The organism is Ornithinibacillus massiliensis (assembly GCF_018310345.1).
Classification (GTDB): Bacteria; Bacillota; Bacilli; order Bacillales; family Amphibacillaceae; genus Ornithinibacillus; species Ornithinibacillus massiliensis.
This window is the reverse complement of sequence record NZ_JAGXBY010000003.1, coordinates 634,386-692,056: the sequence shown is the minus strand read 5'-3', so window position 1 is coordinate 692,056 and position 57,671 is coordinate 634,386. Positions and strand designations below refer to the sequence as shown.

The following is a 57,671-nucleotide window of genomic DNA, read 5'->3' as shown; positions in this document are numbered from 1 at the left end:
TTGGTACTTCCGCAATTGAAGTACAAAATGCTGGAAATGTAGATTTAACGAACTTTGCTACAGAGGAAATTTTATTTGCGATATTTAATGAATTTCCATGGTCAATGATACTCTCGTTAGTAGCAATAACACTTATCTCTACTTTCTTCATTACGTCAGCAGACTCTGCAACATTTGTACTGGGAATGCAAACAACACGTGGATCACTAACACCTCCAAATTCAGTGAAATTTACTTGGGGAATTGCACAATCCGCTATAGCCATCATTCTGTTATATAGTGGTGGATTAAAAGCACTCCAAAACGCTTTAATTGGAGCAGCATTCCCATTTTCATTGATTATTGTGTTAATGTTGGTTTCGCTTTATCGTTCATTATCCAAAGAGAAGAAAGAGCTTGGACTAGTAGTCAAGCCAAAACCTCGTAGTACAAATACAGTTAGGGAAGCGGAAAAAAGGGAGTAGAACCTTTTTATCAGTGACTTAATCTATTTTAAATTATATGAAAAGAGTGTTATAATACAAATAGTTTCTTTTAGTTAAAGAAAGCTAAACTCTTGTAAGTTGATGAAAGTTATATTTTTATAGAAGGATAAAGAGAATAAAATGCTCATTGTCCATGTATTAATGTAATTTTTGTAGCTTATAAATGCTAGTCAATAAGTCTCAATTTAATAAAAGGTTATGATGGATTAGAATTTATGCTATATATCATCGAAGCCAAAATAAGAGGTAGTATGTTACTACCCTTATTTTGGCTTTTTTATATTGGAAATAAATCCTAGAAAAAGTGGTTTGGATGTGGCTACGAATATAAGAGCCTAAGCATATGAACATGCTATCACTTGGCATAGGTTATTCATTGAAGTTGCACTCCTCACATTAAGGAATAACATTCGAGTAGTATAACTCATGGGGATGCTTTATGAGAGGTTAAACATAAAACATGTATTTTTATAAAGCAATTATACTATTGGAGGGGTAAAGGGATGACCAATAATAATAGGGAGTTGAATGGTCAACAAAAATCCCAACACTTGGAAGAATATATAAATGCACAAGTAAAGAATAAATTCACTATTGCCTCCACAGGAAAGGAACCTTTTATTATCATTAATTTGGATCACAAAATAAGATATGCGAGTAATTCCAACGAGTCCATATTAGGATATTCACCGGGAGAATTAATCGATATGAGTCTTTATGATATCGTCCCTAATGATGATTTGCCGATTACTCACTTTTTCAGGGAAAGTCTTCAATCAATAACAACAAAAGCTTTTACTAAAAACTATCGTGAATGGATAGATGTGAAACTCACTTTGATACCAATATATACAAATAATGAATTAGTTGGTAGATATATTTTACTTTCTGAAGCCTCAACTGACAATCAATCACTAGAAGACATAACCCGTAAAAATGGAGGTTCTTCTTATAAAAACTTAATTGACCATTCTCCTTTTGGCATCATTATTATAGATGACTATAAAGTAGAATATATAAATCTGTTGGCATTAAGAGCACTTGGAGCCAAAGGAAGAGATAGCGTAATTGGCAAAAGTATTTTCAACCTTGTTCCAGCAGAAGACATTGAGTTATTAAGAGAAAAAATAAAACAGACCAATAAAAGCATTATTGAGCGCCCCTTTAAACAGAAACTATTAAAACTAAATGGAAATCTAATAGAAGCAGAGATGCAAGCATTACCAGGTATTTATAAACAAAAGAAAATGACCCATTTCATTATTAGAGATCTTTTTGAAAGCAAAAAAAACTTTGATCTATCGATATTAATTGCTACAGGAGTTGCATATGAATTAAAAAAACCGCTAATTCGACTGAAAGGATTTATAGAATTAATAGAAAGTGGATTAGATAACAAAGCGTATTATAACGTAATTAAAAAGGATATTACGTATATGGAGAAAATACTAGACGAAATACTTGTCTTAGAAGGAGATAAATATGAAGATACTACGGGACGAGATATAAGTGACATACTAAGTCTAATTAGAAATGTAATGAAATAATAAGAAGTTAGTTTTGCAAATTTATCAGATTGATGATAGTCTAAAGAAGACTAATGTCTTAACGTCATTAGTAATTATTACCGAATTTATTTTTGTGATTGTTATTTTTTGACTATTTGTATACATGAAATGAGTCTAGAAACTTATTTCTAACCTAAATTGGTAAATGGTAGAAACTATTAAGAAATAGAAAGTCTATCCATGGCCTAACTTCTTATTAATGGAAGTTAGGCCTTTTTATATTTAAAGGCGGAGGATATAGATGGAAAGAGTACATATTGAGATGCAGGAACTGAATAGTTCAATAAGTAAACATTTAAAACATTGGTATGGGAAAGGACCACAAACCTGTTATACTACCTTGCATGAAAATAAGTTGGTCGTACATATTAACAAATTTATCACCCCTTCGGAGAAAGCACTATTAGATAATAATGATGAGTCACTAGCATATATCTTTAGGACTTCAGTAATGGACCAGATCTGTAAAAGTTTACAAGAGGAAATATATAATTCTTTAGGGATTTTGTTTAATAATTATTTTAGTGATTGGGATTTTGCCACAGATACAGGGATTATTTTGTTTCAAAATGAACATTCTGATTGGAAGAGTGAAAATATAGATGAACCATCTCAAGAGCATTTCATTAGTAGAATTAATGATGTTAGCTCTAATTTACACAGAGTACCTTCCCTTATAGAGGTGGTTAGGTTTAATAAAAAGCTATTTGCTATAAAATGTCACAAAGTGATGCTACCGGTTGAAAAGGCCTTATATCAAAAAGGTCATATCGATATTTTACACGAACGGGCGAGGGAAATTAAAAAAAGCTATTTAGATATAGGAGAAGTATTTGGAAGGCAAATTAAAGCAGTTTATATGATGTGGGATTATCAAAATGATCAAAGTTATTCTTTCTTTTACGTGTAATAATTCATAACAAAATTTGAATTGCTCTCCATTGTAGTAGTCCCATGAGGATATATTTTATAGATAATAGAGCAAAATAGAAGTAATAGATGGGAGCATTTTTATTTACCATTAGCTAAATCTAAAGAAAACCTTTTCGGTTGTCCTCCATTATTAAATTTAAACGTAAGTATGAATCATAAGGGAGGTATATGGTGGATCAAGCAGTATTAAATTCAATCAGCAGCTATACAAGTAAACTATTGAGGAAAAACTTTGGTAAAGGCCCAAAGTCATGTCAAACGACAATAAACCATCAATTTGTTGTAATGTATATACGAGGATTTATCTCCCCTATGGAAGAAGTACTCATGAGCCAGGGCCAGACTAGCCAAGTAGAAATAGCTAGGAATGTTATTATCAACCATGTTTTAGAGGAATTAACCGGAGTAATCCAAGTATCACTAGACAGAGAAGTGGAGCATTATTATCACGATTGGAATTTTCCTAATAATTCTGGTGTCATAATCTATGTATTAAATGAAGAAATAAAAAAGGAGAATATTAATCCGAAAATTGATAATTCTATGTTGGAAAGGGAGGTTGCACGCATTTCTGATTTGGTTCAGAAGGTACCTGATCATATTAGTGTTATTCCAGTAGCGCCAACCATTTACATAGTTGAACGTAGAGGGATATTGATACCGATTGAGAAGGCATTAATTGATCAAGGATTTAAAGACGAGCTATTAATTACGAAAGATACTCTAGAGAAAAGTTATTTTCATCGCTATGGAAAATTCAGGGAGATATTTAATAGTGATATAAAAGATATTTTTATCGATTGGAATACAAAGGAGGATAAGGCAGTAATGGTCTTTATATTGGGAAACTAAGAGTTAGTAAAAATACAGGGACAATCCCGGCGATTCATCATGATGTTAGAAATACCTATATAGTAAAGAGACAATTTATGATCTTATCATAGTTGGGAAATTAGTTAATGGTTGAGAAACTTATCTTTCAAACCTAAGTAACATCAGCAGTCCCGCTAGTTCAACTGTTAATTATATTTAAAGTGCTCTATCCAATATAGGCAAAAGAGTGGTACCTATCAATATATTTGATTAGTACCACTCTTTTTATTTATTAAACTGCTTTATAACTTTTTTTAACTAAATAGCAAAATATCTTTAGATAGTCTCTATTAGGCTACATTCTGATTTGAAGGTACTTCCATATCAACAACCAAGTTCTCTTTTCTATTCTTATTCCCTTTCCAGAAGAATAAAGCAGTAATGAGCATGGTCATGATGATACCGCCTGTATGTGCTGCTGAATAAGATAAGCCGAAGCCTAGATTACTATCATACAAGATATAGGTTAATACCATATCGGTAATGAATAAGGCTGGGATTAGTGAAATGAAATAATTCTTCTTTTTAACAAACAAATACATCGTACCAATCCACAGAGCCAGTGCTGCAGTGCCTTGGTTGGCAAATGAGAAATAGCGCCATAATAGGTTAAAATCAATAGTTGTTAACCAGTAAGAAACCGCGAACATTGGAAGTGCAATCATTAAACGTTTTCCCATTTTTGTTTGACTCATCCTGATGTAATCGGCGATGATATTTCGTGCTGCACGGAAAGCAGTATCTCCAGATGTAATCGGTAACACAACGGCACCAAGAACAGCAATTGTACCACCAACAGCGCCAAGTAAAGTCATGGAAACCTCATTAACAACAAGGGAAGCGGTACCCTCATTAATTAATCCTTGTAGACCTTGACCATCGAATAAACTCATAGCAGCGGCTGCCCAAATCATGGCAATGACACCCTCTGCAACCATCATTCCATAAAAAATGTAGCGTCCTTGTTTCTCATTTTGTGTCGTTCTAGAAATAAGTGGTGATTGAGTCGCATGGAATCCAGATAATGCACCACAAGTAATAGTTAAGAATAATATTGGTAGAATCGGCAAATCAGCTGGATGCATATTCGTCAATGATAACTCAGGAATTGTGTAATCTGATAATAATAATGCTATACCTACTCCAATTGAACCAATTATTAATACTGCCCCGAAGAAAGGATAAACCCTTCCAATAATCTTATCAATCGGTAGAATAGTAGACAAGATGAAATAGGAAAAAATTAGTAAAATAATAGCAATCAGAGCAATTTTACCATCAATTAAATTATGCAATAAGGATGCTGGTGTCGTGACGAACACGGTACCTACCAGTAATAATAACAATAGTGCAAAAACATTAACTAAATGACGAGAAAGCTTCCCTAAGAATTTCCCAGCAAGTTCTGGAATATGAGCACCTCGATTCCGGATAGAAATCATCCCTGTTAAGTAATCATGAACTGCCCCTGCGAATATGGAGCCTAACACAATCCATAAGAATGCCACAGGCCCATATAGAGCACCCATGATTGGCCCGAAGATAGGGCCAGTTCCGGCAATATTCAATAATTGAATCAATGCGTTTTTCTGCTTGTTCATTGGTACATAGTCAACACCGTCTTGATTGGCGTAAGCAGGTGTTGGCCTATTTGCATTTGGTCTAAATACTTTCTCCACATATTTTCCATAAGTGAAATAAGCGGTAATCAATAAAGCTATGGCAACAATAAAAGTAATCATGTGAAACCCTCTCCCTACGTTTGATAGCAAGCGCTTACAATAATGTCACTAATCATTATAATACAAAATATTCAATTTGGACAAACTACTTTGATTTATGGAATGCCATCTAAAACATGGGGAAATCTTTTCGTTGGGATTATTTCATATATGTACAATCGTAACTTACACTTCGTTCTTGAATTCTCTAGTGATGACTAATGGTGATTATATCATCTTAAACAAAGACATGGGTCTCTTGCTAAGGTTGAGCCTATGATTGTCAGGAAGAAATAGGTATCTCCCCTAAGCATATCCTTTCTAGGATAACTGATTTACAAGATGTAAAATTACTATTGACGTATATACTGAGTAAGTATATACTCGGTATATAAATACTCAGTATATAAAAAGGGTGGAGAAAGAAATGGATTTTATATTGAGATACCAATGGGAAATATTTATTTTAGCTGAAGTGTTATCACTAATTTTCATTCTGTTGTTTGGTGTTACTCGCTATGTAGCAAACAAACGAAAGTTAAGCTTGGGCTTCCTACTTCTGTTTATCGTGTTGTTGTTTCTGGAAGCTGCATTAGCACTGTTCGTCTATAAAGAAACTGGAGAAATTTCTACATTCCAAATTGTCATTACCATATTTGTTATATATGCTTGTACGTTTGGGATTAGTGATTTTAAGAAGATTGATCGTTGGATGCGTTTAAAAATTGGCAGCTGGCGTGGGACAGAACTACTAACGGAAAAAGACAAATACGTGATGCAGAAACAAAAGGATCCAAAATATATTGCAAAGAAATATCGAATCAGTTCCATTATCCATTTAATTGTTTTTATCATCGTTCAATTGATTTTCTTGAATTACAGTCTAGACAATTGGAGTCAAGTTTTGCCTTATTTACAAGATCTATCATGGATAGGTACTGAAATTATAGGGGAAACACCATATGCTAATGAGACATTATATGGGATATCGATGGTTTGGGGATTAGTGTTTATTATTGATTTTATTTATTCATGGTCATATACCATATTTCCATCAAAACAGAGGGGTGAATAGAATGATTAAAGTTACTGAGTTGAAGAAGGAATATAAAACAGGTAAAGAAACCGTACAAGTTCTAAAAGGAGTTGATTTTTCGGTAGAGGAAGGGGAGTTTGTGTGTATTATTGGTCCGAGTGGTTCAGGTAAAACAACTTTACTCCATTTACTCGGGGGTCTGGATACACCTACATCTGGTTCTATTAAACTTGATGGGGTGGATATTGCGCTTAAATCAGAAAAAGAACGTACATTAATACGGCGTAAGGACATTGGACTAATCTTCCAAAACTACCAATTATTACCGACATTAACTATCTATGAAAATATCGTATTTCCATTACATGCTGACGGAAAAAAAGTACCACCTGGAAAAGTGGAGGAGTTATTAGCGGCCGTTGATTTAGTAGGCTATGAGAAACGGTTTCCTAATGAACTTAGTGGAGGACAACAGCAACGTGTGGCTATTGCAAGAGCATTGATTCACGAGCCTTCGATCTTATTGGCGGATGAGCCAACTGGAAATCTAGATAGACAGCGTTCTAGTGATACACTGGATTTACTAGCGAATTTTCATCTGGAGAGAAAACAAACGATTGTTATGGTAACACATGATATGTTTGCCGCGGGTTATGCCGATCGAATTGTATTATTTAAAGATGGTTTAATTGAAGCAGAAGTGACGAGGGAGGATGAGGATTATGCTAAATTCCTTTCGCGTTTCCTGGCGTAATATTACACGGCATAAAAAGCGTTTTTTATTTACACTGATTGCAATAGCCCTAGGTGTTTCTGTCATGACCAGTATGTTCATTGCAAAGGCAACCTTCTCCAATATTATGGATGAGCAAGAAAAATTAACCGCTGGCAATGCGGATTTTAAGATACTTGGAACGGAGCGGTTTTTCTCTGTAAATGATTTAGGGGATTTGCTTGATCGGGATGAGGTGACAGAAGGGATAGCACTATTAACAAAGCAAGGCTTTGTTGATATGGAAACGGACTCTCCGATGCAAGCAACGGTAAACTTCACAGGGTTATCGGACTTTCAAAATGACATTATGCCATTATCTGTAAAAAAAGGAGATGTGACGAAGGAAGGATTAATCCTAACAGAAAATACAGCTACACTTTGGGGAAAAGACATTGGCGATATAGTATCTTTTCAGAATATGGGTAGCTTGGAAGTTACAGCTATTGTATATGAAGGTGGAGTCCTAAATAGCCCGAAGACAATGGAAGCAGCAAATTACCGAGACTTCGAGGTAATTGTTCCACTAACTATTCTACAAGAGTGGGTGGGAATGAGTCAGCAAATTACTGAGCTTCGCTTTCAAGTTGATGGGATACTGGACCCGCAAGAACTGCTAGCGGATTACGAAAGGAATTTTGCGGGCTCTAACTTATTTGTTCAACCAGTTGTGGTAGATACCAAGCAATATAATATTGTGGATGGTATGTATTTTGTATTTGACCTAATAGCAATATTATCGATCTTTATAAGTGCTTTTATTGCGTTCAATATGATTCGTACGAGTATTATAGAACGCAATAATGAGATTGCTATCATGAAGAGCTTAGGCTATACAAGTAGAAATGTGGTTCAACTTATTTTAAAGGAAATCGGTTTTCTAGCAGGGATAGGTACAGTGCTTGGTATAGGTATTGGGGTTTGGCTAGGAATGGTTGTTCAAGAGATTTTAATTTCTTCCATTGTGACACAAAATATCACGTATGAAGTAGAAATCGTGTCACCTATGATTATATCAGCTATCATAGGGATCGTATTTCCTTTTATAGCAGCAGCAATCCCAATATACAAGGCTGGTAAAATCCCGATATTAGATGCAATGGCAGGTCAAAAAAACGAAAGTGTAAATAAAATTAACATACCAAGAGTGATAATAGGTGTTCTTTGTACAGTTCTTGGATTGATTGATAATGTATGGGCGTTTTTACTTCTATTCATCGGGCTTGTTCTCCTGTTCCCGCTATGGATGAAGCTTACTCGATATGTCCTTAGACCAATCATTGTGATGTTGTTCGGTTTCTTAGGAAACCAAGCAGACTGTTCATTGAAGCAATTTGAGAAACGAAATGCAAATACTGCTGCGATGCTGGCTATTGGAGTTAGTTTAGCATTATTTATGAGTGCGACATTAGAATCGTTGCCTGTAGGATTGGAGAAGGATATTCGTGCAACCTTTGGTGGGGATATTATAGTAGAGAAAGAAAACGCCTGGACGAAAAATGAGATAGAAGCCTTAGCAACTATAGAAGGTATTGAAAAGGTAGACGATTATGCGGAAATACCGAATGTGACATGGTATTCTCCAGATGATGAACTTAGAGAATTTTCCATCCTTTCTTTTTCAGATAATAACGGTGCGAGTATGTTCGACTTAATAGAAACGATAGATGAAACAAGTGATATGCCATCTGTTTATATAGGCGATCGTGCATTAGCTGAAATGGGGGCAGTAGTCGGGGATATATTTACCTTTCACACGCCAGCTGGTGAGACAGAGCTTTTTATCAAAGGAACGGTTCATTCCGCTCATTATTCAGGCTATGTTGGGTTTGTAGAGGAACCATTAGTACAGGACTTCTTGAACTGGCCATGGAACTATCATATAGCGATTGATGTAGCGGATGAAGAGACTATTCCAATCGTGTTAGCTAGTCTTTGGGCTAGTTATGGAGATTCAATTGCAAATGTGGATATGATGCAATTAAATATTGAGCAAGCAAAAAGTGGGCTAGAAGGTATGAATGATTTGATTGTTGCCTTACTTATATTAGTCATTGCGATTTCAGCAATTGGAATTAGTAATACGCTATTTATGAATACGTTAGAGCGTACGAAAGAACTTGGGACGATGAGAGCATTAGGTTTTACAAAGTCTCAAGTGAGAATTATGATTATAGCAGAAGGGTTGTTAATCGGTATTACTGGTGTCGTCGTCGGAATATTGTATGGAATATTAGTCATTTATTTAAATGCTACTTCGAATCAAGCGCCAGCGTTTCTTGAATTTTCGGTTCCATGGTCTAGTTTAGTTATATCTGTTGCAGGAGGAATTGTATTTACCCTTCTTGCTTCCTGGATACCAAGTAATTCAGCATCAAAAATATCGATAAGAGAAGCAATAAATTATGGATAAGCGAGGAATATCAACATGTCAGTAAAACATTCACTACTCGCCCTATTGTATGAAAAACCTAGACATGGTTATGAATTAAAGACCGGATTCGAGGAAATGGTGCAAGGAATGTGGCCATTAAATGCAGGACAGGTATATACGACACTTGACCGACTAGAAAGGGATTCACTAGTAGAAACCCCAGGTCATGATAAGAAGGACCGCAAGCTCTATACGATTACAACTGCCGGTAAAGAGGAGCTCTGGCGTTGGTTGGAGGAGCCTGTTGGTAGATCCTTGTTCAAGGACGAATTTTACTTTAAGTTTCTATGTGCCAATCAAGTGACTTATGAGAATAGGCAAAGCATGATAAGAAATCAAAAGGAAACGATGATAAAGGATGTTCTTCATCTTACCCATCTCAAGAAGCAAATGGTAGGCTCAGGAAATGAAACGATGAAACTGCTTATTGAAGGAGCGTTGCTTCATTTAGAAGCTGATATAAAATGGTTAGACATGATTGCAGATTCGTAGAGTCATTCCTTAATTGTTAAGGAATGGAAGGAGCTTATAATTGTTAAAATGTATGGATTTTGCTCCAGATATTCTTGATTTTCTTATAAATATGAAAAGATAAGACAGGGGCCCCTGTCTTATTTTCTATAAAAGAGCTATATTTACTAACATTAGTAGTTACTTATAGTAAATGGTAAAGTTTATAATGTTTGGAATTAACTATAGCTTGATAAAAAGCGCTTATGCATGCTATAAGTATATAGGTAACATTGACATTATAGTTTTACTTTTGGGATTTGATACTGACCTGATATCCCATAATGAAAGGATTTGAATTTAATATGGTAAATAATTTTTGGCGTGATTTACCACGGCCATTTTTTATACTTGCTCCAATGGAAGATGTGACAGATGTTGTTTTTCGTCATGTCGTGAGTGAAGCAGCTAGACCAGATGTGTTTTTTACTGAGTTTACAAACACGGAGAGTTATTGTCATCCAGAGGGAACCCAAAGTGTACGAGGACGTTTAACTTTTACAGACGATGAACAGCCAATTGTTGCCCATATTTGGGGCGATAAGCCCGAATACTTCCAACAAATGAGTATTGGTATGGCGGAGTTGGGGTTTAGAGGTGTGGATATTAATATGGGCTGTCCTGTGCCTAATGTGGCAGCAAAAGGAAAGGGAAGCGGCCTTATTCTTCGTCCGGAAGTCGCTGCAGAAATAATACAAGCTGCAAAAGCGGGAGGATTGCCTGTAAGTGTGAAAACAAGACTTGGTTATACGGATGTAGATGAGTGGAGGGACTGGCTAACACATGTATTGAAGCAGGACATTGCTAATCTTTCAATTCATTTGCGTACAAGAAAGGAAATGAGCCAAGTTGACGCTCATTGGGAGCTAATTAAAGAAATCAAAGATCTTCGTGATGCAATAGCACCAGAAACACTGTTGACGATTAATGGCGATATTCCAGACCGTCAGACTGGTTTACAGCTTGTGGAGCAATATGGTGTTGACGGAGTGATGATTGGTCGTGGTATTTTTAAAAATCCATTTGCCTTTGAAAAAGAGCCGAGAGAACATAGCAGCAAGGAATTACTTGATCTGTTAAGATTGCATCTTGATCTTTATGATAAATATTCACAAGAATTAGAGACACGCTCGTTCAAGGCTCTTCATCGCTTCTTTAAGATTTATGTTAAAGGATTTCGAGGGGCGAGTGAATTAAGAAATCAGTTGATGAGCACAGAGTCAACGGATGAAGTACGTGCAATGCTTGATAACTTTGAATTAGACAATTAAAAGAAGACTTTGATGTCATTATTAATTCATACCTTAGATAAAAATACTCCCCATAAGGCAAAACAGATTTTTCTTTAGAATCTGCGTACCGTATGGGGAGTATTCTTTTGAACAATCAGTATCGGCAACTCTAACTTAATCAGAAACTTAAATTTCCAACTAAAAATCCCACCAATAATCAGGTTCTAATGGCAAGTCTCTATTTAAAGGAACCGTTTCCCCAATTTGTGGAGCCATGATATTCACTTCTAATCTTTCAGCTTCTTTTAATGCTCGTTCAATTGGATCTGTCCAGCTGTGATAGCTGAGGGTAAATGCAGCCCAATGAATTAACATCATATTCTTTCCATTTACATCTAAGTGAGCTTGAAGGGCTTCTTCTGGTTTCATATGAGCCCAGTCCCAGAGCTCATCATATTGTCCACCTTCTATTAGAGTAATATCAAACGGACCGTATTTTTCTCCTATTTCCTTAAAATGTTTATCATATCCGCCATCCCCACTTGTATAAAAACGTGTATTCTCCCCTAGAATAACCCAACCTCCCCATAAAGTGGAGTTACGATTGAGTAGCCCTCTTCCTGAGAAATGTTTGGATGGCGTCAATGCAATCGTTAAACCGTTAAAATCTGTTTCGTCCCACCAATTAAGTTCTGTAATTCTTTCTTTGCCAACTCCCCATCGAATAAGATGAGTACTTACTCCTAGAGGAACAAAAAAATGAGATCCCTTCTCCATTAGCTTAAGTATGGATGTATAATCTAAGTGATCATAATGATCATGCGTAATGAAAACTGCATCTATAGGTGGCAATTCCTCAATAATATATAAAAGATCCTGACTATAGCGTTTACTTCCCCCTGCAAATGAAACTGGAGAGGGCCTCGGTCCAAGCATTGGATCTACCAATATTTTCTTATTATCAATACTTAATAAAATAGTAGAATGACCAAACCAAGTTAAACTATCTTCTTCACTTTTCACCATGTCCCAATCAAATTTAGAAATAGGTAAGTCCCCAGTTGGAGAGCGATCGTTATCTCCTGGGAAGATAGATTCTTTAATCATCTTGAACATCCCAGAGATTCCCATGTTCATCTCTGTTGCTACTTGATTGGTAAACTTTCCGTTTTGATAGTTAGGTAATTTCTCAAATTTCTCTTGTTGTTGTTTACTTGGATTTCCACCGAACACGGGGTTGATAGTTAAAAATATAATAATGGATACCAATAGTAGAATTAAAAAAATTACGAAATACAGCATTGCTCTTCTCATTGCTCCTCCTGTAATGTAATGAAAGTGAACCTTTTCTTAAATATCCCCTTGTACAAAGTTGAATTTGTACTACGTCAATATTTTAGTATGTATAGTGATTATCCTCCATTAAGTATGGTATGTGAAATGTGAAGTGCTTTTGCTTTAAGAAATTGTTAATTAACTACTATAACAGGTTCTAGGAGATTCCATGAAACCTTGTAGTGATAATAAAAAAAGAGTCCATTATCGAAGGATTGACAAAATGGCCTCTTATTAAACAACAATATTTATTTTAGCAATGATATGGGATGAACTAGGGATTTCTTCGTATAATAGAATACTTTTTGAATATTTATAATCCATAATCGTGATAAGTAATACACCAAATTAAAATAGTTAAAATAACAAAAGAATCGTTCGAAAATTTGGTTTCAATGTAGATATAAAATAATTTTCTAAAGCAGAATAACATTTCGTTACGGTTCTTATAGGAATATTGCCTTCTAGTATTTCACCAATATTAATTAAGGTGAGCCTAATCGTAAAAGCGTTGAGCTATTTCAATTGAAAAGTAGTTAAAAGGATTGCATTCCACCATAATTAAATCACGAGTAATTTTATTGCATATTTTCATAATAGGATCAAAACCTGGATTAATTTATCTAGCAATAAAAGTGTGGGCTATAAGGATGTTAATGTTCAAGAAAATATCAATAAATAGTATTATCAAATACTTTCTTGATAATATTCACAATTTTATTAGCTTCTTCATATGTTAATATAAATGGCGGGAATAAATGTATTCCTGTTGTACGTGGCTGATTAAAGAATGGATAAACAATTAGTCCTTTTTGCGTAAATTTATTAACAAGCTCACTAATCTGTTGGTAGCTGAGGCATTGATAAGTTTTTTTATTTTTAACCAATTCAATACCTAGCATAAGACCTTTACCTCGTGTTTCGGAAAAATTCTTATGACTCTGGAGTGTATTAAAAATTTCGTTTCGAAGATATTCGCCAATGTTTGTCACGTGTTTTAGTAATTTATCATCATTGATTATTTCCAAGGAGGTAATTCCTGCAGCACAAGCTAATGGATTACCATTCTGTGTGGATAAATGTTCAATTTGGGCATTATGACTTATAAAGGTTTCATAAATTTTACTGCTAATTAAAGTAGCTCCTAATGGCAAATAACCATTATTAATTCCTTTAGACAAACAAAGGACATCTGGTTCAATGTTATAATGCTCAAACCCAAACAATCTTCCAGTCCTACCAAAGCCTGTAGCTACTTCATCGATGACTAACAAGATATCATGTTGCAGACAGAATTTTTTTATCAATTGAACATATTCTACCGTGAGAGGTATGGATCCCCCGGAACCTAGTACAGGCTCTATAATTACTGCAGCAATATTTCCCCCATCTTGATTGAAAATATTGTGTAACTCTTCCTTAATCTCGTCAATGCTATCACTATTTGCTTGATTAGGGTATTTCTTAACAGGAGTGGGTAAAAAAATCATCCCTGACAGATTAGGACCATATTCTGAAGAAACTTCACGATCAACTCCACTGATACTCATCGATCCGTAATACGTACCATGGTAGGATAAATCTAATGTGGCAATTTTGTTTTTATGGGGTCTACTTTTTAGTTGATTATATTTACGAGCGATCTTAATTGCTAGTTCTGTAGATTCAGAACCAGTGCATGTATAGATAACATTTACTATATTATCTGGAACAACGTTTAATAGTTGTTCTGCAAACTTTACTGTAGTAGGGTTACTATGTTGTATTGGATTGACATAAGCAATTTTATCTAGCTGATTTATTATGGCCTCATTAATTTTATGATTTCCATAACCTAAAGAAACGTTCCATAAACCACTTATTGCATCAAGATAAACTTTTCCTTGTGTGTCTTGGATGTATATCCCTTCACCCCGAACTATAATAGGGAAATCAGGTCCATAGGATACTGGCTTTAAAGGGTGAACATGTGGATAAAGCATATTCTTCGTACTCAATTATAACACCTCTTTTATTTATAATAATTTAGAAGAGATTATCAATGGTAGTCACAATAAAATTGTTGATTCCAATTAATGGTTATTATAATAGAGTGATAGACTAATTTCAATAATGTTAAAATTTTATAAATAATTAAGAAAAATTATTTACTTCATGTAATTGTAATGCTAAAATGATAATCGAATTATTAATAAAGTCTATAGAGGTGTTGTTTGTAAATTGCTAGTTATCGGATATGTATATGAGGATAAGTATGGAATGTTCCACATGACAAACCAATTAATCGGAGCAGATTTAAATAAGCTAGATTCGATTGAATTACTAGATTTCTATACTAACACACCAGATGATTTTTACTCCTTTCTTGAATATTACAACGTAACGGATTATATATTTGTATGCGATGGTAAAAGAATGCATAGGTTTGTAGGATTCTTAAATAACAATTATCCAATCCGTTTCCAATTAGTCGATACTAACCAAATATTGAAAATTGGCCACTCTACTTTATCTAGTTACAACCTTAGAAAAAAGTTTCCTAACAACACTGCTTTACATGTAAAGTTTGAACAGGAAACGTCCCCTATAAAAGATGCCTTACAACTATTGTTAACGGGCCACTATCCTCTAAACACCAAAGGAAATCAAATCAAACATTTTTATGTTGAAAATAAGGATTTATTAAACAAAATAAATAGTAGTGTCTTAAAGAATTGTGTTATAAATTCAATCATTTTTTATGATAGATGTACCACTGATATCCTGCCTGAATTGTTTCCAGTCCTAGTAAACTTTCACAGAGAAAAAGAAACAATAGAATATATGAATCTAATTCATATGAACGAAGAAGAAATAATAGAGGGTATGAAATCTTTTCAAAGTAATGGTGAAGTGTTGAATAATCAAATTACCAATGGCATTATTGATTATTCCGCAGTGATGAACATCGATAGAAATCAGCGGTTATTCTATTTTAAAGATGGCATCTTCAGGGATTACAGTAAAAACTATCTTATTACGAATAATTTTGATGAAGATTTTTATGTGCTAGTTAACTACTTAAGTTACAAAAATACCCGTATGACTACACCAATCATGAGAATATTCCCAATGGTTATAAACATTTCTGCTTTACTAGGAAAAAAGAAGATGTATATGGTTACCCCTTACAATGCATTTTTTACTAAAGAATATCTACAAAAACATAAAGATTTTAAGCTTATCGGGTTCGTAATAGATGATCAATATTATTTATATAATATTTCCCTAAACAAGAATTACAAAGTAAATAAAGCAACCTTACTTTTACTAGAGTATTATTTAAAGAACAAAATCGATTCTATAGAATTACAAAAATATATTCCTAATAAACTGGAATCTTTTAAAGAACAGTTTTATAAGATTATCGAGAGCATATCATAGAATCTTAATACTGAGTTGAGGTGTGGTTATTGAAAAACATAATCATTATTGGTTCTGAAGGAATTATAGGACAAGCTGTTAGAGATACCTTTAAAGATTATTTTCAAGTATGTATAGATAAATCTTTAGGCGAAGAAATGGTGGAAAATTCTAATTCCATTCAGTTATCTTATGATATTACATCAGAACAAGATCTTAATAAAATATATGAAGTAATTAAGGGAAAGAATTTGAATATTGATGGCGTAATATATTTAGCTGGTGTTAATTATATGAGAAACTTTTTTACTTCGACAACCGATTCCTGGCAAGAAACATTTGATATAAATTTATTTGGAATTGTTAAATTCCTAAAACGGATATATAACCTGTTTTCTGAAAAAATTTCCATCGTGTGTGTTGCATCGCAAAATGGAATCGTTGGGCATGAAGATCGAGTAGATTATGGGCCGTCTAAGGCAGCGATTATTCAACTAGTAAAAAATCTAACTGTTGACTTCGCTAAGTATTCGAATAAAGATATTAAGATAAATTGTGTTTCACCAACCTATGTATTAACAGAGGAAAACAAGGAATATTTTGATAGCTTCCCTGGTAAGAGACTTATAAATAGAATTCCTTATAAAAAGCTAGTAACACCAACTGAAGTTTCTAATGTAATCGAATTTTTAACATCTGATAAAAGCGATGCAATTAGAGGTCAAAATATTGTTATAGACTATGGATATACTGTAGTTTAATTCTATTAAAGGAGGTGATAATTATGTCAAAAGAACTTACAAAGATCAATGAAAATGAAAAAATTGATCAATTATTTGCAGACATTGAAGAGTTAGAGTTTGTTGATATCAATGAAGCTACGGCTCTACCAGAGACAGCTGCTACTAGTGGTTCTGCGTTTGGTAGCAACTGCTCTACATGTGGTTCAAGCTCAACTTGCTCTTCTACAACATGATTTCACTTCTAAGGTAAAACATGTTTTAGAAGGGTTGTCTAATTGACTATGGGTTAAGCCAACCCTTCTAATCCCAAAATATTATATTAAACAATTTAATTTTGTAATATCCGTAAAAGGTTGTGAATTGGATGGTCCAAATACATTCTTGTGCAACATTAGTTTATTTTAAAAAAGATAATGATAATTTAATAACCGCAGATAATCATTTTGATTTATCTTATATACGTAACTATTTAGCTGAAGAAGGTATAAGCACAACCCAATATATTGAGAAAAACCTTAAATTAATTTACGATCTAGAAGATGATATAGCAGCTATAGGTAATAAAATCATAATTTTTTATATTGATGAAAAGAACTTCGATATTACCCATATAGTTTCTGAAAGGTTAAAACAGATTGATTATACAATAATTTGGACTGGTTTTGTCTCTAATGATTATAATAATTTCATTTCTAAACAAGTTTCTTATGACCTGCTAATCTCTGATAACTTAGCTGAAAAGGTATTACAAATACTAATTGAGTTAGTTAACGATTTGCCTATAAAAGCATCCACTTTCGTAGAAAATCGGAGTCATTATGCATCTTTCAATCTATCTACTCAAAATACACTATCTCCATATCAGAACGGAAATATACAAGTAAGACAAGTGAATAACTATGGCATGAGATTAAATTTATTTAACCTCACTGACTCTTTAAGATTAGAGCATAAATATATAGTAAACCAAATTATTGATGACCTTCGATTATTTGAATCAAAAGGAGTTAGTGGCACGATTAACTTTTTGGATCACGATATTCTCAATAATTTAGAATTATTCAATTCTCTAATGAATGTTATGAATCCCGAAGAGTATTCGTTTACATTCTCAGCGAGAGTTAGCCTTAACAAATTGTCAGACGATATTCTCAAGAAATTGGCACATTCAAAATTTAATAGGTTAGAGATTCTTATACAAGAAATTGATTATGAAGATATTATTTCTAAATTTGATAGAATTTATAAAACAATGAGTAGTTATAAAGGGAATATTTCGTATAGTCCTATTTTACTAGAAAATAACAAAAATGTAAACTCCAATCAACTATTAAAGTTTATCAATAGTTCGGTATACTCAAAGCTATTTGAGGGTGACATTAGAATTTTACTTCATAATGATATGGATAAAGTTAGGGATCGAGGGAATTTTAGTCGTGAAATTCCGCAATATTTAGGTGGGATTTTGCAAAATCAGCAACAGAATTCATTATCAATGAGAGTTGAAGGTGCTCTTATAAATGGTTATATTTCTTTCTTAACAGGCTACTATCCTTATAACTTTGCTGGTGGTAATAGTAAACATGTTGCTGTTAAGGATAAACAATTAGGTAAGAATACTTATCGTAATTTAAGTAATTTTTTAGGTATTAATAGTGCTGTCATTTATGATTCAGGACAAGAAAGATTGTCTTCTGTAGAAGGTTTGTTATATAGCATTAATGAAGGTGGTGCAATACGGGAGACAAATGAAGTATTTGACTTTAACAAAGATGAAGCTAGAAAACAAGATGTTTTCTTACCACACTACCATCAAGTGTACAAAACAGGAAGGAAATATATTGAGACACTTCAAATAGATGACCATCACCATTCCTTAGAAATCGAAGTTCTTAAAACACCTTATTCTGAAGTTAATGATGAGCAGCTATTAGATGAATACAATTTTTTGTCTATTAATACAGAGCAAGATCTCGAGCATTTTATAAATGATGTTGAATATTTTGTGCAAACAGGACAGTTCCGTAACTTTTATGAAATATCAAGTTTTCTATTGGACGCTTGTAGGTGGGGTAGGGCTGAACACTGTGCATTAGCAAAACTACATCGCTTTAATTTAGATGAGAGTCAAAATATTCTACCTTGTGGAGGATGTAGCAAAGCAATTGGCAAACTTTCAGATTCTTATATAAATCTGGTTGGTAACGCTTTACAAATCTCTGAAGAAGAGCAAGAGCTTCGTGGATGTAATATTTGCCCAGTGAAAGATAGTTGTTCTAAATGTGCGATGCTCCCTAATTACATGAATAGAGAACAGTATTGTGAGATTAGAAGGAAAAACCAATATATTGGTGAATATATAAATATTTCCAATATCATCAAACACTTGTTGAAGAATGTCCCGTTATTTATCAATGCTAAATATCAAGATGTTAAAGTTTCCACACCATTTAATACACATATGTTCTCAAACGACATCATTTCTAATAGTAATTCTTTAATAAAAGAGCATATTTACCTATTATACATACAAGACGAGCCAATTATCGTGGAAAATAGAAGTTTAAAATTATTGAAAATCCCTACAGCTGTTGCGTTGGTATTTGAAGGTTTGTTAAAGGGTGCTTCTAGTGAATTGATTAGAGAGGAGGTAATTAATAAATTTAAAATTAATGTTGACGTAGCAGACAGTTTGTATAAGAAAACGATAGATAGACTATTAGATTTAAACTACCTAGATAACCATAGAATGTCAGTATTAAACTAGATGATAATGCAAGTTAAACTAAATTAGCTAAAAGAGGTGCTATTTGTATGCCTATTAGTATTTATAACTATGCGGAAAGTAAGATACCACTAATCCTAGAAATGACTAGTAATACTACGCTTAGGAATTTACAGGGTAGTTATTACCTTGATAACGATTGGCAACATGGACCAAACACACTGGTAGTATTCCGCAATGGTTCTGAAGAGAGGTTTCTAGTGGATGAAATAAAAGAATTTGTACGTGATTATATCAATAGAAATCCAATTAATCACGAATATCTTAGGCAAAAACAACAATTATATCGGGAAAAACAAAGAACATTAGTTGAACTTGAATATCGAGATAATGTTGATATCAATTTATTACATGAGCATGGTCATGTTCTTTCAAGGCCTAGGAAAAGTGGAATCTATAATTCGAAACAACACCGAAAGACTTTCGATAAGTATCGATGTGATCTAAATGATATTTACCTAAAGATTTTGGAGAAATACCATGAATTATCGATAGTAGAAAGAGCACATCTATTTTTACACCAGTTTCGCTTTATTGCCTCATTATATGAGGATGGCCCCAAAAATGGACATTTAACATTTTTATCTCATGCACAAGGGTTCTTATCAAATATTGAAGCAAGAGGTTTGAATAGTAATATTAAGATTAATTTTGAAAAGAAAAGAACGCAACTATTTCATAACAATGAAATCATTTTGAGAGATGATATTATTGAATTGATGCAAGAATGGGAAGCTAGATGGACTAATATAGCAATGGAGATGAATGATAGCTTTAGTATAGACAATTATGATGATCCAGAAGAAGGAGTAGGATTAAAGCCACAACTAGAGTTGTTGAAAAGGGAACTTGCTCCTTTAAATAATGAATTTCATACGGATTTATTAAGTTTAGATGAAACTGGAGAACTAGAACAATTTCTTCACTCTAAAAAAATGCTTGTATTTAGGGACATTGTTAATTTATTTTACCTAAGTCTGCCATTATTTGAACAAAGCATGGCAGAGAAACAATTCTATGCCTATTCTGTTGTAAAATATTATGATGATTATTTTAATGGTGAAGTTCTGTATAAAATCTAATAAAGGATTTGGGTGTTAACTAATGACTTTAAATCCATTTGTATTAAAAAGAGAAAATATATTAGAAAAAAGTGCAATAAAACATGATTTTGATACCGACGTATTTCTTGAAATTGATCACGTAGAATTATTATTAAATAGTTACCGTGATAAAATAATTGACTCTCTAAACAAAATGCTTAAAAACACAAATAATCCTTACCTATTGAATTCTATTAGATATTTAAGAAAGAATAAGTATCAAAGATTTGTAAATAGTTCAGATAATATACAAGCATTTATTCCAATTACTCTAAATGAAGAAATAAGTAGATTTATCGGATTATATCGACATTATATTCAGTTATCAGAAAGCGCAAAACTAATGTATGAAAGAAATTTAACAGAAGTAAGGCAACGGTTTAAAGATATCCTTGAAGAAAATTTGTTTATATCAAACGGATTACATTTGATTAATCCACAGATTTATTCTAAATTAACATCTTATTTGAACACACCTTTAGAAGAACATAAAAGTAAACATCGTAAGTTAGAAGGTACCTTATATAATTTTATTAGTCGATCAGCTCTAAAAACGAGTCCATTTAGTAATATTACTAATGTCGGGAGAGCGGAATTATCTAATCGTAATACGTTAGCTAATGAATATCAAAAATCAGTTTCTTTAAATTATACATTTGTTTATAAATTGACTTATTATTATTTATTTAACTCTAATTTGTTTATTGAGAAGACGAAATATACGATCCCACCATTTTCAATTACCTTGGAAAATGGGGTACATTACATTGAGTTTCTTTCAAAAAAAGAAAATTCTAACCGAACAAAAGTCTTTCTTTCAGAGGAACGATTAGGAAAGTTGAAAATACCGCAGTCATTAGTTGCCCTTTTTAATGAAAAAGAAATGGATAACTATATATCCTTCGCTGAACTGCATACTGCTATAGGAAAAGAAATACAAAAGGAGAAGATACTTGCAATCATTCGTAACTACCTAAAAATAGGGCTATTAATTCCAGTAATAGGATTTGATGAAACAAAGTATGAAGTCTTTTTCGAAGATATCAAAAGCAAGCTAATTCCTTTATTGGAAGAAGGACCCTACTCAGAATTAATAACGTATCTTAATAAAATCTATGAATTGTCTAAACAAGTATCTTTTGCAGAAGATATCAATGAAAAACATTACTATTATAAAAAACTAAATATTATTTTGAAAGAAATAAGTGAGAAAACAGGTATTAAATTTGCTCCTAATCAAGTATTCTATGAAGACGGTTATTATACTGAGGTAGAATATATCGACAGTGAAATAATGAATAGATTCATTAGTCCGCTTAAACAAATACAAACATTTTCACTTATTTTTGATACTAGTATCAGATTACGGTATGAATTTGCTGCTAGATTAAAAAGTATTCGTAAACAGGATTTCCTAGAGATGGATAGTGATTTCTTCTCTATTTTGTTTGATTTATCCAAGGATATGACGAACTATTGGGAAAATCCCGCATTTATTGCATCGGATCAATTTTATTCAGACGAACTAAAAGAACTAGATAATATAAAATTTAGCTTTATAGCAGAATTAAATAGTTTATGTAAGAACTACTCATCTGACTCTATCGATATCACAAGATTGATTGACACCTATATCCAAAAAATCCCTAAAAAGATTAGAAAAGAGAAGGGGATAAGTACTGGTGTCTTTGCCCAAATTAATCAGGATAAATTAATAATAAATTCTTTATATGAAGGTCAGGAAAGATACCTGGCACGATTCATGAATTATTTTATAGAATATTTATTTGATAGTGAAGATTATCAGGTTTATACAAAGGATTTCTATGATGATAATAATTACTATGAATTATCAGATACGTACGGTTTTAATGGTAATGTGAAGGAACATCGACTTAGTAGAGAGTGCTATACAGTAGGCGTTGGAAACCGGAGATTCTCTATTAAGGATAATGAATTGCTTCATAAGGTCGAAGATTTTAAAGTAAACGTCAGTGATAATTTATTTAGATTTATTGATAGAGATGGTAAGGAAGCAAAAATCTGTTTTAGAGGATCTCTTACTCCTACATACATGCCTGGATATATAGCAATACTATTACAAATGTTTACATCAGGAGCGATGTATTACAAATTAGGAGAGATGATAAAGGAAGAAATTATACCAAGAATCTCTTATGGCAATATAGTGCTTAATAGAAAGAGGATTCGTTTAACCTACATACAAGAGGAATTAACAAGAAAAGATGAAGAAAGTGATTTTGAGTATTACAGACGTTTAAATTTAGTTTTCTCAAAATTGGAACTAGATAAAGAATTCTTTGTCGTCATTGATCGAAGTTCACAGCTAAATGATGAGGAACTTTTTAAATTTAAACCTCTCTACATTAACATAGAAAATCCTTTATCTGTAAAAGTATTTGAAAAAGAAGTGGTGGATAAGTTTGAGAAGTCAATTTATGATCTTTTTTTTATGGAAGAATATTTGAGCAACTCAGGTCCCAATGCTAAAGAGTTTAATTTTGAAATTTATCAGAAGGGTGAAGCTTAAATGGATGGATTACTGATATTAAATCGACAAAATACAATGGTTTACTTGGATGAAAATAAAAGTATTATTAAAACGTATTTTCTAGAGGTATCCATAGAGACGTCTCAAGAACAATATGAGTTATTAATAGATCTTCTTAATGCTTCTAAACGTGAGCTAGTAATTAGTGATTACTTGAAAAGTCATGAAGATCAAAAATATATTATACGTTTATTGAAAGTGCTATATGAAATCGGAGCCATTTTCATCTATTCTAATTCTTATGGTTTATCTAGCTATTTCAAGAATAGTTGGTTTAGAGTTTTGTCTCAGTATTTACCCACAGATAAGGATATTCTTCATAGTTGCCGTTTATTAGACGAAGCGGTAATACATATCACGCCAGAAGTCGACCAGCAATTTCCGATATTAAGAGATCTATTGATTGAAAATGATATGACTGTTTCACAAGAAATAGGAGGAGAACTTAAGGATAGTGATTGGATAATTACGATGGAGAATGAATTTATTCATCATAATATTATCGAGCTATCTTTATCAGCGGATAAAATAATCGGGAGTACGAATAAGCTAGCTCAAAATTACAAACCTATAGAGAATAAGGAACATTTGATTTCTAAAGAATCTTTATTATACAAAGTGGGTCCATACTATGCCATGTTATATGTTATTAAATCTATAGTGGGTATATCTAAATCTACTTTTTCCTTAAATAAAGAAGGGAAATTTTATGAATATGATTTAGAGGAAGAAGATTTCATGCAGACAGTTGAAGAATTTTCTTTTCCAAAACCTAAGCGTTCTAAGGAAAAGCTAGATTACATTGGAAATTTTGAGTCGTTCATCAATAACAATCCAACTATACCAATTTCTATTTCAGGTTGGAAGGATGAACAATATGCTGACTTATTTCAAATGGGATACACTACTTATTCTCTATCCGATAGATCAACGAACGACACTTTTGTTTATGCAGGTGTCGATTATATTGAAATAGCTATGGAAACTATAAAAAAAGGTCTAGAATACTATTTTAATAGGGATCTAAAACAAAGCAAATGGATGATTTCTACTAACGAGTCTTATTATCTAGATAAGGTGCTATTTCTACTACAATATGTGGATGAACCTTTTACGGTTCAGAAGGTAGAGCGAGTGAATTATCCTAATAATGATTTAAACAACTATTTTACTATACTAAATATGGATATAGATTTTTATGTTAAAAAGTATATCAATTCTAGTTCATATATTGTTTACTTATTAGATCATGGAAAAGATAAAATGTACTCAGATGAAAAAAGGACATTAAACATTGAAGAAAAAATGGTTGAGTTAGCATTAAATTATATATTAATTAAGTTTAATTCCAATAAAAGAATCACGAATATTTTAACAGCTATCAATTCGATTGATAAAGAAGCATTACTTCAAACGGATAATCATGAATATATTAGCTTGGATATACCTAATGAAAAAGAATTTATAGAAAATGGATTACAGGTATTTAAGCACTCTAACTTATATCTATTGGAAAGTGCATGGAAGTATGAAGAACAATTACATGAATCTAATTTAATTGTTCGAAAGATTGAGGTGGAGAAAAATCAAAATTCTAGAGTCTAGGAGAACGGTTGTAGCTTCTCTTGAAATTAATCAATATGTTGTTGTAGCTTATAAGTCGCATAAATTAGGATGTATAGAATGTGTTCGGAAGAGAGTAGAAGATAAAGGTTTGAATCAACATTTCAGTAGACCTGATTTAAATCAAGTTGATTTAAAGATTATCGAAGAACTAAAACAGAAGGTTATGGAGGAGGAAGGGCATTACTATTTTGCCTATAACCTACTAACGAAAGATATTATTAAACTCTTTATGATTAAATATCCTCAATGTTCTGTTTGTGGTGAAAAAGAGTCCATTAACCTATTAAAGGAAACTGCGATAATTTCTGTAAACGATCGATTAAATGATGGATTTAGAGAAAGAGAATTTGATGAGGTAATAAAGGTCCTACAAAATAATATAGAGAGCTTTTTACATCCACTGTTCGGTCTTTTTGATACACATAGCCGTAATATATCTGATAGTATGCCCCTTATCAGTTTGTATGTAACGTTAGGGAGAAGAAAATTTGATGCACATGGGAGGCGGAGTACATATAAAGGTTCATTTTTTACTTCTATATTAGAAGGGTTAGAAAGGTTTCACGGAATTGCCCCTCCAACAACTAGTAGTTACTACACCAGTGAACAATCTCTTATGGAGGAAAAACAGCAATTTATCTCGCTTCATCAATTTCTTCGTCTACCAGAATCATTGTTCACGGAAGATTTTGTACAAGTTGAAAAATATTCAACGGAGACTGATATATTTTGGAGATATGTATATTCATTCAATGATAAGAGATATATATTAGTTCCAGAAGAAGTTATTTACTTCTCGACACATGATTTTTATGAAAAACCACACGACAAACGTTACATTCTCGATAGTTCAAACGGTATTGCGCTAGGATCGAACGAGATTGAAGCATCAATTGGTGGTTTATTTGAGGTAATTGAACGAGATTCTTTTTTAGTACATTGGTATTCTAAATCAAGTCCATTAAGAGTAGAAGGTATAGAAAATATTGGAAATAAAAACATCAACTTGATGATTGCCTATTTACAGTCAATTGGATATAAGGTACATATCTTTGACGTAACTCTTGAAAGTGAAGTCCCCTCGTTTTGGGTCTTGCTTGAACTAGAAGATAAAGAGACAGATGAAGATAGAATTGCCCTATATACAACAGCTGGAACAAATATTAATCCAGAGGAGGCGATTGAATCTGCACTTGTGGAAGCATCCACATCAATTAGGTCTTTTATTGGATATCAAAAATTAATTTATAAAGGTGTTAAACCAACTGATTTCATGGAGGATTATAGAAAGATTAAAAAGCTAGAAGATCATTTATATTTATATTCATCACCAAAGATGAGATTTGCTTTCGATTTTGCTATTCACACTAAGCGTATTATAGATGCAAATGAACTTATGAAAAAACGCTCCACATACCTAAACAAATTCTCATCACAACGAGAGCTTTTTGACAATATTATAAATAAGCTCACTCCCCATCATGAAGTCTATCAAGCAAATTTATCGAGTCGTACCTTAAAAATTCTTGGCTTTAATTGTGTGAAAATACTAATACCAACAATGCAAAATATAGGTTTCGGGTATTTGTATCAAAATATTAATCAAGAAAGAATTCAACAAGCTGTCCAGTTAAATAATCTAGATGGTGAAACAGAGGTGATGAATCGTGAACCACATCCTTTCCCATAATCCATCTATTCATCAATTAGAATTGGATTATTATCAGAGTTATTCTGCTGATCGCTATACCAATTCAAATAATAACAATTTTACCATTTTGATTCCTTTTCAGAAGGAATTCGTTAATAGAGATTATCTATATAACGGGCATATTGAAAGATACCCACAATTAATTGATGATGTCATTGAACATACTTTAAAGATAAAAAGATACGATATTCTGAGTTATTATCATGACCATAATAACTCTCCTTCCGTGAGGAGTTTGCACACAGCGAAATTACTATTTCTAATTAATGGAAAGTTCTACTATTACAATATTTACGAAGAGCAGTTGTTGCTTGTTTCACATAGTAATATTGATGAAAAATATTTTAAGAGAGATAAATTATATATTTTTGGTGTAAGCGATGTACTGAATTTAGCTAGATTTTATAGTGAATTCGCTTTATATGCCTCACTACTTGATGCAGGGCATCTATTATATAATGTGAAAAATGTATTACTTAATAAAAATATAGACTTCCTCCAATATAAAGAGATTAATAGTAAATATATATATAAGCATATCAATATCGATCAGCGCTATAGCTATATTTCTTTTGGTTTAGAAATAAGTCTGCAAAATAAAGTAAATCTATGGACAGGTTGTAAAAGCTATTCAACTGGCCGTGATATGAGAATATCTATTTCCCATAATGAACTAAGAAAATCGAAATATTTAGATGACCTTCTAAATCATTATAATAGTTCTGTTTATCAGGATAAATTCTCCATTAAAACAGATAACATTCCATTCTTTCCGTTATCTTCAAAGTTAATTAGAAATTCTGCTCATACAACGATAGGAAATCATAACTATGGAGAGAAATTTGAGTCTTTTATACCTGAAGATGTACTTCATTATTTGATGAAGTCAAAGAAGTTATTTAGTAGTAATGGGATGGAATATTGTTTTCTACTGAAAGATGATAATGGGGAATGTATATATTGGGCAGATTCAACTACAAGTAATGTAAAGATTGATTTTCGTAAAGTAATGCATGATGACCATAAATTTTTTGATTTTAAATCTTATAGAATTGTATTTGTATGTTTTTCACATAGAGAGTGTGTGCTAGAAAATGGTTTAAAAAATCACCTTATCACATCTTCAGAATTGATGCAGCTAGTTTCTTTATATGCTGCTTCCATTGGGTATGCTTTTAGACCAATGAAAAATCATAATGATCATTATTTGAAAAATTTACTAAACCTTAATAGCAATTATGAAATAAATTTCATAGGAGTTGTCTGTAACTCTCCAATTCAGCAATTAAGTTATTTTATTAGATAAATAGGAAAAACAAAGCAAACCGGTTTTCCTTCTCCTTTAATTTGTGAGAATAAAATAATAAAAGGAGTGGCAGAATGTGGTATTCCTTACATGGATTTATCCATGATTTTAAAGCGATTGATAATTACTTAAAGTCAGATTTTCAACATGTCATACAAGACGATATGGAGACATACTTTTTTATTAGGTATTGGTTAGGTGGCCCTCATGTAAGGTTACGATTTAAATGTAAGGAAGAGGATTATCAAAAAATTAGAGTGCGCTTCGAAGAATCTATCACCACTTTTCTAAAGAAAAACATAGTGGATTTAATTGATTATGAACATTTCTACCAGAATACTATGTTAGAAAATGAAAATATTACTCATACCTACTGGTGCGAGCATGGTTCTGTAGTAGAGTTTGAATATGAGCCAGAATATGCACGGTACGGTGGCCAAGAAGCAATAAGGTATTCTGAAAATGTATTCTACGAAAGTAGTGTTTTGGCTAACCAACTAAACAAAATAGCATTTGGTAAAAGGATTATTATAGGTTTGGATTTAATATACTTAACTTTTCAGCTTGCTATAGAAAAAGATAATATTTATAGAACATATTCAGATATTTGGAGGGACTATAATGCTGATGGAGAAATAATTCCTAAGTATGAACAGATATTGAAGCAAAGAATAGGTCACCTCCAGCAATCTACTATAGAACATTATGCAATATATAATAATTACTTAAATAGTATTAAACATAATGGTATTCATCACGATATTTCAGTGCTTATCTCACATGTTCATATGACAAATAATCGACTTGGGATTTTTCCAGCCATCGAATATAATTTAGCGGCATTGATTGCTAATAATATAGGGGTAGAGGGTGAGATGCTTGAAAAGCAATGATCTGCTTTGGGATTTGACTGGTAGTAGAAGTACATTAAGGAAGCTATATCATAATAATGCCATGATGTCGGAACACTATCACTCTAACAGAATAAAACCGGTAACGGATCCACGAGAGTGGGAAATACTTGATGCAATTCCTATGGAAGAACCTGAGGCAGAGACGAACTTTGAAAAACTGTTAATGTCACGGCGAACTATAAGAGAAGTCAGTGGAAAGAAGGTTGACAATAACTTTATCTCTAGACTTCTAAAGTTTAGTGTTGGGATTACTGGTAGTACCGAAAAAGGCTATCAATTATTTAGCTATCCTTCTCCAGGAGCTACTTATGCTACAACTGTATTTTTATCAATCAACCTAGAAAAGTACAATTATGTATATCGTTATAACGCCTACGACCATTCTTTAGAGAAATATTTAGAAGATCCTGACCATCATATTGCAGAAATAATTTATGATAAGAAATTGGCTGTATTTCCGATAAAATTATTTTTTGCTAGCGACTATCAATTAATAGAGAAAATGTACGGAGAAATTGCTTACCGATTACTGTGTTTAGAAATGGGGCATATGGCTCAAAATATTTCACTTTATAGCCAGGAGCGGGGATATCACTCTGCGTGTATTGGAGGTTATAATGAGTTGCGGTTTAAAGAGATGATTGGGGAACAATACGATTTACATTATGTTGTCGTTGTGGGGTGAATTAGTTGTATTTAGTCTTAAAAGCAGAATACACCGTTATCAATGAAGAAGAATTTATTATTTCTCACTTATTTGAGGAGCTACATCGTTCCATAAAAGTTAGTAGTAATATAGATAAAGAGCTATTAGTTCAGAAATTATTGTATGGATTCAGTATGCCTAAGGATAAGAAGGCGTTATCCCAAGAAGAAAAACTAATGATAATGCTAAGTAAACAATTAGAGGAATTAATATTCTTAACAGAGGATGAATTTGATTATAGAAGAGAGATAAATATTCGAGGTGTTTTACTAGCTGCTAACAAGAGTGGGGTTGAACATTCTATTATTAAAGATTATTATGATACGTTTCATGATCAAAAAATCTATACCTTAGACGATAATCAGGAACTTATCAACTATTTTAAACGAGAGGGATTATCTCAAATTATCCCAATCTCTAGAGAAAACATTGCCTCTCTTCATCGAGGGAGCATTCTCTTAATTAATGAAAAGAATTTGCCATATGTTCAAAGTGTAAAAGACAATAAATATTTAGTTTACTCACTTGATAAATTAAGGTTAGGTCCTCTTTTAGTTCCAGGTACTACGATATGTTTAAAGTGCTATTACAACAATTATACTTTAATAAATAATGTGGAAATTGGCTATCCTATATATTATCGAAACTTTATATTAAATTTTCTTGTGAACACGGTATATTTTTGTTTAAATGACTTACATAAATCTTTAGGAACAGATGTAGGTCTCCCTATAAGGAAATGTTATCAACTAGCAAATCCCCAACTATCAGTTTCTGTAATGAATATCTATAAAACTAGTGATTGTAGTCTATGTTTCCAATTATAGGATATTCAGATTCTTTGAAGATAAATGTAAAAATTCGAAGATAAACTGTTGCATTAGTTGTGACAAATAATCTAACAGAAGGAGTTTTTTATATGATAAATATACAGAATCTATCAAAAAGCTATGGTAGGAAACAGGTCCTAAAAGATACTAGTTTCACTGTTAATAATGGAGAAATTTTCGCAATCCTTGGCCATAATGGTGCAGGGAAAACGACCCTTATTAAATGTATCATGAAGCTGATCCCTTATAGTGGAGAAATTGATTATGAGTTCCCTGAGAAAGATATTTACAAGAATATTAGCTTGCAAATGCAATCGTCAGTTTATGAGGAAGGGGCAAAAGTTTACGAAATATGTAATCTATATAAACAACTTCAAAAAAGTGACATTGACATAGATGAATTACTGGATGAATTTGATTTGTTATCCTTTAAAAAGAGTAATATAAATAACCTTTCTGGCGGTGAAAAGCAAAAGTTATCAATATTACTCACTCTTATTAACAAGCCCAAAGTAATAATTTTTGATGAAATTACAACTGGTTTAGATATAGTAGCGAGAAGAAAAGTTTGGGGTTTAATTAAAAAGGTTAATCAAGAGTATAACACAACTATTATCTTAACAAGTCATTTCTTAGATGAAGTAGAGTACTTAGCAAATCGGATTGTTATCTTGGAAAAGGGTGAAGTGACTTTAAAAGGTAGTGTTGGGGAAATAGTACAACAAACATTTGGAAATAAGAAAAAAATTAGTTTTGTAGTACCTAATTTAGTTCCAAATCTAAAGGATGGTCCTTTAGAACAAGAATTAGGAAATGTAACAAGAGATGGTAATCGATTTATTATTGAATACGATGCAGAACAGGAAGCGGAAATCCTAGAAAAGATTAAGGAAAGTAATGGAACAGATATCTATATTAAGAACTATTCATTTGAAGATGCATTCTTGAAAAATTTAGGATATGTCATTAACGAGAAAGGTGAAATTACACATGAATAAGATGATAGTATTTTCAAAATATCAGACGAAATTATTGTTGAGAAATTATAAGACGACGGCGATCGGTTTTTTAATGCCAGTGTTAATGTTTGTTATTTTTAGTAATGTATTTTCAGATATAGATATTACAGGGACACAATTTACAATAGTAGATTATTTATTGCCTGCGTTCATTCCTATCATTATTATCAATGCAGTTATTGTCATTTACGGACAATATTTAGCTTTATATGAAGAACAAGGAAACCTATTAAAATATAGGCTTTTAGGCTTAAACCATGTTACGATTTCATTTGGAATATTTCTAGCAACTCTCATCTTTCAAATCATAGCCATACTGCTACTAGTCATCACTGCTATGATTATATCCGATGTTCCTATACCTTTTGATAATGTTTTATCGGTTATTATAGTGCTAACTGTGATTAACTTATTTCAGTATGCAATTGTTTATCTTGTTTCAGCAGTAACAACTAAAAGTGCAACATATCAATCGATTGCTTTAATATTATTTAACTTTCAAATGTTTTTAGGGGGATTAACATTTCCACCTGAAATGTTTCCAAAATTTTTACATACACTAGTCGAATTTATTAATCCTATCTATTATGGCTTAATTGCCATGAGGGGAGTTTGGACGGAAAAGGCAAGTGTATTTTCTTATTACCAAGAATTAGGATTATTATTAATTTTAACTACTGTATTCATTGTTTTTGCCACTATTATCAAGAGAAAAAAGGCTTTAATTTGATTCCTATTACTATTGGTGGGTAATAAATAATAAGGGGGGTACGTATTATGAATTACGGAAAGAGTTTTGCAGATGTATATAGTAAACATTTGATTCATTTTTCTGTTCAAGTAGCTCCACGAATATATAAATATATTTCTACTAAAAGCAATAAGAAGGAAGTTTTGGATTTATGTTGTGGAACTGGACAATTAGCATATTATTTTTTAACAAAAGATTTTCAGGTTACAGGTATTGATATTTCTAACGATATGCTTTACCATGCCAAAGAACTGAGCAAACAATTTATTGAAAAAGGTAAAGCAGAATTTTATAATGATGATGCAAGGTACTTTTCGTTAAATAAAAAATTTCCTAATATTGTATCAACCTATGATGCGTTAAACCATTTAGAAGATGAACAGAGCCTTATACAGTGCTTTCAACAAGTATATGAACATTTAGAAGATGATGGAATATTCATTTTTGATCTCAATACGAAACTTGGTCTATCTAAAGGGGGAACATTTATTAGGGAAGAAGAGACACTATTTAGTGTCGCCCAAAGTATGTTCGAACCTTTAAGGAATAAAGCATTTACAAGGTATTATGGATTCGTCAAGAATGACGATTCACCTGACTATTATAAATATGATGAAGTGATATATAATACAATCTTCAAAATGGAAGATGTTAGGGAATATCTTTATAATGCCGGTTTTGGTTCAGTTGAATTTGCGCATTTAGTTAATTTATTTAAGATTGTTGAAGAACCAGAGAGCGAAGAAAGAGTATTTATTATAGCTACCAAATAATAGATTAACTGTCAATTATACAATACCTTAAAAATCCTTTACTTGAGGTGAATGTCTAGCATGAAAAAATATATAAGGAATGCTATAGTTGCTTCTGTAATAGTAGTCATAATAACGAGCTTGTTTAGTTATTGGTATCGTGGGTATATTTATTGGCTAGATTTAATAAATTCTGCCATAGGGACATTCATAATCTGGGCATTTTTGTTTCCACTTGTTTATAAATTAACTGACAGTTGTCGGAAAGAATAAATGCAAAGAAAGTTTTAATTACTTCTTATGAGTAAAAAAGGAAGACAGTATCCGACTTGATTAATACATTTACATAGCAGGCTAACTCAGGGACTTGCATTATGAGGGGGAGTCGGATAGTGGGGGTGGAAGATGTTGATGAGGTTGGCTAGGATTTTATGGTATTAACCGTGGTTGCTATATGTATAAGCTCTATATGGTATAACATTACAGTAGAACAGCTCCATCTAATTTAACTTATATTTGCTTGAATGAGAAGTGGCTGAACATAATCTCAACGGGGAAGAGGATGACATTGAGATGATAAAGATACAACTTCAATAAACGAGGTTTTATATTGCTTAAAGAGGCTACCCAGTGTGGGTAGCTTTTTTAAGTATTGAATGAACATTTTGTTTAATTTCATTGATGAAGTATGCAGGGTATTCCTCGTAATCTATTGATCTAGAGCGAATTTGGTAGAGTTCATCATCAGTGAAATATAAGGTTACATCTAGAATAATACCGAATAAACTGTAACCGCCAAATAAATTCCAATTTATTGGTAATAATAGGCAGTTTAGTAAAGTATAGCTTGTATAGCCCTATCTTACAATACGCTCCGGGTTTTTATATATATAATAAATAATCTCGCCTGTGAAAGGTATACAGTATCCAGAAAAATATGTTTTTACATTAAGTAAATTACGCTATAAAGTTCACAAAATGCCCTCTCCTCCATAAGATTATTGTCTTAATAATCATGGGGAGGAGTAGGCATTTATTTATGTGAACAATTAAGGTCATTCCATGCTGCATGAAAAGGACAGCTTTTTAGCGTCGTATTATCATCTCGTAAAAAGTACTGTCTCCATTCGTAGTTGTCTAGAGCACCGTAGCTATTTAAATCCGGATGTAAACCTATAGAATCATACTTCACCAATCTTTCTCTAATTCGCTTTTTAATTTTTTTAGCGTTTACTTCTGATTGGTAAAAAGTCTGCAAGACCCACCTGGGTGTAATGGCAAGCATCATCGTATCAAAATGTCTGCTTTGTCTCTTTTCATGTGCTGGCGTTGCACAATACACAAAATACCTTTCATCATGGAAACAAAATTCCCAGATTGGGTTATGTGGATCAGTAGGAATATCCTCTGGCCAACCACTACCATCAACCGAGGTCAACGTACTTAATTGTTGCCAAAATAATTGCTCATAATCGTTGACGGTATAGGAATTTATCATACCATCTGTAAGTCGAAAAAATAGTATAAGCGAAGTGTAAGCTCCAAACCGCTTTGATTTATTTGTAAATTCCTTTAATAGGTCAGCTAGCTGCCCAACTGTTTCGAGTTTTCTTGGGTCACCCAAAAATCCATAGCGTAGTTGATTTAAAGTAAAACCAATTGTCGCAGGAATGCATGGGAACAGCTTTTCTTTATCATTCATTTTTATTACAAATTGTTCAAGAGTAGCTCTTTCCCAACTACTTAAATTGTTCCTATTTGTAGGGCTATCTTGATATAGTACGCTAATTCGAATCACCTCCAACCTCCTATAATTTATTCAGTTATATAGGTTGGGTGATTTAACTAAATGAAAATGGGCGTTTTATACCACAGTTTATACGTATTAACCAAAAAAGCATGGAATATCTCCTTTGTGGCACATTAAATTCAATTCTCCTTACTAAAGTTGCTAGGTAATGACTAGAAAAAATACTAAATTTATTTCTGTGTTGTGGGGCATTTTAAATAGTGGGTATTTGAGGAGGTACGACATGGCTCAGTCTAATGAAGAAAAGAAAATGAAGTGGTGGCAATTATCGTTATTTGGAGTAGGTTGTACAATTGGAACGGGTTTCTTTTTAGGATCTAGTATAGGGATTAAACAAGGTGGTCCATCTTTTGTCATTGGTATTATTTTGGCTGGGATTGCGACCTATATTATCTACGATGCTCTAGCTATCCTGACTGCCAGTCATCCAAAGAAGGGTGCTTTTCGGACCTATGCTAAACAGGCATATGGACGATGGGCCGGTTTTAGTATTGGCTGGATGTATTGGTTTTCCGAGATTTTAATTATGGGAAGTCAACTTACAGCATTGTCGATATTTTCGCGATTCTGGTTTCCCAATATCCCTATGTGGTTATTTTCACTTGGATATGCTGTGCTAGGTTTAGCTGTTTTATTAGTGGGTGCAACGAAACTAAGTAAAATCGAGAATATATTTGCAGTTATGAAAATAGCGGCAATTCTCATGTTTATCGTGATAGCTGGTGCCTATGTGTTTGGTTTTTTTGAAGGTGTAAATAAGTTACATATACCGAACGGCTTAAATGAATTCTTTCCTAAAGGATGGATGGGATTTTGGTCCAGTCTCATTTTTGCATTCTATGCATTTGGAGGAATAGAGGTAATGGGCCTTATGGCAGTCCAATTAAAACAACCAAAAGAAGCACCAAAAGCTGGGAAAATAATGATCTTATCCTTAGTCACAATTTACACGATTGCCTTGGCATTGGCAATCATCCTAATGCCTTGGGATGCGTTTAATACAGAAAAAAGTCCATTTATTGATTCATTAAAGGACTTTGATCTCAACATTATTCCCCATATCTTTAATGGTGCAATAATTATTGCAGGCTTCTCTACTATGGTTGCATCATTCTATGGTGTTACGACTATTCTAGTTTCATTAGCTGAGGACAACGATGCACCGTCCTTATTCGCTAAGAAGGGTAAATTAGTTATACCAATTCCAGCGCTAGGTTTACTCATAGCAGGAATCGTAGCATCTATTATTATGTCTCTGGTATTACCAGAAAAAATATATGCCTTTATCACAACTGGGGCGGGTCTAATGCTACTGTACAACTGGTCATTTATTATTCTATCTGCTCGAAGGTTAAGAGAAGTAGACCTGAAAGAAAATATAAAATATTATCTCGGTATTGCATTATTATTAGCTGGTGTCAGTGGTACATTGCTTGATAAAACAAACCGTCCTGGATTCTTCATTAGTCTAGGGATTGTTAGTCTTATTGGTTTAGTTGCATTCTTTATGAATAAAAAGTGGAAAAAAGACCAAGAACACTAATCTTATATTAACAGTAAAACCCCTTGCCATCCAAAGTAAAGTCCAAAGCCAATTAAGGCTAAACCAGAAATAATTGCAATGCCTGTAAGTACTTGATGGTTTAATATTTTTCGAAAACTACTTGAAACTGCTGCCATGGCTATGTCCCATGCTAATAATCCGATAAAGATAGCACAGCTATAAATTATTAAGGATTGGAGTCCGTAACTAGATGCAGTTTTAGCGAGTACGGACCCATATATCCCTAACCAAAATAGGATAGTTAATGGATTAGTTATGGACATGATAAACCCGGCAATGAAAGATTGATGTAAGGGTTCTTTATTTCTATTGTTGTCAGCCTTTATATCCTTTGCACTTAACATGCTTTCTACACCGGTATAAATTAAGACAAATCCACCAAATAACCATAAGAATGTTTGTACAAATGGTATCTCAACAATATGAACGATTCCTAAATAAACGATTAACATATAAAATGCATCGGCAGTAATAGCTCCAAGTCCAACAAACCAAGCGGGAAAAAACCCTCCCTTAATACCCCGGTCTAATTGTGCAGCATTAACTGGTCCAATTGGTGCTGCGAGGGATAGGCCTAATAGAATATAGCTAAAAAAGGTACCCAAAGTGAACACTCCTTACGTGATTAAACTATCTATTTATTTCTATTCACGGAGGAGTGCTTGTACAACAAAAAGTATAGAAATTTATTTAGCATAGAAAATTATTTAGTATAGAAAGAGGCTGTATATTAAAATGTAAATAAAACGATATAAGGAGAGGGGAATATTCGGTGACTTGATGAGGGGGCTGAAAAGGTCCAACTCTTAGAGCGGACCTTTTAAAGCGAGTTTAGTTTGTCTCTTAACGTTATTGTTGAGGTAAGTTTAGGGCTGTTTGCGTTGTCTGCATATCAACCGATAATTGCTCATTCATGTTTCCGGGATGATAATAGCCTTTGGAAATCATGTAGTTTGTGATTTTTTCGTGTGATTCAATTGCCATAATCAATTGTTCTCTTAGTGCTTCTCTAATTTCCGGAGTGGCAGTTTCCGTTATTGCTGCTGCGTAATTCTTAATTCCTGTCTTAGCAGAAATAAGTAAATCTGTTGCAATTACTTGGTCTGTCATTCCACCCATTCCTGCCATGTTTTGAATCATTCCAGTCATTTTATCTCTCCTCCTATGATAAGAATCCTTGTAATGTTTGGATACTTTGCCTATCCATTTGCGTTGTTTGTGTCAGTAATTGCTTTAGCTCGTCATCTTGAGCAAGTGCATTCATAGCTGTTGATTTCGTAAGGCAAAGGTTCTTAAACGTTAGCAATTCATGTAATTCTAACGTTTCGTGTACACCTGTTGTTTTAGGCATAGCATTTTTCCTCCTTTATTATGGGATTTAGTTCTTTAATAGAATGACCTTAGTAGGATTTATTATTAGTGCTTTTTTTGCTGGATAAATTTGTAAGTAACTAACTCTCTAAATACACTAATTTCAAGTTTGTTTATATTAATAAGACTACTTAAACAGGCTATTAAAAGGTGAACGTGCGAAAAATAGTATTTGCTTGCTGTTACTTCTAGTAGGTAATGTTATAATAATAAGCTACTTCATTCTTGAATTAATACATACAATAATCGAACAAGAAGTTAAATAGTCATTGACAGGAACACGGACTGTTTTTATAATAGTAAGCAAGTGATTACTTGCAAAATTTGGAGGGAACTTAATTTGAGTCGATCCACAAAGGATAAAATTATTGAAGCAGCAGTAGAACTTATTAGCGAAAAAGGGTATAAGGGAGCAACGACTAGAGAAATAGCGGAAAGAGCAGCGGTAAACGAGGTTACATTATTCCGTCATTTTGGAAATAAGAAGGGTATTGTGGAAGCAGCTATTCAAAAATATGCATTCGTTGACTTGCTCGAAAATACATTAGAAGAAAAAATGACATGGGAACTTGAACAAGATTTAAAAATGTTAGTTAGAGAATATCAGTCTTTACTAGAGAAAAAGAAATCCGTTATCTTATTAAGTATTAAGGAATCAAGTGAATTCCCAGAATTGGACGAATTAATCAAACATATTCCCCAAAAGTATATTGATCTATTAGAGAATTATTTTACAAAGATGATGGAAGAGGGAAAAATAAAAAGAGTAGATCCTTCTATTATCGCGACAAATTTTGTTTTTATTAATTTTGGCTATTCATTAATGAGAACGAGGATTAATCCAGGTAAAAAAGAATATTCAATTGATGATTTCATTGAAAAAAACATAGAATTTTTTATCCAATCACTTCAATAATTTTTTTACGCCCCATGCAAGCAAGTACTTGCTATACTAAGAGGAGGTAGTAATTATGAATGTACTTAATAGCTTTTTTAAACAAAAAGAAACCCTAATAGGAATTGCAGCGGCTATTGCATTCCAATTAATATTTGTCTTCATTTGGCTAACAGCCTATGATGGTGTATATGATCGAACAGATCAATTTAAGATAGGAATTATTAATGATGATATCGGTTATGGAGAGGAAATCGTAGAACAATTAGAACAAGGCAATCTGTTTCAGATAACAAAGTATAGTAACTTACACCTTGCCCAAAAAGAATTGGATGATCGAAATATTAATATGCTAATTCATTTTCCTAATCAATTAACCGAAAATATACTAGCAAATGAAAATGCTAGTATAGACTATTATATTAATCAGTCTACAGCAACTTTAACCAAACAAATGATGGAGAAAATAGCAGGTAATATAACAGGGCAAGTAAATCAGCAGGTACAACAAGCAATAAAAATTCAAATAGCAGACCACGTACCTCAAATGCTAGCAGAGCAGTCAGAAAATAAACATGTGGTAGAACAAGTTACAAGTCAATTAATTGATATACTGCAAAGCAGTAGTAATCCTAGTATTCATGAAAATGTTATGAAAATCAATGATAAAGAAGGATTTGCTCCAACGATGGTACCGTTGTTAATTGTATTGGCTTCCTATATTGGTGCTATGCTGGTTAGCCAACATCTACAATTATCAGAAGGAAAATTAACGACCATGCATAGTAAATCATCCCTTTTTATAGGGAGACAAATAATTAATGTACTTGTAGCAATTGGTGTATCACTATTAACCGTTTGCTTAATGTATTTGTTTCACATTGATATCAATCAAAACTTCTTCGTTCTATGGGGCTTTCAAGCACTGTTAATGTTTAGCTTTTTAACCTTATCTCAAGTTTTCGTCATGTTATTTGGGAATATCGGTATGATTTTCAATATTGCCTTAACCGCATCACAATTAGTTAGTTCAGGAGCTATTGTCCCACGTGAATTATTGTCTTCTTTTTATCAGGGACTTGGTGATTTACTTCCAGCGACATATGGGGTGAATAGCTATTTCAGTCTAATTTATGGTGGAGGTAATGTATTGTTAGATATGAAGTATTTAAGTATCATTATTGCTTCTCTTCTGGTTGTAACAATTTTTGGAAAAATAATCCAACATTTATGGAAGAGATTACAGCCAATTAGAACGACTGAGAGTTAATAATTGAAAAGTTGAGATATGTTTGCACTTTATATCCAATAGTTTAACCCTATAGTTTTATTAATAGGATATTTTCTACTTTGCTATTAATGAGAAATACACTAATAAATGGTTCGAATCATTGATTTTGATGATTAGAGCCATTTTTACTTTCTAATTAGAACCTAACGTCAAGACTTAAAAGCAACTCCCCGCATAAACTCTCGGAATAATCCACTATCCTTTCACATACTCTTGTAGATAAGACAAGTTTTATAAATCAAAAACAGGAGGTGTAAAAATGGCATCTAACTCTAAATTTAAAGACCCAGGGTTTATCTTAACGATAGTATTAGTTCTCTATGCAGGCTTTGTATTCATCTGGTGGCCGACAGACATTTATGTTGCTGGGATTTCTTTGGTTGGATGGTTGATGTTTATCGGTTTATTCTTCTGGTTTTTATTAGCGATTATTTATTGTCTTTGGATTGAAAAGCGAGAGAGGGAGAAAAATAGATTAGGATAGGAGGGGATAGTGATGCGAACTACAGAAGCTATTATTCTTTTTATTTATTTAATTGTTATTACTGTGATTGGTATTTACTTTTACCGAAGAGCACGGCGATCGGAAAGTGATTATTTTACTGCTGGACAAAGTATCAATACTTTTGTTGGCGCATTTGCTATTTTTGCTGCAGTAGCTAGCTCTAGTTCTTTGATGGGGGCAGTTGGATCTGGGGTTGCTTTAGGAGTACCTTACTTTTTTACGTATGCATTTGGTGTTATTGCAATTATGCCGTTTGCGATGTTTTTAATTTCAGGACAAATTCGCCGTTCTGGTGCGAAAACGATGCCAGATTTTTTTAACCAACGATATGGAAAATCAGTCCAAATTGTTTCCGCTGTTATTGTTGTAATTGGAATGACTTTTTATATGGTACCACAGTTAACAGCATCTGGTCTTATCGGCTCCTATGTACTCGGAATAGATTATACAACGGCCGTTATCGTACTTGGATTGGGCTTTACTATATATGCGGCATTAGGTGGGATGTGGGCTATTACCTATACGGATCTTTTACAAGGTGCGATTATGCTGGTAGGAATTGTCGTACTTGCTGGATTTATTTTAGTTGATCATAGTGGCCTTAGTTCCTTAATTAGTGATGCTCTCGCAGTGAGCCCGACATTTGGAGATATTACACAGCCTTGGATGTCCTATTTCGGTCTATTTATTGCATTTCTATGGTTTGGCATCATTTCGCCATCTGTCGTCATGCGTAATTTTGCTTCTCGTGATGCCAGAACTGCTCGGCGTTCTGCTATGTGGGCATGTTTATTATATTTAACATTATTTATATCAGGCTTCATGGTGACATCTGCTGGCGCAAGTTTAGGAATTATTGAATCGTTAGATAGAAGTGATATGATTTTTGTTTCTGTTGTGGAACATTATTTGCCGCCGATTTTGGGTGGAATTATGCTGGCAGGGCTTATGGCAGCAATTATGTCCTCTGCGGACGCCATGCTATTGGCCATATCCGCAGGGATAGCACATGATATATACAAAGGACATATTAATAAACGGGCATCAGAACGATTTGTCACGGGGTTAGGACTTGTCGTTATGATTATTGCAAGTGTTGTCGGTGTCATTATTGCGATTGATCCACCAGGGTTGATAGCTATCATGGTTGGTTGGGTCGGCGGATTCTTATTATCCTCTTTCGGATTCCCACTAGTACTAGGACTTTGGTGGAAACGAGCAAATACAACAGGGGCTCTTGTCGGGATGGTAGGAGGAGCAATCACCTTTTTGATTCTTATTATTGGGCAATGGCTCCCTACCAATGCAGAACCTATAATTGGTGCGCCTGTATCATTACTTTTAACCGTTATCGTTAGCTTAATGACGAAACCACCAGCGAAGGACATACAAGACCGAGTGGATTACTATCATGGTCATTTAAACTAGTGAAGAGGGTGATGAATCATGCATGCAATAGAAAACAAAAGAAGATCAATCCAACGAGTTGGAACGGAAAATAGGATAAGTGAAGTGGAACTCTACCAATATATTTATAAAAGTCTTGGACTAGGGCAAAAATTCAATAAGTCTATAACTATAAAACATTTAATCGACTATACTACAGAAAAGAAACTGATCTATCATCCCTTTTACATTGCGAAAACAATTGTCATTGCAGAACGCCCACCATTTCCTCCGAGAAGAACACCGAATCTTATTTTTGTAGATGGGGTTTCAGGCTATAGAGGGGTGTTTTCTAAGGTACCACCATTAACAAGGGAAGAGGTGGAACCGGATTACCTGGTATCTGTTAGGATTCCAGATGAACATAGTGCAGTAAACTATGTAAGGGATGTACAGCAGAAACAAATAAATCGTTCTTATGTATTAAAGAAGCCAAAACACGAAATCAGAGAAATCTCCTTAAATTATTTGCCGTTATGGAAAGTAGCAGTGAAAAGTGAGCTAGTTAAGGAGATATTTTATATAAATGCTAATACGGGAGAGTCGGAGAAATATATGAGCAGAAGGTGGCGAGAAGGTAAGGACTTGTTATAGTAAGAGGGACATGGGGAAGAAGAGTATCCCATGTCCCTTATAATGTTATAAATTCTGCTAAAAAATATGAAAAGCCCACGCTATAATTGGACCAAATATAGTGCCAAATACAGCACTCAATGTCATAGAAACAGAACTCATAGAACCTGCTAATTCCCCATACTCAAATGTTTTTGCAGTACCTAAGGCATGGGAGGAGCTGCCGAAAGCAATTCCCTTTCCAAGATAACTGTCGATACGACTCCATTTCAGAATATGAGGTCCCAAAATGACACCTGATAGACCGGCAATCATGACGAACACGGCAGTCATGGAAGGTATCCCGCCTAGTCCAGATGAGATTTGTATTGCAACGGGGGTAGTGATGGACTTCGGCAGAATAGACAAAATTAAGTCTTCTCCAATGCCAAAAGCTTGAGCAAATAATAATCCACTTACCATTCCAAATAGCATTCCAGTGAAAACACCAGTAACGATGGGAAGAATATTTTCAATAAGTACTCTTCGATTTTTGTAGAGTGGATACGCTAGTGCTACAACACCAGGGCCAAGTAAAGCATTAATCCATTTCCCACCAATCATGTACTCGTCATAGGAAATATGAGAAAGTGTCAATAGTAGTACTAATACTATTGTAGTCGTTAGAACTGGAAGAAACACAGGATAAGGTAAATATTTGTATATCGTTACCATAGCAAAATAAATCCCGACTGTTAGGAGGACTATACTGATTGCGATAAGTGTTTGTTGCATTTTTTTCGCTTCTTTCGTGATGTTGATCTTTTCTCGATGAGCTGACTAGTATATCCAGCAGCAATCATCGTTACGATAGTACTCATGATAATAATGAAAAATAGAATTCCACCATCTATAGAGAATAATGATGGATATTTTATTATACCGACCATAGCGGGAATAAATAATAAAGGTAGTAAAGCAAGTAAAAGACCTGCCCCATCAGCTATGAAACTAGTAGGCATAAGCTTACAAGATAAGCAAGTTAATAATAGAATAAGACCGATAATACTACCTGGTATTGGTAAATTCAATACGTTGTGTAGTACATCGCCAACAATTGAAAACATAAATAAAATAGCTATTTGTAAAATAATCCGTATTCCTTTCATAAAAAATAAGTTGTCCTTATATTAGGAACAACTTGCCCACCTTCTTTATCATTAGTATGGATAAAAAATAAATATTCTTATATTTTCCTCTAACTACTTGTATAACACAACTACATAATTGTATTATACAAGTAGTTGAGTTTTTGTCAATGGATTAATAAAGGAGGGGGGAAGCTGGTGCAAAAAGGAACTAATAAAGCAATTGAGCGGATAGAATATGAGATTACAACATTTATCCGTCATGCTGTATACAAGGAAAAAACAGACAAGAAGATAGGATTTCTAGATAGATCGATTTATTTGTTACTGCGGAATTTAGAAGAGTCCGGACCATCAAGATTAAAAACATTGGCTGAACGTTTTAAGTTAGATATATCAACAATTTCTAGACAAGCATCAACTGCCGAAGCAAGAGGGTTTATTTCCCGTTCTAAAGATTCATCAGACGGGAGAGGAAGTGTGTTCCAAATTACCCCACTCGGTAGAGAAAATTTACTTGCTGACAAAGAAGCAAGAATAGAACGATTCCAAAATATGTTACAAGAATGGTCTATTGATGAACAGGAATTGTTTGCTGAACTATTGAGCAGCCTTAATGATTCCTTTATTGATTAGTTTTATGTGAATTCGCTTTTGGTGAGTCAAATTATAATGCGTATGTCATATGGCACGGAAAAAGAAGGACATTTCCGTGCTTTTTTTGGTAGATAAGAAATTATGAACAACAGGGAGTAGTTTAAGCCTTAAGTAGGAGTAACATGCGCCCAAGTCAAGCGCACAAGCGTCCACACCAAGTGCACATGCACCCAAACCTGAGCAAGATGTGCCCAAGCTAAGTGAACATGCGCCCAAACCTGGATAAGATGAGCACGAGCTAAGTGAGTATGCGCCCAAACCCGAGCAAGATGCCCCCAAGTCCAAGGGACATACACCAAAACTCGAGAAAAGATCCCCCAGCCCCGAGCAAGATAAGCCCTCACGTCCAAGCACACATGCGCCTATTTCTAAATACTATAAATATAATGTCGATTAATTGACAATGGTATAACCATATTCTATTATAATCTAGATTAAACCAATTGAATTAATAGGAATTAATGCTAGTTTAATAATATGACTGTTGTTTTCATACATAATTCCAATTGGTGGTTATTTAGCATTAAGCTAAGGAGTGGTAATTAAATAGGCAGAAATACATTACGTGCTTACTTAAAATTCAAAATATTCTTCAGGAGGAGACACAAAATGAAAAAAATTGCATTAGGCATGCTGCTTTTGGTTCTAGCTATTGGACTGATAGCTTGTAGTAATGGATCAACGAATAGCGATGAAGATTCGGAGAGCAGTAAAACATATAAAGATGAATTAAATATTGCTGTAACAGCTCAGCCGCCAACATTGGATTCAGCCTTGACTGTATCACAGGTGGCATTAGGTGTTGCAGGTAACATATTCGAAACGCTCTATACATTAAATGAAAATTATGAACCAACGCCAATGCTTGCTGAATCGGTAGATGTAAGTGATGATGGAAAAACATATACATTTAAATTAAGAGAAGGAATTAAATTCCACAATGGTAATGAAATGACTTCAGAAGATGTCGTGGCTTCTATGAATAGATGGTTGGAGCTATCTTCTCGAGCTAAAACATTATTAGAGAATGCAACATTTGAAGCGGATGGACCATATACGGTTAGATTGAATTTAGAAAATCCTTCATCTGATGTGTTAATTGTTATGTCTGCACGTTCTAACTTCCCGGCAATTATGCCAAAAGAAATTATTGAAAATGCACCGGCAGAAGGCGTAACAGAATATATTGGTACAGGTCCATTTAAATTTGAAGAATGGAAACAAGATCAATACATTCATTTAGTTAAAAATGATGATTACCAAGCTGTTGATGAAGAAGCAAGTGGGTATGCTGGAAAGAAAGAAGCTTTAGTAAATGATGTATATTATCATTTTGTAACCGATCACTCGACTCGTATTGCTGGTATTCAAACAGGACAATACGATATCGCGGAAAGTATCCCAACCGAAAGCTATGAACAGCTTAGTGCAATGGACAACGTAGAGCTTCACACATTTGTTGGTGGAACACTGACCCTATTCTTTAATACGAATGAAGGCGTTCTTGCCGATGTGAACATGAGAGAGGCAGTAAATACTGCATTAAATATGGATGAAATTATGATGGCAAGCTTTGTAAATGAGGATCTTTACACCTTAGATCCTGGCTACATGAATCCGAATGCAGTTCAATGGTCTAGTGATGCAGGTAGTGATGTGTACAACCAAGCTGACTTAGAAAAAGCGAAAACTTTATTAGAAGAGGCTGGTTATAACGGTGAAGAAGTAACACTGTTAACTACTGGAGATTATGCTGAAATGGCAACGGCAACTACTGTTGTACAAGAGCAATTACGACAACTAGGTATGAATGTCAAAATTGATACGTATGATTTTCCAACCTTCTTAGATACGAAAAATAATCGATCTAAATGGGATATCTTTATTACAAGTAATGGATATCAATTAACACCACCGCAGTTACTAGCAGTAAATCCGGATTGGGCAGGATTAAATGATGCACATGTAACAGAGCTCTTAACAGCTATTCGCCAAGCATCAACACAAGAAGAAGCAAAAGCAATCTGGGATGAACTTCAAGGTTACTTGTACGAAATTCTTTCTTCTACTGCAATTGGACAGTATAAGAGTATCCTTGCTACAACGGATAAGCTTGAAGGATTTAATGTATTTGAAGCGCCTATCATCTGGAATACAAAGGTAATCGAATAGGTTTGTTATCCATGTAGAATATGAGTTTAGTAATCCTCCACTCGCGGTAGCGGTGGAGGATTACATTTAATTCAACTCTATGGGAAACGAGCAAATTAGTAGATTTTTAAAGGTAGCAGAAAGAGCTCTGTACCTTAATAACACATTTTTATTCTAAAAAGAAGGGAGGAACTTCTTTGCTTAGTTTTATTGTGAAGAGAATTTTATCTGTGATTCCCGTTTTATTTGTTGTATCATTGGTGATTTTTTTAATTGTCCATTTAACACCTGGAGATCCAGCGGCAGCTATGTTAGGAATTGAAGCATCTGAAGAACAGATTGAGGCATTGAATGAAGAATTAGGGTTGAATCTCCCAATCTATCAACAATATTTTCATTGGGTTTCTGGAGTTCTTAAGTGGGATTTCGGAGAATCTTATTTTATGAAAGAATCTGTGACGGAATCGATTTTCAGTCACTTAGGTCCAACCATTTCATTAGCATTATTAGCAGAGATTATCGCTTTGATTATAGCAATTCCTATTGGCATTATTGCTGCTTATCGACGAGGCTCATTTACTGATCAATCCTTAATGGTGACCTCCTTATTAGGAATGGCTGTTCCGAGCTTTTTACTTGGATTATTATTGATGCTATTGTTCGGTGTGCAGCTTCAATGGCTTCCTGTTGCTGGTTATAAGCCGTTAAGTGCTGGTTGGTGGAACCATCTACAATATTTAATATTACCAGCGATAGCATTAGGAGCGATTCAAGCTGCCCTTGTTGCTCGTATGACTCGTTCTTCGATGTTGGAGGTGCTGAATAAGAGCTTCATTAAAACGGCTCGTTCTAAAGGGTTAAAAGAACGTAAAGTAGTTATAAAACACGCACTAAGAAATGCTTTTCTTCCTGTGCTTACGGTTATTGGGCAATCTTTCGGTACATTAGTAACAGGTGCGGTAGTAGTAGAAACTATATTTAACCTTCCTGGTTTAGGTCAACTTATCATAAATTCTATTGAACGAAGGGACTTTGCGGTCATACAGGGAGTGGTGTTATTCGTAACATTAATCTATGTGTTTATTAATTTAATCGTGGATTTACTTTATGGGGTTATTGATCCAAGAGTGAGATTTGATCGGAAATAGAGAGGGGGGGATTGACGTGTCTGACAATGCGGTAAAAGAGAGAGTACAAGAAATAAAGTCGAACTTAAAGAAACAACAACGTCAATTGCTTAGTAGACGCTTTTTCTCCAATAAATTAATGGTTATCGGAAGCTCCATTTTTATTTTGCTAGTATTATTTTCCCTCTTTGGACCTTTATTCATGCCATATGATCCGTATGAAATGAAAGTGGTTGATCGATTGCTAGAACCAAGTACGGAACATATACTTGGTACGGATGAATATGGGCGAGATCTAATGACGCGGATTGTGTACGGTGCTAGAGTGTCCATTGGTGTAGGCTTAGCGGTGACCGTGATATCGTCCATATTAGGGTTGATAATTGGTCTTTACGCAAGTTATTACCGAATACTAGATAATATCTTGATGCGTATTTGTGATGGATTAATGGCGATTCCTGGCATCCTTTTAGCCATAGCATTAATGGCTGCTCTAGGACCGTCCCCAACAAATGTCATTATTGCGTTGACTATTGTATTTACACCTAGCATTGCCCGTATTGTTCGTTCTTCTGCATTAGTTATTCGGGAGCAGACTTATATAGAAGCAATGCACGCACAGGGAGCAAGTGGTTTTCGAATTATCTGGCGGCATATCGCACCAAATACGTTATCACCTCTTATTGTGCAAGCAACATTTATTTTTGCTGAAGCGATTATATCGGAAGCAGCACTTAGTTTTTTAGGTGCAGGAATTCCGGTTCCAGATCCAAGCTGGGGAAATATATTACAAGCTGGTAAACTAGTAATCTTTAAAGCCTGGTGGATGGTTGTATTCCCTGGGTTGGCAATTATTATTTCAGTACTAGGCTTAAATCTTCTAGGGGATGGGTTACGAGATTTACTTGATCCGCATTCTTCACGAAGAAAAAGTAATCTACTTAGAAGGAAGAAAAGGAGGTAAAGTTATGGAAAAGCAGCCTCTATTAGAATTGAAAAATTTAAAGACACATTTTCACACGGATGATGGAAAATTGACCGCAGTAGATGGAATCAGCTTTCAAGTGAAAAAAGGTGAGATTCTAGGCGTGGTCGGGGAGTCCGGTTGTGGCAAGAGTGTCATGTCTCAGTCGATCATGAGACTATTAGATGAAAAATATACGACGGAATATGAAGGGGAAATTCTGTTACATGGAGAAAATCTACTAGATCTACCCATGCCCAACATGCAAAAAATTCGTGGAAATGATATATCCATGATTTTTCAAGATCCTTTAAGCTCCTTAAACCCAGTTTATACGATTGGTGACCAAATAAAAGAAACGATTATGCTGCATCAAAAAGTGAATAAGAAAGAAGCAACGAAAAAAGCAATCGAGATGCTACGACTAATTGGTATACCTTCACCAGAAAAACGCATGAAGGAATATCCTCATCAGCTATCTGGTGGAATGCAGCAGCGAGTCATGATTGCTATGGCTCTTTCTTGTCAGCCTAAAGTATTAATTGCCGATGAACCGACTACTGCATTAGATGTAACCATCCAGGCACAAATATTAGATTTAATGGTTGATTTGAATCAACGTCTAGGAATGGGAGTAATTTTCATAACCCATGATTTAAATGTGGTTTCCGAAATATGTGATCGAGTAATTGTGATGTATCTGGGCCAGGTAGTGGAAGAAACGACCACAGATCATCTCTTTTCTAAACCACTGCACCCATATACAAAAGGATTAATAAAATCAATCCCACAAATTGATGGAGATAGAGGAAAAGAGCTTCACATGATTGAGGGGACAGTTCCTTCTTTAAATAATGTTCCAAAAGGCTGTCGCTTTGCTTCACGTTGTCCATTTGCAGATGACCTTTGTAAAGAGAACGCCCCAGAGCTACGTACGCTTGAAGGGAATCAAAAGGTAAGATGCTGGCATATTGAAAAAATACTGCAGGAAGAGGAGGGGAAGTATGACATCACAAGCTAGGGAACGAGAAGCTATATTAGAAGTACAACATTTAAAGAAATACTTCCCTGTAACAGGTTCTATTGGACGTATTGGTGGAGTAAAAGGCGAGGTAAAGGCGGTAAATAATGTCTCACTGAATCTCTATCCTGGGGAGACATATGGTTTAGTAGGAGAGTCTGGTAGTGGTAAAAGTACTACAGGAAGAACAATCTTACGGCTAACCGAACCCACCGATGGGAAAGTCATTTATAATAATCAAAACATATTTGAACTCTCCCAAAAGGAACTTAAATCTGTACGTAGAGATATGCAAATGGTTTTTCAGGACCCTTTTTCCTCGTTAAACCCACGGATCCGGATTGGAAAGGCATTAGAGGAGCCGTTAACAATTCATTCGATAGGAAGAAAAATTGAACGCCAGGACAGAGTTTTTGAGATTTTAGACAAGGTCGGAATGCGGGCGGAGCATTATTACCGATATCCTCATGAGTTTTCAGGTGGTCAAAGACAGCGTCTAGGGTTAGCAAGAGCGTTAATTTCAAATCCGAAAATCTTAATATGTGATGAGCCGGTCTCCGCATTAGATGTGTCTATCCAGTCACAAGTGATTAATCTATTACAACAACTGCAGGATGAATTCAATCTCACGTATCTATTTATTACCCATGACATTAGTGTTGTACATCATATTTCAGATCGGATAGGTGTTATGTATTTAGGGGAGATTGTGGAGGAAGCACCTACAGAGAGTTTATTTGCCTCCCCCTTACATCCATACACACAAGCGCTTCTTTCAGCAGTACCAGGTAAACATCGTACCCAAGCTAGGGAAAGGATTGTACTAAAAGGGGAAATCCCATCCCCATTAGATCCGCCTACAGGTTGTATGTTCCACACTAGATGCCCATTTGCAACGGACCGTTGTAAGGTGGAGATCCCACAGAAAAAAGAGATATCTCCAGGTCATGTTGTAGCTTGTCATTTGTATGATGAATAATTTCGTAATTTTATAGTTTCATAAGAATGAACGGGGGAATGAAAATGGCAATAATCAGTAAACAGAATGGTAGTTTCGGAATTTATAATGAAGAAGGTTTACAGGTTGAGGGAAGCTTTACCGCTAACTCGAAAGGGCTTAACCCAAAAGAATTACTTGAATCCTCCATTGGAATGTGTTTAACCATTGTGATTCAGCGAATGTTAGAAAGAGATGAAATTGAAGTCCAAGATGGGGAATTTTCTATAGAGGTTACTGGTATAAAAGCAGAGAATAGTCCATCACGGTTTGAACAATTTGATGTTTCCATTAAGCTGCCTGATAGCTTAACAGATGCGTATAAAAAGAAGATTATTGTATCAGCAGAACGCGCTTGCACAATTAGCAATACTGTTTCACGGGGCGCTTTGGTTAAAATAAATTCATGACTTCAAACTCAATAAAAGCTCACATTTCTATGAAAATGTGAGCTTTCCATCTAAGCCTCCCCATTACAAATTCCCTTACCAGTTCACTCAAACTTAAACTTTGGAAAAAATTATCATTCCCTTTCACCCCATAAACAAGTGTAATAATACGAATATAGTAACGGTGAGCTTTATATAGTAGTAATGTGTGAAGATTTTTTGTAACCGAAAATGATTTCTATAAAGGTATAAACACCGTAACGATAAAATTAATTACAATGTGGGGGATTAACGTGACAACAGAGAATCAACTAATTAATAAATCCTATTATGAAAATATAGTGGATCAGAATAATAAGGAGCATCCAATTAAAGTGTTGGGTGATATGTACATGGAGGAGATGAAGAAAGAACGTCCAGAACTATCCTCCATTCGATATGCTCAAGGAGAAGTGTATTTTTTAAATAATGATTTTGAAGCGGCTATTTATAAATGGCAACATCCTTTAGATGAAAAATTTATTCCATGGGCACAGAAAAATATAGCGGATGCTCATTTTGAAATGGGTTTATGGGATCATGCAGAAAAATTTTACAAGGAAGTAGAAACCGAGTCGATAGACTTGAAGACGGAGGTACTACTCCAGCTTTTTTCACTTTACATACAACAAGGGGAACAACAAAAAGCAGTTGATGCAATTAAGAACGCTGTTACATTAAATCCGGATTATCCAAGTGTGACGGAAATTGCACAGACGTACTTTGAGGATATTAAGGATTGGGATCATGCAGTTGAATTGGCAGTAAAGGACGCAATCCGAACAAAGTCACTTTCCTGGATCACGATATTAGAAGAGTATGTAGGGAGAGGACTTACTACCCATTATGGCCCAAACTATTTTAACGAGGTATTAGTCACCGTATTAGATATGGACAAATACCGATTTGAAAGCCTTACTGAAATATTGTGGGACAGCTATCGACAAAGTGAATTCTATCTTCATTGGCTAGAAGAAATTAACGAGCTTTTATTGAATAATAGTATCGAAGAATCGTATATGTGGAAGAAGCTGCCGAACCTATTTAAAGATGCTTACTTTGAATTAATCAGTGGAAGGTTTCTAATAAAAGAGATTTCTACATTAATTCAAAAGCATTTATCAAACTGGTTAGAAATATCATCTACATCTGATACATTAATCTCTTCATCGGCTGTTCTGGCTTGGAATGATATTTTTCCTTCCGACCTGCAAGCAACACTGATTAATGAAGCAGAATACTATTTTGCCAATTCTAACGTCAGTCAAAACAACCGGCAAGAGGGGATTAAACTATATGAGTCCATTAAGAAATGGGCAGAGAAAGAGGGCTTGTTAAATGATTTAGAAGTATTTATGGAGCCAATGTTAGAGGAGTACAACATCGATGTGGCAAGTCCATCCAAAATACGGAATATTATAAAGGCTGCGATAGAATTTCTGATTGAAAAACGTATAGAAGTCTTACAAGAAATTATGGATAAGATTCATTGGAACGAAGAGCTACTTACAAGACTTCATGATATACAAAGTCAGCTGCATGATATGGAAGTCGAAGAAGCAAGAGTTGTAACGGATTCATTCAGTCAATTAAAACAGGATGCAATACAACAAATCAAGAGAAAGCTGCCTGAAATAATTCGCAATTGTTCTGAACTAATAAAGGAAGATAGTGATTTTGGTAAGCTTCATGTGGACCTAAATAACGAAATGAATAAGCGGATTGCGAATTATATGGAAAGGACGGCTCTATATGATTTTAAACATGCAATTGCAAGCTGGATAAAAAATTCCGAAGAAGTATTCAATACTTATCAATTGAATTTAGATGATATGAGTGAAGGCCTTAATTACCAATATGGAGAGGAAAGGCTTAAATTAGAAGGTGATTTTAAAGTATTGGATGATTGGCAGAGGGACATGGAACGGATAACGAGGGGAATGCTTCATATTGAGAAAGTGAATATCTTGATGCGTAACAATCCGTCTCAATTATTGTTAAAGGGAGCAGGGAAACTGTTTGGTTCCATTTCAAAAGGTAATGATAAATTGTACAGCAAATATAGAAGCTATATTGAAAATGGGGATTACAGTGAAATAACCGAGAAAATCATCCAACCGTTTATCCAACAGGTAGAATTGTTTGAGGGCTCGATAGAATGGGATATTAGTAGATTTTTCGCAAATTCCCATGATGTGATAAATAGTGTAAGTGAGGAACTACAAGGAGATATCGCCAAACATACGGATTCTCTAGAAATAATGAGAGAAAAACCGGAATTCTATCGTGATCCACTTACCCTATTTGATTTAAAGCTTCGTCAATATGAGTTAATGAATACGATAAGTTAATGGAAAATTGACCCAGAGTGAGAGCGCGAGCCCTGGGTCAATATGATATCGAATTATGTTTCTCTGTTATTAATGGCTTGTTGGAGAAATATCATTTCATCTGCAAGACTATGGAGTCGTTTAGAAACATTTGAATCATTTATTTCATTGGTTTCCATGTCAAAAGAATTGTTTGGGATGAACACATTTGCAGATGGGACTAATCCTTTTAAATAGCTAAGCACAGGCTTTAATTGATATTCCGGTACAAGAAAATGTTTATCTGACCATCCGGTTGCAATAATCCCAGTGACTTTATTTTTGAATCCATTCTCTGGTATGAAATCCAATAGGTTTTTCAATACACCTGAAATGGATGCTTGATAAATAGGGGTACCAAATAGAAGAAAATCAGCGGATAGAATTTTTTTTACAACTTTCCAAGTATCTTCGTTGTAATAGGAAAGTGGCTCTCCGCGGCATAACTCCACCTCGTATTCTCTTAAATCAATTAATTCAATCTCCAGTTGTGGATCTATGGAAGAAGCAGCTGTTAAAAAGGTAGACACTGCTTGTGACGTTTTTTCTCCGGCTAACGTTCCAGAAACTCCGACTAATTTCAATGTGTTTTTCCTCCTTCTATTCATATAGTCACTCTTTCTGCTTTAGTACTATACGCTTATAAAATCTAGCGTTAACTATAATTTAAATCCTATCCTATTCTAATAGAAATATCAAAACTACTTAAACAGACAAAGTAATGTTACTTCGGGGCCAGTAGAAAGTACAACGGAAATTCTTTCTAAGGAAGGAACATAGCATATTATTGTGCGTATTTTTTGAAAATTATATCTCCCTTCTATACGATATACTTGTAGGAATAAAATTTAACAAAGGAGAGGATTGTGTATGAACGGAAATACAGTCTTAATTACTGGTGGTGCAGGTGGTATTGGAAAAGAGACAGCGAAAGTATTTTTGGAGAATGGTGCGAATGTGGTTCTCGTAGATGTTAGTGAGGAAGCTTTAGAAAGCGCAAAGGAAAGTTTAAATCAATCGGATAAAACATTGGTCATTCAAGCTGATGTTACAAAGGAAGAAGACGTCATTCAATATGTTGAAAAGACGGTGGGAGCATTTGGAGCCATTGATGTATTCTTTAATAATGCAGCAATTTCTGGGCCCTCCATTCCGATTAAAGATCTTGATAAACAACAATTTGAAAGCGTTTTATCGATTAATGTAACAGGTGTGTTTTTAGGATTAAAACATGTTATAAAGCAAATGGAAAAGCAAGGATATGGGTCCATTATCAATACAGCATCAAATGCCGCTTACATAGGGGCTGCCGGCATGGCAGGATATATAGCCTCTAAGCATGCTGTTGCAGGATTGACTAAAACAGCCGCTCTTGAAGTAGCTTCTAGTGGTATTCGCGTGAATGCGGTAGCACCTGCTGCCATCGATACACAGATGTTATCCGGTATTCAAAAGAACATGAATCCGGATGATCCTGAAGGGGTTGGAGAAGCACTTAAACAAGGTATCCCATTAGGTCGCTTTGGCACGCCAAGAGATGTAGCAGAAGTCGTGTTATTCTTGGCTTCTGATAAAGCCTCATTCGTAACAGGCTCATTATATAATGTTGATGGTGGAATGCAGGCGGATTAAGAGACTAGTTGCATGGCTATTCATTCTGTTTATGAACCAGTTGGAAACGCCTCGTTATTACTATTGTAGTTAAACCGATAGCAAAATAATATCCTAAATAAAAGGTAATATTTACGAATAATGATAAAAATAACTTATTATAGAACGATTATCGACCCCCGAACGTTAGAGTGAAAACTAGCTTTCGGGGTTTTTTTAATGGCTAAGTGCAGTGAGGAATTTAAAATTAAGCTCATCAGCAAGTGTTTATTATATAGAGGTATATCTAATATATATGACGAGGGTAACTGATTTTGAAAGGGATTTATCCAATGTTATTATTCCCGGACTCTTAGCAACAAATAAAAATAGGCCTTTTCTATTCTTTAGGAAAGAATAACTTATAGGGGATTTATACTAGATTAATAACGTATTTATTTCAAAAATATATCTTTGACTATATTTTAATAGGGAGTTCATCTAAGCATATGATATCTATTTGAATATAATATAGCGACTATTACAAAAAGGAGGGAATAATCTATGAGTAACGTATGGAGAAACCCAAGTATCTTTGGGGATAGTGGAAGAGGGTCTGGTGACTCTAGATCAAGAAGTAATTCAAAAAGTAATTCAAGAAGCGATGCTGATAATGAACTAGATTTTAGAAGTGATAATGAAGTAGATAATGATACTGATGTTCGTGTTAAAGATAAAAATACGAATGTTGCAAGGGCTAGAGTTGAAAATAGTGGTAATTCAAGAGTAGATCTAGACATTAATGTAGATAGTGAATCACGTGCTAGAGTACGTGCTAGGTCCGAAGCGGATTCTGATCAGGACCAAGATCAAAGACAAGATCAAGATTTTGATTTCTAATAAGTCTTTGCGAGGGATACTTGATACAGTATCCCTCTATTTAAATTTATCAACAAGAGGAGTGAATGATGTTGGAAAAGCGAATAGAAAATAAATTAAAAACGCTGATAGACAAGAGTGGAAACTCAGATATAGATCTTGTTGTAAATATAGAAACAAAGGCAATCGCTTATAGTGTTTTATGCGGCATTTATGCTAGAGGAGATATAAATGAGGAGGAACTAGAAAGAGCCGTTGAAAAATTAGATTCATTGATTGAGCGGGATAAGAGAAAACAAAGAGAAAGAAATCAAGTATTGGAATTTAACCAGAACCATAGAGAAAATTCAAAGCGAACTTCAAGAAGAAAATGGATTTAAACATTTTCTTCTTTTTTTACCTCAAGAATGATCTGCCATTAACCGTTTGTTTTAAATGATGTAAAATGTTCAGGTCTTGTAATTCATTTATTTAGCAAGATGATAAATGTTGAAGTTAAGCCTGTTATATCACAAGATAGCTTCTACAAAAATACTGATTTATCTGTACTAGATGAAGATTTTTCAAAGGTGTTAACCTGAAGAAGCTCGAATTTTAGACAGAGGTGTTGAATAGCTCGGTATCATAGTATAATGAAAAAAATGGTAAGTTTAAAAGGAGCTTTTAATCATGAAGAAATCATATTTTATATGGCTTGCTATTTATGGTGTTGTTTGGGTATTTGCTTATTTAGCATTTCCATCAGGTATAAACAAGATACAGCTTACTAGTATGTGCGTGTTTTTCATCATCTTGTTTATACTTCCTATCACTGCAAATAAACCAATTTGGCAGACCATTTTATTCTCCATACAAGCACTAACCACTATCGGTGTTTTTCATCACATGGGCAGTATGTTCAATCCATATGTATTTCTACTTCATGCGTTAATTATTGCCGAAGCAGTGTTTTACCTTAATCGCTTGAAGAGTTTTATTGTAATTGGCGTTCAGCTAATATGTGCTTTCGTAATCATGATGGAAGCTAATCTCTCTACTACCATATTAGTTTGGTATGGACTTTTATATAGTTTAATAATTACTGCCCTGTTCTATTTTCAGACGGTACATATTAGAGAAAACGAACTATCAAAGAAGTATGATGTCTTATTAGATGAATATAGAAAAATGAAAAGACAGCTTATGATTGAAGAAGAACAAGCAAGACTCGATGAGCGTAATATGATTGGGCGGGAAATCCATGATTCAGTTGGACATAAGCTTACTGCTTTGTTAATGCAATTTGAGGCATTCCGTTTAAATGCCGTGGAACAAGATAAAGAGAAAATGACAACCCTTAAAGAGCTTATCAGTCAAAGCTTAGAAGAAACAAGAAAAGCGGTAAAATCCTTTAAACAACCAGAAGTAGGCGGTCTCCAGGGGATTATTCGGTTAATCAGAAAGTTGGAAATAGAAAGCTATATGAAAATTCATTTCTCTGTTAAGCATGGTGCTTTCGCAGCTCCACTCTCAGGGGAGCAGTCCTTTGCCATATATCGTGCTGTACAAGAAGCGCTGACCAATATTATGAAGCATAGCTCAACAAGAGAGGCGCGTGTTATGTTTGAATCGCCTGGTCGAAGTATTTTTCGTTTCGAAGTAATCAACCAAACAACTTCTAATTATCATTTTCAAGAAGGATATGGATTGAAAGCAATGCGAGAACGATTAGAAAAAGTTGGAGGTTCATTGGATGTCACACAGGGTGAGCATCAATTTAGTGTAAAAGGGGTAATTCGATTAATAGA

At 34.1% G+C, this 57,671-nt stretch carries 52 protein-coding genes (2 of these 52 cut by a window edge); 42 read left to right on the top strand and 10 right to left on the bottom strand.

From position 1 onward, the window contains the following. From KGF86_RS12025 to KGF86_RS12010, 4 genes are all read left to right on the top strand, one after another. A protein-coding gene (locus tag KGF86_RS12025) for a glycine betaine uptake BCCT transporter (RefSeq protein WP_186870988.1) crosses the window boundary here: on the top strand, positions 1 to 464 show its 3' portion. The gene continues 1,081 nt to the left of window position 1, outside the view; only the last 464 of its 1,545 coding nucleotides appear in the window; its start codon lies beyond the left edge, outside the window; the stop codon is at positions 462 to 464. A 524-nt stretch (positions 465 to 988) separates the two neighbouring features. Next, positions 989 to 2,032, top strand: a complete 1,044-nt coding sequence (locus tag KGF86_RS12020) for a PAS domain-containing protein (RefSeq protein ID WP_186870989.1) — start codon at positions 989 to 991, stop codon at positions 2,030 to 2,032. A 262-nt stretch (positions 2,033 to 2,294) separates the two neighbouring features. Further along, positions 2,295 to 2,963, top strand: coding sequence for a Na-translocating system protein MpsC family protein (locus KGF86_RS12015; RefSeq protein WP_186870990.1), 669 nt, complete (start codon positions 2,295 to 2,297; stop codon positions 2,961 to 2,963). A gap of 194 nt (positions 2,964 to 3,157) precedes the next feature. Beyond that, positions 3,158 to 3,838 carry a Na-translocating system protein MpsC family protein gene (locus tag KGF86_RS12010; RefSeq protein WP_343221453.1) on the top strand — a complete coding sequence of 227 codons (681 nt, stop codon included), beginning with the start codon at positions 3,158 to 3,160 and terminating at the stop codon, positions 3,836 to 3,838. 311 nt (positions 3,839 to 4,149) lie between these two features. On the opposite strand, the gene KGF86_RS12005 is transcribed toward KGF86_RS12010, so the two are convergent. Further along, entirely contained in the window at positions 4,150 to 5,601 is a 1,452-nt protein-coding gene (locus KGF86_RS12005; RefSeq protein ID WP_211742003.1) for a carbon starvation CstA family protein, read from the bottom strand. A gap of 406 nt (positions 5,602 to 6,007) precedes the next feature. On the opposite strand from KGF86_RS12005, the gene KGF86_RS12000 reads away from it, so the two are divergent. The 5 genes from KGF86_RS12000 (at position 6,008) to KGF86_RS11980 (ending at position 11,603) form a co-directional block, all read left to right on the top strand. Then, the gene (locus tag KGF86_RS12000; RefSeq protein WP_211742002.1) at positions 6,008 to 6,655 is read left to right on the top strand and encodes a hypothetical protein; all 648 of its coding nucleotides are present in this window, start codon (positions 6,008 to 6,010) and stop codon (positions 6,653 to 6,655) included. A 1-nt stretch (position 6,656) separates the two neighbouring features. Then, positions 6,657 to 7,370 (top strand): ABC transporter ATP-binding protein, encoded by a 714-nt coding sequence (locus KGF86_RS11995; protein ID WP_211742001.1) that lies wholly within the window; start codon positions 6,657 to 6,659, stop codon positions 7,368 to 7,370. After that, complete coding sequence (locus KGF86_RS11990) at positions 7,339 to 9,801, top strand: ABC transporter permease (RefSeq protein ID WP_211742000.1); 2,463 nt, start codon at positions 7,339 to 7,341, stop codon at positions 9,799 to 9,801. Before KGF86_RS11995 ends, KGF86_RS11990 begins: the two co-directional genes overlap by 32 nt. 15 nt (positions 9,802 to 9,816) lie before the next feature. Beyond that, on the top strand, positions 9,817 to 10,314 hold the full coding sequence (locus KGF86_RS11985) for a PadR family transcriptional regulator (protein ID WP_211741999.1): 498 nt from the start codon (positions 9,817 to 9,819) through the stop codon (positions 10,312 to 10,314). A gap of 302 nt (positions 10,315 to 10,616) precedes the next feature. Beyond that, positions 10,617 to 11,603 carry a tRNA dihydrouridine synthase gene (locus KGF86_RS11980; RefSeq protein WP_425516487.1) on the top strand — a complete coding sequence of 329 codons (987 nt, stop codon included), beginning with the start codon at positions 10,617 to 10,619 and terminating at the stop codon, positions 11,601 to 11,603. Between the two features lie 159 nt (positions 11,604 to 11,762). On the opposite strand, the gene KGF86_RS11975 is transcribed toward KGF86_RS11980, so the two are convergent. Both KGF86_RS11975 and KGF86_RS11970 read right to left on the bottom strand, forming a co-directional pair. Then, positions 11,763 to 12,866: an MBL fold metallo-hydrolase gene (locus KGF86_RS11975; protein WP_211742038.1), complete on the bottom strand. Its 1,104-nt coding sequence runs from the start codon at positions 12,864 to 12,866 to the stop codon at positions 11,763 to 11,765. A gap of 704 nt (positions 12,867 to 13,570) precedes the next feature. Next, positions 13,571 to 14,896, bottom strand: coding sequence for an aminotransferase family protein (locus KGF86_RS11970; RefSeq protein ID WP_211741998.1), 1,326 nt, complete (start codon positions 14,894 to 14,896; stop codon positions 13,571 to 13,573). A 223-nt stretch (positions 14,897 to 15,119) separates the two neighbouring features. On the opposite strand from KGF86_RS11970, the gene KGF86_RS11965 reads away from it, so the two are divergent. From KGF86_RS11965 to KGF86_RS11895, 15 genes are all read left to right on the top strand, one after another. Continuing rightward, positions 15,120 to 16,322, top strand: a complete 1,203-nt coding sequence (locus tag KGF86_RS11965) for a hypothetical protein (protein WP_211741997.1) — start codon at positions 15,120 to 15,122, stop codon at positions 16,320 to 16,322. A gap of 29 nt (positions 16,323 to 16,351) precedes the next feature. Then, the gene (locus KGF86_RS11960; protein ID WP_186871000.1) at positions 16,352 to 17,062 is read left to right on the top strand and encodes an SDR family oxidoreductase; all 711 of its coding nucleotides are present in this window, start codon (positions 16,352 to 16,354) and stop codon (positions 17,060 to 17,062) included. A 23-nt stretch (positions 17,063 to 17,085) separates the two neighbouring features. Then, complete coding sequence (locus KGF86_RS11955; protein ID WP_186871001.1) at positions 17,086 to 17,277, top strand: thiopeptide-type bacteriocin; 192 nt, start codon at positions 17,086 to 17,088, stop codon at positions 17,275 to 17,277. Between the two features lie 131 nt (positions 17,278 to 17,408). Next, the gene (locus KGF86_RS11950; protein WP_211741996.1) at positions 17,409 to 19,811 is read left to right on the top strand and encodes a hypothetical protein; all 2,403 of its coding nucleotides are present in this window, start codon (positions 17,409 to 17,411) and stop codon (positions 19,809 to 19,811) included. A 47-nt stretch (positions 19,812 to 19,858) separates the two neighbouring features. Next, positions 19,859 to 20,911 carry a hypothetical protein gene (locus KGF86_RS11945; protein ID WP_211741995.1) on the top strand — a complete coding sequence of 351 codons (1,053 nt, stop codon included), beginning with the start codon at positions 19,859 to 19,861 and terminating at the stop codon, positions 20,909 to 20,911. 22 nt (positions 20,912 to 20,933) lie between these two features. Further along, the gene (locus KGF86_RS11940; RefSeq protein ID WP_211741994.1) at positions 20,934 to 23,483 is read left to right on the top strand and encodes a hypothetical protein; all 2,550 of its coding nucleotides are present in this window, start codon (positions 20,934 to 20,936) and stop codon (positions 23,481 to 23,483) included. After that, positions 23,484 to 25,109: a hypothetical protein gene (locus KGF86_RS11935; RefSeq protein ID WP_211741993.1), complete on the top strand. Its 1,626-nt coding sequence runs from the start codon at positions 23,484 to 23,486 to the stop codon at positions 25,107 to 25,109. 109 nt (positions 25,110 to 25,218) lie between these two features. Beyond that, complete coding sequence (locus KGF86_RS11930; protein WP_211741992.1) at positions 25,219 to 26,820, top strand: YcaO-like family protein; 1,602 nt, start codon at positions 25,219 to 25,221, stop codon at positions 26,818 to 26,820. After that, positions 26,798 to 28,147, top strand: a complete 1,350-nt coding sequence (locus tag KGF86_RS11925; RefSeq protein WP_211741991.1) for a hypothetical protein — start codon at positions 26,798 to 26,800, stop codon at positions 28,145 to 28,147. The genes KGF86_RS11930 and KGF86_RS11925 overlap by 23 nt, the downstream gene beginning before the upstream one ends. 74 nt (positions 28,148 to 28,221) lie before the next feature. After that, complete coding sequence (locus KGF86_RS11920; RefSeq protein WP_211741990.1) at positions 28,222 to 29,040, top strand: lantibiotic dehydratase C-terminal domain-containing protein; 819 nt, start codon at positions 28,222 to 28,224, stop codon at positions 29,038 to 29,040. Then, the gene (locus KGF86_RS11915) at positions 29,027 to 29,746 is read left to right on the top strand and encodes a nitroreductase family protein (protein WP_186871009.1); all 720 of its coding nucleotides are present in this window, start codon (positions 29,027 to 29,029) and stop codon (positions 29,744 to 29,746) included. The genes KGF86_RS11920 and KGF86_RS11915 overlap by 14 nt, the downstream gene beginning before the upstream one ends. Positions 29,747 to 29,751: 5 nt before the next feature. Further along, positions 29,752 to 30,594 (top strand): hypothetical protein, encoded by an 843-nt coding sequence (locus KGF86_RS11910; protein ID WP_211741989.1) that lies wholly within the window; start codon positions 29,752 to 29,754, stop codon positions 30,592 to 30,594. A gap of 92 nt (positions 30,595 to 30,686) precedes the next feature. Beyond that, positions 30,687 to 31,595, top strand: a complete 909-nt coding sequence (locus KGF86_RS11905; protein WP_186871011.1) for an ABC transporter ATP-binding protein — start codon at positions 30,687 to 30,689, stop codon at positions 31,593 to 31,595. Continuing rightward, positions 31,588 to 32,346, top strand: a complete 759-nt coding sequence (locus tag KGF86_RS11900; protein WP_211741988.1) for an ABC transporter permease — start codon at positions 31,588 to 31,590, stop codon at positions 32,344 to 32,346. The genes KGF86_RS11905 and KGF86_RS11900 overlap by 8 nt, the downstream gene beginning before the upstream one ends. 47 nt (positions 32,347 to 32,393) lie before the next feature. Next, the gene (locus KGF86_RS11895) at positions 32,394 to 33,140 is read left to right on the top strand and encodes a class I SAM-dependent DNA methyltransferase (RefSeq protein WP_211741987.1); all 747 of its coding nucleotides are present in this window, start codon (positions 32,394 to 32,396) and stop codon (positions 33,138 to 33,140) included. A 1,012-nt stretch (positions 33,141 to 34,152) separates the two neighbouring features. On the opposite strand, the gene KGF86_RS11890 is transcribed toward KGF86_RS11895, so the two are convergent. After that, positions 34,153 to 34,908 carry a YqcI/YcgG family protein gene (locus KGF86_RS11890; protein ID WP_425516490.1) on the bottom strand — a complete coding sequence of 252 codons (756 nt, stop codon included), beginning with the start codon at positions 34,906 to 34,908 and terminating at the stop codon, positions 34,153 to 34,155. 244 nt (positions 34,909 to 35,152) lie between these two features. Here KGF86_RS11890 and KGF86_RS11885 point away from each other — a divergent pair, with 244 nt between their 5' ends. Beyond that, positions 35,153 to 36,472: an amino acid permease gene (locus tag KGF86_RS11885; protein WP_211741985.1), complete on the top strand. Its 1,320-nt coding sequence runs from the start codon at positions 35,153 to 35,155 to the stop codon at positions 36,470 to 36,472. A gap of 2 nt (positions 36,473 to 36,474) precedes the next feature. Here the strand turns inward: KGF86_RS11885 and KGF86_RS11880 are convergent, their stop codons facing one another. The 3 genes from KGF86_RS11880 to KGF86_RS11870 form a co-directional block, all read right to left on the bottom strand. Further along, positions 36,475 to 37,098: a LysE family transporter gene (locus KGF86_RS11880; RefSeq protein WP_211741984.1), complete on the bottom strand. Its 624-nt coding sequence runs from the start codon at positions 37,096 to 37,098 to the stop codon at positions 36,475 to 36,477. A gap of 244 nt (positions 37,099 to 37,342) precedes the next feature. Continuing rightward, on the bottom strand, positions 37,343 to 37,642 hold the full coding sequence (locus tag KGF86_RS11875; protein ID WP_186871017.1) for a spore coat protein: 300 nt from the start codon (positions 37,640 to 37,642) through the stop codon (positions 37,343 to 37,345). Between the two features lie 13 nt (positions 37,643 to 37,655). Next, positions 37,656 to 37,844, bottom strand: coding sequence for a spore coat protein (locus tag KGF86_RS11870; protein WP_186871018.1), 189 nt, complete (start codon positions 37,842 to 37,844; stop codon positions 37,656 to 37,658). A 360-nt stretch (positions 37,845 to 38,204) separates the two neighbouring features. Here KGF86_RS11870 and KGF86_RS11865 point away from each other — a divergent pair, with 360 nt between their 5' ends. The 5 genes from KGF86_RS11865 (at position 38,205) to KGF86_RS11845 (ending at position 42,595) form a co-directional block, all read left to right on the top strand. Further along, entirely contained in the window at positions 38,205 to 38,780 is a 576-nt protein-coding gene (locus KGF86_RS11865; RefSeq protein ID WP_211741983.1) for a TetR/AcrR family transcriptional regulator, read from the top strand. A gap of 55 nt (positions 38,781 to 38,835) precedes the next feature. Continuing rightward, a complete protein-coding gene (locus tag KGF86_RS11860) occupies positions 38,836 to 40,029 on the top strand; it encodes a YhgE/Pip domain-containing protein (protein WP_211741982.1) in 1,194 nt (397 codons plus the stop codon). Positions 40,030 to 40,309: 280 nt separating this feature from the next. Then, entirely contained in the window at positions 40,310 to 40,534 is a 225-nt protein-coding gene (locus tag KGF86_RS11855; protein WP_186871021.1) for a hypothetical protein, read from the top strand. Between the two features lie 12 nt (positions 40,535 to 40,546). Further along, on the top strand, positions 40,547 to 41,983 hold the full coding sequence (locus KGF86_RS11850; protein ID WP_186871022.1) for a sodium:solute symporter family protein: 1,437 nt from the start codon (positions 40,547 to 40,549) through the stop codon (positions 41,981 to 41,983). An 18-nt stretch (positions 41,984 to 42,001) separates the two neighbouring features. Continuing rightward, positions 42,002 to 42,595, top strand: coding sequence for a hypothetical protein (locus KGF86_RS11845; protein ID WP_186871023.1), 594 nt, complete (start codon positions 42,002 to 42,004; stop codon positions 42,593 to 42,595). A gap of 57 nt (positions 42,596 to 42,652) precedes the next feature. Here KGF86_RS11845 and KGF86_RS11840 read toward each other — a convergent pair whose 3' ends face one another. Together KGF86_RS11840 and KGF86_RS11835 are read right to left on the bottom strand one after the other, a co-directional pair. Beyond that, positions 42,653 to 43,348 carry an LrgB family protein gene (locus KGF86_RS11840; RefSeq protein WP_211741981.1) on the bottom strand — a complete coding sequence of 232 codons (696 nt, stop codon included), beginning with the start codon at positions 43,346 to 43,348 and terminating at the stop codon, positions 42,653 to 42,655. Continuing rightward, positions 43,318 to 43,722: a CidA/LrgA family protein gene (locus KGF86_RS11835; protein ID WP_186871025.1), complete on the bottom strand. Its 405-nt coding sequence runs from the start codon at positions 43,720 to 43,722 to the stop codon at positions 43,318 to 43,320. The genes KGF86_RS11840 and KGF86_RS11835 overlap by 31 nt, the downstream gene beginning before the upstream one ends. A 177-nt stretch (positions 43,723 to 43,899) precedes the next feature. Between KGF86_RS11835 and KGF86_RS11830 the strand changes: the two genes are divergently transcribed. From KGF86_RS11830 to KGF86_RS11795, 8 genes are all read left to right on the top strand, one after another. After that, positions 43,900 to 44,337, top strand: coding sequence for a MarR family winged helix-turn-helix transcriptional regulator (locus KGF86_RS11830; protein WP_425516486.1), 438 nt, complete (start codon positions 43,900 to 43,902; stop codon positions 44,335 to 44,337). Positions 44,338 to 44,967: 630 nt separating this feature from the next. Continuing rightward, positions 44,968 to 46,530, top strand: a complete 1,563-nt coding sequence (locus tag KGF86_RS11825) for an ABC transporter substrate-binding protein (protein WP_211741980.1) — start codon at positions 44,968 to 44,970, stop codon at positions 46,528 to 46,530. A 176-nt stretch (positions 46,531 to 46,706) separates the two neighbouring features. Next, positions 46,707 to 47,657 (top strand): nickel ABC transporter permease, encoded by a 951-nt coding sequence (nikB, locus tag KGF86_RS11820; RefSeq protein ID WP_186871027.1) that lies wholly within the window; start codon positions 46,707 to 46,709, stop codon positions 47,655 to 47,657. 10 nt (positions 47,658 to 47,667) lie between these two features. Further along, positions 47,668 to 48,600, top strand: a complete 933-nt coding sequence (locus KGF86_RS11815) for an ABC transporter permease (protein ID WP_425516489.1) — start codon at positions 47,668 to 47,670, stop codon at positions 48,598 to 48,600. Between the two features lie 4 nt (positions 48,601 to 48,604). After that, positions 48,605 to 49,621 carry an ABC transporter ATP-binding protein gene (locus KGF86_RS11810; RefSeq protein ID WP_211741979.1) on the top strand — a complete coding sequence of 339 codons (1,017 nt, stop codon included), beginning with the start codon at positions 48,605 to 48,607 and terminating at the stop codon, positions 49,619 to 49,621. Further along, positions 49,605 to 50,600 carry an ABC transporter ATP-binding protein gene (locus tag KGF86_RS11805; protein WP_211741978.1) on the top strand — a complete coding sequence of 332 codons (996 nt, stop codon included), beginning with the start codon at positions 49,605 to 49,607 and terminating at the stop codon, positions 50,598 to 50,600. The genes KGF86_RS11810 and KGF86_RS11805 overlap by 17 nt, the downstream gene beginning before the upstream one ends. 44 nt (positions 50,601 to 50,644) lie before the next feature. Then, complete coding sequence (locus KGF86_RS11800; RefSeq protein ID WP_186871031.1) at positions 50,645 to 51,028, top strand: OsmC family protein; 384 nt, start codon at positions 50,645 to 50,647, stop codon at positions 51,026 to 51,028. A gap of 272 nt (positions 51,029 to 51,300) precedes the next feature. Then, complete coding sequence (locus KGF86_RS11795) at positions 51,301 to 53,397, top strand: tetratricopeptide repeat protein (RefSeq protein WP_211741977.1); 2,097 nt, start codon at positions 51,301 to 51,303, stop codon at positions 53,395 to 53,397. Positions 53,398 to 53,450: 53 nt separating this feature from the next. Here the strand turns inward: KGF86_RS11795 and KGF86_RS11790 are convergent, their stop codons facing one another. Next, entirely contained in the window at positions 53,451 to 53,999 is a 549-nt protein-coding gene (locus tag KGF86_RS11790; protein WP_211741976.1) for an NADPH-dependent FMN reductase, read from the bottom strand. A gap of 286 nt (positions 54,000 to 54,285) precedes the next feature. Between KGF86_RS11790 and KGF86_RS11785 the strand changes: the two genes are divergently transcribed. The 4 genes from KGF86_RS11785 to KGF86_RS11770 all read left to right on the top strand — a co-directional run. Further along, a complete protein-coding gene (locus tag KGF86_RS11785) occupies positions 54,286 to 55,047 on the top strand; it encodes an SDR family NAD(P)-dependent oxidoreductase (protein ID WP_211741975.1) in 762 nt (253 codons plus the stop codon). A 522-nt stretch (positions 55,048 to 55,569) separates the two neighbouring features. Continuing rightward, complete coding sequence (locus KGF86_RS11780) at positions 55,570 to 55,905, top strand: hypothetical protein (RefSeq protein ID WP_186871034.1); 336 nt, start codon at positions 55,570 to 55,572, stop codon at positions 55,903 to 55,905. Positions 55,906 to 55,976: 71 nt separating this feature from the next. Beyond that, positions 55,977 to 56,264 (top strand): hypothetical protein, encoded by a 288-nt coding sequence (locus KGF86_RS11775; RefSeq protein WP_186871035.1) that lies wholly within the window; start codon positions 55,977 to 55,979, stop codon positions 56,262 to 56,264. 289 nt (positions 56,265 to 56,553) lie between these two features. After that, a protein-coding gene (locus KGF86_RS11770) for a sensor histidine kinase (RefSeq protein WP_211741974.1) crosses the window boundary here: on the top strand, positions 56,554 to 57,671 show its 5' portion. Its footprint extends 22 nt past the window's final position; 1,118 of the gene's 1,140 nt are visible here — the first part of the coding sequence; its start codon is at positions 56,554 to 56,556; its stop codon lies beyond the right edge, outside the window.

Coding starts and splice junctions, on each gene's coding strand:
- KGF86_RS12020 (WP_186870989.1), top strand. CDS start 989: ATGACCAATAATAATAGGGAGTTGAATGGTCAACAAAAATCCCAACAC.
- KGF86_RS12015 (WP_186870990.1), top strand. CDS start 2,295: ATGGAAAGAGTACATATTGAGATGCAGGAACTGAATAGTTCAATAAGT.
- KGF86_RS12005 (WP_211742003.1), bottom strand. CDS start 5,601: ATGATTACTTTTATTGTTGCCATAGCTTTATTGATTACCGCTTATTTC.
- KGF86_RS12000 (WP_211742002.1), top strand. CDS start 6,008: ATGGATTTTATATTGAGATACCAATGGGAAATATTTATTTTAGCTGAA.
- KGF86_RS11995 (WP_211742001.1), top strand. CDS start 6,657: ATGATTAAAGTTACTGAGTTGAAGAAGGAATATAAAACAGGTAAAGAA.
- KGF86_RS11990 (WP_211742000.1), top strand. CDS start 7,339: ATGCTAAATTCCTTTCGCGTTTCCTGGCGTAATATTACACGGCATAAA.
- KGF86_RS11985 (WP_211741999.1), top strand. CDS start 9,817: ATGTCAGTAAAACATTCACTACTCGCCCTATTGTATGAAAAACCTAGA.
- KGF86_RS11980 (WP_425516487.1), top strand. CDS start 10,617: ATGAAAGGATTTGAATTTAATATGGTAAATAATTTTTGGCGTGATTTA.
- KGF86_RS11975 (WP_211742038.1), bottom strand. CDS start 12,866: ATGCTGTATTTCGTAATTTTTTTAATTCTACTATTGGTATCCATTATT.
- KGF86_RS11955 (WP_186871001.1), top strand. CDS start 17,086: ATGTCAAAAGAACTTACAAAGATCAATGAAAATGAAAAAATTGATCAA.
- KGF86_RS11950 (WP_211741996.1), top strand. CDS start 17,409: ATGGTCCAAATACATTCTTGTGCAACATTAGTTTATTTTAAAAAAGAT.
- KGF86_RS11945 (WP_211741995.1), top strand. CDS start 19,859: ATGCCTATTAGTATTTATAACTATGCGGAAAGTAAGATACCACTAATC.
- KGF86_RS11940 (WP_211741994.1), top strand. CDS start 20,934: ATGACTTTAAATCCATTTGTATTAAAAAGAGAAAATATATTAGAAAAA.
- KGF86_RS11935 (WP_211741993.1), top strand. CDS start 23,484: ATGGATGGATTACTGATATTAAATCGACAAAATACAATGGTTTACTTG.
- KGF86_RS11920 (WP_211741990.1), top strand. CDS start 28,222: ATGTGGTATTCCTTACATGGATTTATCCATGATTTTAAAGCGATTGAT.
- KGF86_RS11905 (WP_186871011.1), top strand. CDS start 30,687: ATGATAAATATACAGAATCTATCAAAAAGCTATGGTAGGAAACAGGTC.
- KGF86_RS11900 (WP_211741988.1), top strand. CDS start 31,588: ATGAATAAGATGATAGTATTTTCAAAATATCAGACGAAATTATTGTTG.
- KGF86_RS11895 (WP_211741987.1), top strand. CDS start 32,394: ATGAATTACGGAAAGAGTTTTGCAGATGTATATAGTAAACATTTGATT.
- KGF86_RS11885 (WP_211741985.1), top strand. CDS start 35,153: ATGGCTCAGTCTAATGAAGAAAAGAAAATGAAGTGGTGGCAATTATCG.
- KGF86_RS11875 (WP_186871017.1), bottom strand. CDS start 37,642: ATGACTGGAATGATTCAAAACATGGCAGGAATGGGTGGAATGACAGAC.
- KGF86_RS11870 (WP_186871018.1), bottom strand. CDS start 37,844: ATGCCTAAAACAACAGGTGTACACGAAACGTTAGAATTACATGAATTG.
- KGF86_RS11860 (WP_211741982.1), top strand. CDS start 38,836: ATGAATGTACTTAATAGCTTTTTTAAACAAAAAGAAACCCTAATAGGA.
- KGF86_RS11855 (WP_186871021.1), top strand. CDS start 40,310: ATGGCATCTAACTCTAAATTTAAAGACCCAGGGTTTATCTTAACGATA.
- KGF86_RS11850 (WP_186871022.1), top strand. CDS start 40,547: ATGCGAACTACAGAAGCTATTATTCTTTTTATTTATTTAATTGTTATT.
- KGF86_RS11845 (WP_186871023.1), top strand. CDS start 42,002: ATGCATGCAATAGAAAACAAAAGAAGATCAATCCAACGAGTTGGAACG.
- KGF86_RS11840 (WP_211741981.1), bottom strand. CDS start 43,348: ATGCAACAAACACTTATCGCAATCAGTATAGTCCTCCTAACAGTCGGG.
- KGF86_RS11835 (WP_186871025.1), bottom strand. CDS start 43,722: ATGAAAGGAATACGGATTATTTTACAAATAGCTATTTTATTTATGTTT.
- KGF86_RS11825 (WP_211741980.1), top strand. CDS start 44,968: ATGAAAAAAATTGCATTAGGCATGCTGCTTTTGGTTCTAGCTATTGGA.
- KGF86_RS11810 (WP_211741979.1), top strand. CDS start 48,605: ATGGAAAAGCAGCCTCTATTAGAATTGAAAAATTTAAAGACACATTTT.
- KGF86_RS11805 (WP_211741978.1), top strand. CDS start 49,605: ATGACATCACAAGCTAGGGAACGAGAAGCTATATTAGAAGTACAACAT.
- KGF86_RS11800 (WP_186871031.1), top strand. CDS start 50,645: ATGGCAATAATCAGTAAACAGAATGGTAGTTTCGGAATTTATAATGAA.
- KGF86_RS11785 (WP_211741975.1), top strand. CDS start 54,286: ATGAACGGAAATACAGTCTTAATTACTGGTGGTGCAGGTGGTATTGGA.
- KGF86_RS11780 (WP_186871034.1), top strand. CDS start 55,570: ATGAGTAACGTATGGAGAAACCCAAGTATCTTTGGGGATAGTGGAAGA.